The organism is Nocardioides palaemonis (assembly GCF_018275325.1).
In the GTDB taxonomy this organism is placed as follows: domain Bacteria; phylum Actinomycetota; class Actinomycetes; order Propionibacteriales; family Nocardioidaceae; genus Nocardioides; species Nocardioides palaemonis.
Map to the genome: position 1 here is coordinate 1 of NZ_JAGVQR010000001.1, position 57203 is coordinate 57203.

The window sequence follows — 57203 nt, forward strand, 5'->3', positions numbered from 1 at the left end:
TCTTCTCGAGCAGCTTGGCGCCGGTGACGTTGCGGATGAAGAACGTCATCGCCGCGGGCGCGAAGACCGTCGCGAGCCCGGGCACCCAGCCCAGCGACAGCGCGCCGGCGATCCAGAGACCCCACCAGACGCAGGCGTCGCCGAAGTAGTTGGGGTGGCGGGTCCAGCCCCACAGGCCGGTGTCGAGGATCTTCGGGCGCGACTCGCGCGGCTTGGCCTTGTAGGCCTCGAGCTGGGCGTCGCCGACGACCTCGAAGTAGAGCCCGACCGCCCACACGACCACACCGACCCAGACGACCGGCCACCAGCGCACGTCGTAGGCGGCGCCGACGACGAGCGGGAAGGAGATGATCCACGCGACGAGCGCCTGCGTGCCGAAGACGCGGAGCAGGACCTTCGCGGCGCCGGCGTGCCAGCCCGGCCCGCCGAGCATCGCCTCGTAGCGCGGGTCCTCGCCGTGGCCGCGGGAGCGGCGGGCGATGTGGATCGCGAGCCGACCGCCCCAGACGGTGACGAGGAGCGCGAGCAGCCAGGAGTGGGCGTCGGGCCACACCAGCGCGAGGGCGACGGCGATCGCGACGAAGGACAGCCCCCACGCCACGTCGACGTCGGCGACGCGGTCGCGCCGCTTGCTCACCGCCGCCGTCGACCCCATGACGACGGCGGCGGCGAGGATCGCGACGACCGCCTGGGTCAGCACCTCACCACTCCCGGACCGGCGGGAGGGTGTGCGGCGCGCCGGGGCGCACCGCGAGGATCTGGTCGACGCCCATCCGGCCGTCGCGGAAGGCCAGCGCGCCACCGACGAGGTAGAGGCGCCACACCCGGACGACCTCCTCGCCGACGAGCGCGCGGATCGCGTCGAGGTTGGCCTCGAACCGCTCGAGCCAGCCGTGGACGGTGAGGACGTAGTGCTCGCGCAGCGCGTGCACGTCGCGCACCTCGAGGCCGCCGGCCTCGATGAGGTCGACGGTCTCGCCCACCGGGCGCATCGTCATGTCGGGGGCGATGAACGACTCGATGAACGGGCCGCCGCCGGGGTGCTTGCCGCCGCCCGCGCCCTGGCGCGACATCTGCTGCACCAGCACCCGGCCGCCCGGCTTCACCGCGCGACGCAGCACCTCGACGTAGGTGTCGTAGTTGAGCGCGCCGACGTGCTCGCCCATCTCGAGGGAGCCGACGGCGTCGAAGTGGTCGCGCTCGGGCACCTCGCGGTAGTCCTGCAGCCGGATCTCCACCCGGTCGGCGAGGCCGCGCTCGGCGATCCGCGCGTCGATGAACTTCTTCTGCTCCGCCGAGATCGTCACGCCCGTGACCTGCGCGCCGAAGTGCTCGGCCGCGTGCAGCGACAGCGAGCCCCAGCCGCAGCCGACGTCGAGCATCCGCATGCCGGGCGTGAGCCCCAGCTTGGTGCAGACCAGGTCGAGCTTGGCGCGCTGCGCCTCCTCGAGCGGGACGTCGGGGGTGGCGTGGTAGCCGCAGGAGTAGGCCATCTGCGGCTCGAGGATCAACGAGTAGAACTCGTTGGAGAGGTCGTAGTGGTGGCTGATCGACGACCGGTCGCGCGCGAGGCTGTGCAGCTTGCCCTTGATCTGTGCCTGCGACGCGGGCGGGGCCGGCGGGCGACCGAGCGCGCCGAGGCCGGCGGCGGTGCGGATCGCGTCGACGAGGGCCCGCGGCGAGAGGCGTACGCCCGACAGGCCGCGCTCCTGCCCGACCGCGAACGCGTGGGTCAGCGCGGAGCCGAGGTCCCAGCCGTCCTGCTCGGGCACGTCGAGCTCGCCGGTGACGTAGGCCTGCGCGGCGCCGAGCTCGCCCGGGTGCCACAGCAGCCGGCGCAGCGCGTCGGGGGAGCGCAGCACCACGAGCGGGCCCTCGACCGGGCCGGCCTCGGAGCCGTCCCACGCGCGCAGGCGCACCGGCAGGTCGCCGCCGATGAAGGGACGCACCGCCTCGGCGAGGCGGTCCGCGACACCACCGCTCGTCGTGCCGGCGGTCGTGGGTCGGGGGTCGGTCTGGGTCACGGGGCCCGTCACCGGTCCTCTCGGGTGAAGGTCAGCTGGGAGACGTTGATGTAGCAGGCGGCGAACCCAGCCTGGGAGTAGGCGAGGTAGAAGTGCCACACCCGCATGAACATGTCGTCGAAGCCCAGCGCCAGCACCGCCTCGCGCTGGCCCAGGAACCGGCGGTCCCAGCGGCGCAGCGTCTCGGCGTAGTGGCTGCCCATCTCGAGCTGGTCGACCAGGCGCAGGGTGGTGTCGCGACGGGTGATCTCGTCGATCACCTCGACGCTGGGCAGGAAGCCGCCGGGGAAGATGTACTTGTTGATCCACGTGTGGCTGTCGCGGGTGGCGAGCATCCGGTCGTGCGGCATCGTGATCGCCTGGATCGAGACCCGGCCGCCCGGGGCGAGCACCTCGTCGATGGTCTCGAAGTAGGTGCCCCAGAACTCGTGGCCCACGGCCTCGATCATCTCGACCGACAGCACGGCGTCGTAGCGGCGACCGGACCCGGCGAGCGCGCGGTAGTCCATCAGCTCGACCTCGACGCGGTCGGAGAAGCCGGCCGCGGCGATCCGCTCCTCGGCGAGCTCGAGCTGCTCGACCGACAGGGTGATGGTGTGGACGCTCGCGCCGCGGCGAGCGGCACGGATCGCCAGCTCGCCCCAGCCCGTGCCGATCTCGAGCACGCGGGTGCCCTCGGTGACGCCGGCCTCGTCGAGCATGCGCTCGATCTTGCGGCCCTGCGCCTCGGCGAGGTCGGGTCCGTGGCGGCGCGGGTCGTCGTGGTCGACCGGCTCGGGCGGGGTGGCGACGAGGTGCTCGGCCACGGACCCGGCGGCGGCGGGCGCCGTGCGGACCGAGGTGTCGAACAGGGCGGACGAATAGCTCAGCGTCTCGTCGAGGAACAGCCGGAACAGGTCGTTCGACAGGTCGTAGTGGTGCGAGATGTTGGCCTGGCTGTTCTCCTCGGTGCTGCGCTGGTGGCTCGGCAGCCGGGGCGTGACCAGCGCGCGGGCACGCTGCAGCGGCTTCGGGATGAGCGTGGCGATGCGCGCGGCCGGCACGGTGAGGAACCCGGCCAGGTCCTCGGCGTCCCACGCTCCGGTGAGGTAGGCCTCGCCGAAGCCGATCAGGCCGTCACGGCCGAGCCGGGCGTAGAACTCCTCGGGCCGGTGCAGGCGCATCTCGGGCCCGCCGCGGCCGTGGCGGCGGCCGGTCGGCTCCTCGACGACCGTCACCTGCAGCCGGGAGACCGCGGCGAGGAACAGCCGCTTGGCCACCGCAGCGGAGACCGCGGTGCGCGGTCCCGGGGTGATCTGCTCGAGTGCGGGCATGCCCTGGGTACGGGGCTCGGCGGGGCGATCCTTCTCGAGGGTCATCGCACACCTTCCTGACGGTGGGAGGGACGGGGGCGGACCGGCAGGCGGCGGGCCCACAGCCAGGTGCCGTGGGCGCGGATCAGCGCGCTGCCGCGCAGCGCCGCACCGAGGGTCCGGCGGAGGGGGACGTCGCTGCGGGTGCCGGTGAGGCTGGCGCTGAAGGGCGCCGAGTCGCCCGCGTGCCGGTGGGAGTGGCCGCGGAGGGTGACCGCGACGTGCAGCCGGTCGGTCGGGACCGGCACCGCGATCTCGTAGGTGCCGTCGACGCCGTGGAAGGGCGAGACGTACATCGCCTTGTCGGTCGTCGCGCGGCCCTGCTCGTCGGGGTGGACGAGGTAGGCGTGGCGGTCGCCGTAGGTGTTGTGCACCTCGATGACGACACCTGCCTGGGCGCCCTGGTCGTCGAAGCACCAGAACACGGTGATCGGGTTGAAGCAGTAGCCGAGCGAGCGCGGCTGCGCGGCCATGAGGATCGTGCCGGCCCGCTCGCCGGACCCGAGGGAGACGCCGTTGTCGGCGAGGAACGCCTCGACGTTGGCGCGCAGCGACCGCTCCGGCGACCCGAGGTGGTCGCGGGCCTCGAACCGCGCCAGGCGGCCGTGGTCGGGCAGGTCGTCGAGGTCGACGAGCCACGTCGTCGAGGTGTGCTCGAAGCTGCGTCGGAACGGTGAGCGACGGGTGTGCCGGATGGTCGTCTCGAAGCGTCCCGGCGCCGGGAGCACGTGGGTGGCGCGGGTCCACGGCAGGCCGAGTCGCGTCGCGGCGGCGAGACCCGAGCGGGCGCCGTCCTCGTGGAAGCCCCAGCCGTGGTAGGCCCCGGCGAACGCGATCCGGTCGGTGTCGATCTCCGGCAGCCGGCGCTGCGCCGCCACCGACTCGGGGGTGTAGAGCGGGTGCTCGTACTCCATGCGGTCGATCACGGTCGTCGGGTCGACGAGGTCCTCGCCGCCGAGCGTGACGAGGTAGTGGGTGTCGGTGGGGAGCCGCTGCAGGCGGGTGAGGTCGTAGGTGACCGTGACCGCACCGGTCTGCGAGCTCGCAAGCTCGCTCGCAGGGCGGTGGAAGTTCCACGACGCCCGGGCGCCGGTGGCGTCGGGCAGCAGCGAGGTGTCGGTGTGCAGCAGGGCGGGGTTCGAGCTGTAGGGCATCGCCGAGAGCAGCTCGCGCTGGAGGTCGGTCGGCTGCTCGAGCATCGCGAGCGCGTGCGAGGGGTGCGTGGCGATGACCACCGCGTCGAAGGGCGTGGTCGCACCGCTGCCGTCGGTGACCTCGACGCCGTCGGCGACCTCGCGCACGGACGTCACCTTGGTCTCCAGCCGGATCTCCTGCAGGCCGGCCGCGACCTTGGCGACGTAGGTGCCGGAGCCGCCGGTGACGGTGCGCCACTCGGGCGAGCCGAAGACGCTCAGCATCCCGTGGTGCTCGAGGAAGGCGAAGAGGTAGCGGGCGGGGTAGTCGAGCGACGTGGCGGGGTCGCACGACCAGACGGCGGCCACGACTGGCTCCATGAAGTGGCGCAGGAAGCCCTCGGAGAACCCGCCCTCGGCGAGGAAGTCGCGCAGCGTCTGGTCGTCGGGGCGGGAGTCGTCGGCGGCGGCCAGGACGGCGCGGGCGCGCCGGTGGAAGCGCGGGATCTCCAGCAGCATCCGCCAGTGGTCGCGCGAGACGAGCGACGACGGGCGGGCGAACAGCCCGCGCGGGCCGAGGGCGCCGGCCCACTGCACGCCGGTGCCGGCGTCGTCGACCGACAGCGACATCTCGGACGGTTGCGTCTCGACGCCGAGCTCGGCGAAGAGCCGCAGCAGGGTCGGGTACGTGCGTCGGTTGTGGACGATGAAGCCGGTGTCGATCGCCAGCTCGCCCTCGCGCGTCGGGACGCGGTGGGTGTCGGCGTGGCCGCCGAGCCGGTCGTCGGCCTCGAAGAGCGTGACGTGGGCGGTGCGCGACGCGATCCACGCCGCCGTCAGCCCGGCCACGCCGGAGCCGACGACGGCGATGCGTCGCGGAGCGGTGCCGCTCATGCGGCCTGCGTCAGGTCGAAGACGGCGATCGGGTCGGTGGTGGGCTGGACGGACCCGGTCTCGGGCTCGACGGTGATCCCGACCGCGGCGGCGCCGGCGGTCGTGCCGTCGAGCACGACGGTCTGGTCGGCGGCGTCCGGCATCAGGCCGGCGGAGGTGTAGCTGCCGTCCTTCCCGACGAACCACAGCTCGTAGGCCTTGCCGTCGGGGGCGGAGACCATGTCCTCGGTGGTGATGACCGCGCGGTCCTCACCCTTCGACCAGGTCACCGTCGCCCGGCCGGCGTCACCGAGGTCGTGCACGACCTTCCGGGCGTCGTCGGCCTGGAGCACCTGCTCGGCAGCGGTCAGGTTGCCGCCCTCGGGCCCGGCCCACGGCTGGGTCACCGCCGCGCCGATGCCGACGATGAGGGCGAGCGCCGCCGCGACCAGAAAGGGCGTCCACCGTCGCCGCCCACCGTGGGTCTCGTCGGCGGCGGGAGCGGCTGCGGGGACCTCGGGAGGGAGCGGACGGACCTGGGAGATGCCCGCCAGGACGGACTCGCGCAGCGACGCGGGCGGCGCGACGGCCGTCGTGTCGGCGAGGAGCGCCGCGGTCTCGCGCAGCTCGGCGACCTCGGCGCGGCAGTCCTCGCACGAGGAGAGGTGGTGCTCGAAGCGCGCCCGCTCGAGGTCGTCGAGGGCGTCGACGGCGTACGCGCCCGTGAGCTTGTGCAGGTCGCTGCTCATGAGGCCACTCCCATCAGGTCGCGTAGGCGGATCAGTCCGTCTCGGATACGTGTCTTGGCGGTGCCCAACGGGACGTCGAGCAGTGCGGCGACCTCCGTGTGGGTGTAGCCGCCGAAGTAGGTGAGCTCGACCGCGCGGCGCTGTACGTCGGTCAGCGTGGCGACGGCGTTGCGGACCCGGGCCGCGTCGAGGGACGCGTGGGCCGCCTCGGCGGTCTGGTCGTGGTCGGTCGGCGTCGTCTCGCGGTTCCACGTCTCGTCGCGCGCCGTGGCCGCCTCGACCGAGCGGACCCGGTCGACGGCCTTGCGGTGCACGATGGTCAGCAGCCAGCCGGCCGCGCTGCCCCGGGCGGGGTCGTAGCGGGTGCTGGAGCGCCAGGCGTCGAGGTAGGCCTCCTGGACGACCTCCTCGGCGTGGGCCGGGTTGCGCACGACGCGGAGCGCGAGGCCGTACGCCCGCGCGGAGGTCGCGTCGTAGAGCTCGGCGAAGGCCGTCTCGTCACCCAGGGCGGACCGCCGGAGCAGGTCGGCCAGCTGGGCTGGTTCGCCCCCGGACGGGGCGCCCTCGGGCGCCCCGTCCGGTACAGGCTTCACGTGGTTCACGTGGTCATCCTTGCGTAGTGCTCGTCGGGAGACGAGATCACATCTGCGGCATCAGGACCTGGTCGACGACGTAGACCGTGGCGTTGGCGGTCTGCACGTTGCCGCACACGACGCTGGCGTCACCGATGGTGAAGTCCTCGCCGGAGCCGTCGACGGTCAGCATGTCGCCCGCGAGGGTCTCGTGCTCGCCCGCGACGTCCTCGGGGCTGAGGCGCTCGCCGATGACGTGGTGGGTGAGGACCTTGGTCAGGGCCTCCTTGTCGGCGAGGAGCGCGTTGAGGTCCTTCTTCGGGATCGCGGCGAACGCGTCGTCGGTGGGCGCGAACACGGTCAGGTTGTCCGTCGAGTTGAGCGTGTCGACGAGGCCGGCCTCCTTGACCGCGGCGGTCAGCGTCTTGAGCAGCGGGTTGTTGGACGCGGCGGTGGCGACCGGGTCCTGGGCCATGCCCTCGACGGAGCCCGGGTCGCTCGGGTCGGTCGGCACGCCGGAGCAGCCGGGGCCGAACGGAGCGTCGGAGGCCGGCTCGGCGGACTCGGACTCCATCGGCGACTCGGACATCGACTCGCTGGGCGAGGCGCTCGAGGTGGTCTCGTCGGACGCGCTGGTGGTGTCGTCCTCGCTGCCGCAGGCGGCCAGGCCCATCGACGCGGTCAGGGCGAGGGCGGCGAGGCCCATCGAGCGGGTGCGGAGCTTGGTGTTCATGGGGAGTCCCTTTCGGTGGGTGGAACCGGGCGAGTGGGCCCTGGTGGGCCCGCTGTCGAAAGGTGTTCGGCGCCCCTCGGGAGGCGGATGGGTGATTCCGGAAAAAACTTTGGACAATCCTTGGACAGGTGCACGACAGCACGGCGGGCGGAGCGTGGCGCAGGTCCTGGAGGCTCAGGACCTGCGCCACGCACCGCCCGCCGGGGTAGGGGGTGCGCGAGCTGCTCAGGCGACGTTGACCGAGATCTCCTGGACGCCGCTGGAGCCCTCGGGGAAGGGCGTCATCCGGACGTCGGTCTGCACGTCCCCGTCCTTGTTGACCGCGCGGCAGGCCAGGAAGTGCTGGCCGGGTGTGGCGTCCCACTCGAAGTACCACTGGCGCCAGTAGTCGTCGGTGACCTGCGGGCCGAGGGTGGCCGGCTTCCAGGCCTCGCCGTCGACGCGGACCTCGACCCGCTCGATGCCGACGTGCTGGGCCCACGCGATCCCGCCGACCACGACCTTCCCGGCCTTGCTCTCGGACAGCGGCTTGGGGGTGTCGATGCGGCTGGACAGCTTGATCGGGGCGTCGATCGCCCAGTCGCGCTCGGTCCAGTAGGCCTGCTGCTCGTCGTAGGTGGTGAGCGTCATGCGGGTGATCCACTTGCAGGCGCTGACGAAGCCGTAGAGGCCGGGAACGACCATGCGGGCCGGGAAGCCGTGGGTGCGCGAGAGCGACGAGCCGTTCATCCCGATCGCGATCATCGCGTCGCGGCCGTCGAGGGCCACGTCGAGCGGGGTCGAGATGGTCATGCCGTCCACGTCGGTCGACAGGATCTGGTCGGCCTTCGTGGCATCGATGCCGGCGAGGTCGAGGACGTCCTTCAGGGGCACGCCGAGCCAGCGGGCGCTGCCGACGTAGGGGCCGCCCACCTCGTTGGAGACGCAGGTCAGGGTGATGTCGCGCTCGATGGTGCGCATCTTCGCCAGGTCGTCGAAGGTCAGCGTGACCTCCTTCTCGACGTCACCGTCGATGGTCAGCGTCCACGAGTCGACGTCCACCGTCGGCAGGGTGAGCCGGGTGTCGACCCGGTAGAAGTCGGCAGTGGGGGTCTGGAGCGGGCTGATCCCGGAGTAGGTGGCCTCGAGTCCCTTCGGGAGAGGCGGCGCGGGGTCGTTCGGCGTCGGCAGGGCGACGTCCGTCCCGCCGAGGCGGTAGGACGTGACCCAGCGACCGACACCCCCCATTGCGACGGCCGCGGCCGCGAGGCCGCCGGTCGCCAGCACGACCCCGCGCCGGGTCGGACCGCCGGGCCCAGGCGGCGATCCCTCGGAGCCCCGGTCGTCGACGCGGTGCAGCCACCACAGCGAGGCGGCGCCCACGATCGCGGCGACCAGGGCGGGCAGGAGGTCCAGCGGGCCGGCCTGGGGCCGGAGCACCGCCAGCACGCCGGCGACGCCGGCGAGGCCCACCACGACGAGCAGGCCGGCGGTCGGGCGGCGCGCGCTCAGCACGCCGGCCAGCGCGGCCAGGAGCAGCACGACCACGGTCACCGAGCCCACCAGGACCAGCTTGTCGGCGCTGCCGAACTGCCGGATCGCCCACTCCTTCAGCGGGGTGGGGGTGAGGTCGATGACCGTCGAGCCGACCGCCAGGACCGGCGACGCCGCCGGCACGGTGACGGCCGCCACGAGGTGCGCGGCCGCCAGTCCCACGAGGGTGGCCAGCACGCCGTACGCCGCGTGGCGGGTGCGCCGCCAGCCCGGCTCGGGCGCAGAGGTCGTCGTGGTGTGGTCCATGCCGGGTGTTCGGAGCGGGCACGGAGGCGGATGGGCGCTGCCTCGGGGTGCGGCAGGATGGCGCCATGACCGACGCCTCCACCGAGCTGGTCCACTACGCCGTCTCCGACGCCGTCGCGACCCTCACCCTCGACAGCCCGGCCAACCGCAACGCGCTCAGCAAGCAGCTGGTGACCGAGCTCCACGCCCACCTCGAGCGGGCCGGCAGCGACGACAGCGTCCGCGTCGTCCTCGTCGAGAGCTCGGGCAAGGTCTTCTGCTCCGGCGCCGACCTCTCCGAGGCGACCACCGAGGGGATGGAGGTGGGCGCGCGCCGCATCGTCGACCTGCAGCGCCTCATCGTGACGCTCGAGAAGCCGGTGGTCACCAAGAACCTCGGCGCGGTGCGCGCCGGGGGCATCGGGATCATCGCGGCCGCGGACGTCGCGGTCAGCGCCGACGACGCGACCTTCGCGCTCACCGAGGTCAAGCTCGGGCTGGCCGCCGCGATCATCAGCCTGACCGTCCACCACCGGATGAACCCGCGGTCGGCGTCGCTGACCACCCTCGGCGGAGAGGTCTTCACCGGCGCCGAGGCGGCGGCGTACGGCCTGGTGACGAAGGCGGTGCCCGCCGACCGGCTCGACGACGAGGTCGCCGCGATCTGCGCGAGCCTGGCCACCGGCGCCCCCCAGGGCCTGCGGGAGTCCAAGCGGATCCTCAACGGCGACCTGGTCGCGCGCATCGACGTGCTCGGCGACGAGATGGCCACGACCAGTGCGCGGCTCTTCGCCAGCGACGAGGCCCGCGAGGCGATGACGGCCTTCCTGGCGCGGAAGAAGTAGCCGCCGGACGCATCCGATCACCCGTCCCGGACGGAGAAGGTCACAGGACCCCTCGAGAGGAGACGGTGATGGCGATCGGCAGGCAGGGCGCGGCGGAGCGTGACCTCGACGGAGCGCGGGTCGCTGTCGTCGGGGCGACCGGTGCCCTGGGGTCGCTCGTGGCGGCGGAGCTCGAGCGCCGCGGTGCCCGCCTGCTCGTGGTGGGGCGGCACGCGGACCGCCTCGCCGCCCTCGGCGCCGGGATCCCCGTCGTGGCCGACCTCGGCGACGCCACCGCCGGCGACGCCGTGGTCGCAGCCGCCCGCGAGCACCTCGGCGGCCTCGACGGGCTGGTCAACGCGGCGGGGGTCGTCGCGTTCGGGCCGCTGGTCGAGACCCCCGACGAGGTGGTCGAGGAGCTCTTCCTCACCAACGTCGTCGGGCCGCTGTTCCTGCTGCGGCGGGTGCTCCCGCTGCTGGAGCAGTCGCAGGGCTTCGTCGCCCAGCTGTCCGCGGTCGTCGCGGAGCGGCCGATGGCCGGGATGGCCGCCTACTCCGCGAGCAAGGCCGCGCTGAGCGCCGTCGACGCGGCGCTGCGCACCGAGCTGCGGCGCTCGCGGGTCACCGTCGTCGACGTCCGGCCGCCGCACACCGAGACCGGCCTGGCCGGACGTCCGCTCGCCGGCACCGCCCCGCGCCTGCCGCAGGGCCTCGCCCCCGAAGACGTCGCCCGTCGGATCGTCGACGGGCTCGCCGCCGGTGAGGTCGAGCTGCCCGCGGAGGCCTTCGGGTGAGCCTCGCCGAACCGCTGCCCTGGCTGCTCGTCGTGGCCGCGCTCCACCTCGGGTTCCAGCTGACCGTCGACCTCGTGGTCTACCCCGCGCTGGGCGACGTCCCTGACGAGCGCTGGGCCACGGCGCACCAGAAGCACTCCAGCCGGATCACGCCCGTCGTCGCCGTGGCCTACCTTCCGCTGGTGGGGGTGCTGGCGTGGTCGGTGGCGACCCGGCCGGAGGACGCCGGGGTGTGGCTCGCCGTCGCCGGAGCCGCGCTGTCGGTGGGCACGACCGCGGTGGTCGCGGCGCCCACCCACGGCCGCCTGTCCTCCGAGCCGGCGGCCGGGCGGCCCGCGCTGCTGGGCCGGCTCGACCGCGCCGACCGGGTGCGGACGCTCGGGGCCGCGGTCTGCCTGGTCGGCGCGCTGCTGGCCGGGTGAGACCGCACCGGCAGCGGTGCCCGGTCGCGGCGGCCGGTCGCCCCGTACCACCGATCGCCGGCAAGTCGGTGGTCGTCGGTCCGCACCGGTACGCTTTCCGGTCTGCCCGAGGGTGCGGGCAGTGGTCTCGGGGGATGAGGAGCAGAGGGTGAGCGAGGAGCTCGAGGCGCGCGAGATCGCGCTGGAGCAGGCGTACGTCGACGAGGTCTACGTGCAGCTGGAGGCGTCGATGGTCAACGCCCGGGCGCTGGCGACCGAGGGGCGCAACCGCGGCAAGCTGGAGCACGAGGGCGGGCTCGTCGAGCGCGACGCGATGGTCTTCCAGGCCGCCAAGCGGATCGCCCAGCTCGACGCCGCCCACGAGGGCCTGGTCTTCGGCCGGCTCGACCTCGACCCGGAGATCGACGCGGAGCCGCGCTACATCGGGCGCATCGGCGTCCGCAACGCCGACCGCGACGTGCTGCTGATCGACTGGCGCGCGCCCGCCGCCGGCGTCTTCTACCAGGCCACCGCGGCCACCCCGCAGGGCGTCGTGCGCCGCCGGGTGCTGCGCTCGCAGCACCGCACGGTGGTCGGCGTCGAGGACGAGCTGCTCGACCAGGAGGCCGAGACCCAGCTGCCGATCGTCGGCGAGGGTGCGCTGATGGCGCAGCTCTCCCGGGCGCGCGACCGCTCGATGCACTCGATCGTCGCGACCATCCAGGCCGAGCAGGACCAGGCGATCCGCGCGCCCGGCAAGGGCGTCGTGTCGATCTCCGGCGGCCCGGGCACCGGCAAGACCGTCGTCGCGCTCCACCGCGCGGCGTTCCTGCTCTACTCCGACCGCCGCCGTTACGAGGGCGGCGGCGTCCTGGTCGTCGGCCCGAGCGGCGTCTTCATGCGCTACATCGAGCGGGTCCTGCCCAGCCTCGGCGAGACCGCGGTCGCGCTGCGCTCGCTCGGCGAGGTCGTCGGCGGCGTCCGCGCGACCCGCCACGACGAGCCGGCGGTCGCCGACGTCAAGGGCGCCACCCGGATGGCCGAGCTGATGCGCCGCACCGCCCGCCAGCACGCCCCGGGCGCGCCCACCAGCTTCCGCATCTACTGGCGCGACGAGACGATCGTGCTCGACCCCGGCCTCCTGGGCCGGCTGCGCCGCCAGCTGATGTCGCAGGGACGCCGCAACCGCCAGCTCCCGCGGGTCGCCAAGACGCTGCTCGACGCGATGTGGCGCCAGGTGACCGGCGAGCGCGGCAAGGAGCGCGGGCGCGAGTCGTTCGAGGACGACATGCTCGGCCACGCCGGGTTCGTCGAGTTCGCCTCCGCGTGGTGGCCGCCGCTCGACGCCCAGACGGTCTTCTCCTGGCTGCGCGAGCCGGAGTTCCTCGCCCGCGTCGGCGAGGGCGTCGTGAGCCGCGAGGAGCAGCTGCTGCTCACCAAGTCGTGGTCGTCCGGCGACCTGTCCATCGAGGACGTCCCGCTCCTCGACGAGCTGCGCTACGCGATCGGCGACGTGCCGCAGCGCAGCGACGACGAGCGCGACCTCGACGAAACCGGCCTGCTCGAGGGCGGCGTCGACCTGCAGGAGCTCACCACGATCTCCGAGCGGGAGTACGCACCGGGCGGGCGGCAGTGGGCGCCGCCGACCCACCGCATCGAGGACGACGGCTACGCCCACGTCCTGATCGACGAGGCGCAGGACCTCACGCCGATGCAGTGGCGGATGGTCGGTCGTCGCGGGCGCACGGCCAGCTGGACCATCGTCGGCGACCCCGCCCAGTCGTCGTGGCCCGACGCCCCCGAGGCCGCCGCCGCGCGCGCCGAGGCGCTGGAGGGCAAGGAGCTCCACGAGTTCCACCTGTCCACCAACTACCGCAACTCGGCCGAGATCTACGCCTTCGCCGCCGACTACGCCCGCCGCGTGGGCCTCGACGCCGACCTCCCCGACGCGGTGCGCCGCACCGGCGAGGAGCCGCGCGTCGTGTCGCTGGCCGGCGACTCGCTGGTCGAGGAGGGCGCGCAGCGCCCGTCACGAGACCTCGAGGCCGCCGTGCGCGAGGCCGTGACGACGATCGCCGACCGCGTCCAGGGCACCGTCGGCATCGTCGTGCCGGTCGCCCGCCGCTCGGAGGTCAACGCCTGGCTGGCGTCGTGGCCCGAGCACGCGGACGACGCGGCCGGAGCCCGCGCGGCCGTCGACTCGACCGTCACCCCCAGCGGTGACGACCGGATCGTGGTGCTCACCGGCCTCGACACCAAGGGCCTGGAGTTCGACGGCATCGTGGTGGTCACCCCGCAGGAGATCGAGGACGAGTCCGCCACCGGCCGGGCGACGCTCTACGTCGTGCTCACCCGCGCGACGCAGCTGCTCACCACGGTCGGCTGACCGGCCGGCGCCCGTCCCCGGACGTGAGCCCGTCATCGTCTCCCCGTAGTCTTCTCCGCTCAGTCTCTCGGGTCCTCGTCCGTCCGCACCACGTCCAGAAGGGTCGCTCCTTGCCCGTCCGCGCGCTGCTGCTCGCCGTCTCGGTGCTGCTGTCCCTGCTCGTGGGTGCGCCCGCCCAGGCGGGTCTCGCCCCGGGCGACACCGTCGACTCCGACCCGGCCCCGACGTGGGGCTGGGAGACGGTCTTCCGTGACGACTTCGACGGACCGGCGGGCGCGTGGCCCGAGCAGTGGCACGTCATCCCGGGCTGGAGCACCGGGGTCCAGAACGGTGCCGGCCAGCTCGACGTCGCGCGGCTCTCGCAGATCCGCACCAACCCCGGGTGGACCCTGCCGACCGGCACCCAGGTCCGGGTGTCGTCGAGCATCTGGATGCCCGACACCGGCGCCAACTACTCCGCCCTCTGGATCCAGCACCCCAGCCCGACCGACCCGCGCGAGATCGACGTCATCGAGAGCTACGGGCCGATGAAGACGACGGGCGCCCAGCTCGGCTCGCACATCTGCTACGACCAGGTCGGCGACAGCGTCGACGGCGGCGCCTGCGCGGCCGCCGGGATGCCCGCCGACCTCGCGCCCGTCGGGCACCTGTTCGCCGCCGGCCTCAAGCCCTGGGAGGCCTACTGGGTCTACGGCGCGGAGTTCACCGTCGGCGGCGACACCGTCCGCTACTTCGCCCAGGACGCCTACGGCAACGAGGTCTACTCGATCACCTCGACCCCCGACCTGCGCCGCGTCCCGGGCAACCTGGCGCCGATCCACCTGCGGCTGTCCAACAAGGACGTGCTCCCGCAGTACGTCCGCGAGGGCGGCACCCGCGCCAGCATGCTGGTCGACTGGGTCAACGTCGACGTCAAGGTCCCCTAGGGCGTGTCTCTTAAGTCGCGAGCCAGATGGTGATGGCTCGTAGGACGACCGCTCCTCGGTAGACGGTTGCGAGCTTGTCGTAGCGGGTGGCGATCCCGCGCCATTGCTTGTGGTCGTTGAAGGACCGTTCGATGACGTTGCGTCCCTTGTAGGTCTTGGCGTCGAAGCCTGGAGGCCTGCCGCCCGCGGATCCGCGGTTCTTGCGGTGCCGGATCTGATCGGAGGGCTGCGGGATCACGGCTTTGATCCCGCGGGTGCGGAGCTCGGTCCGGATCGCGCGGGAGGAGTACGCCTTGTCGCCCAGCAGTGCATCGGGGCGGGTCCGGGGACGGCCTGGTCCGAGGCGCTTGATCGCGAGCTGTGCCAGCATCGGTTTCAGCATTGGCGAGTCGCCGGCTTGGCCGGGCGTCAGGTTGACCACGAGTGGTCGTCCGCGGCCGTCGACGAGTTGATGGATCTTCGTCGACAAGCCTCCGCGAGAACGGCCCAGGGCGTGATCGGGTGGTTCTTCCCGCGGATTCTTGTAGTTCGAATCAGCCCCCTGTGTCGTGCTTGGCGCGGCGGCCGGCGGGCTCCTCGACGCGGCGCAGGGTGGTGGCGTGCTGGTGGGCGCGGTTGATGGTGGAGTCCACGCTGACCATCCAGTCGATGTCGCCTGCGGCGTCTGCCTCGGCGAGGAGGCGGGCGTGGATCTTGTCCCATGTGCCGTCGGTGGAGAAGCGGTGGTGGCGCTTCCACACCGTTTGCCATGGCCCGAAGGATGACGGGAGATCGCGCCATGCGATGCCGGTGCGGAAGCGGTAGATCACGCCCTCGACGACCTGGCGGTGGTCGCGGAAGGGCCGGGACTTCACGCCGTCCGTCGACGGCATGAACGGCGCGATCCGCTCCCACTGAGCGTCGGTCAGGACCCGTTCGCGAGACATGACCGCATCAAAACAGCCCTACCAGCCCGGACTTGGGAGACACGCCCTAGCCGCGCCCTGCTCGGCACCGGGCAGCAGGGGCCCGGCGGCCGCGGCGGGCCGCCCGAGGCCGGCCACCGCGGCGAGCACCAGCACGATCCCGACGACCGCCGTGGGCCCGAGCGGCTCCGCGAGCACGACCGCCGCGACGACCGCGGCCGTCACGGGCTCGACCAGGCTGGCCGTGACGGCCGTGCTGGGTGAGACGACCCGGAGGCCGGAGTAGAGCAGGACGTAGGCGAGGGCCATCGTCAGCAGCCCAAGGTAGGCCAGCCACAGCAGCGCCTGCGGGTCGGTCGTCGTGCGCGGCCCGTCGACCAGGGCGAGGGAGGGCAGCAGCACGACCGCGCCGACGAGCGTCATCGCGCTGGTCAGCACCACGGGGTCGGCCTCGCGCGAGACCGACCCGCCCGCGACCGTCGTGAGGGCGTACGTCGTCCCGCTCGCGACGGCGAGCAGCACGCCCGCCACCGGGTCCGGGCCGGTCGCGGCGTCGGTGCCGGCGAGGCTGACCAGCACCAGTCCGACCAGCGCCGCGCCGAGCACGGCCAGCCGTGACGGTGCCGGCGCCCGCCGCGCGCGCACCGCCTCCGCGACGGTGAGCAGCACGGGTGCCAGGCCCAGGCTCACGACGGTCGACACCGCGACGCCGACCTGCGTGACCGACACGAAGTAGAAAGCCTGGTAGGCCGCGGTGCCGACCCCGACCGTGAGCACCTGGCGCGGTCGGGACCGGGCGAGGGCGAGCAGCAGCGGGCCGCGCCGGGTGAGCAGCGTGGCCAGCAGGAGGACGGCCGCGGCGAGGGTCATCCGCCACGCGCTGACGGCGATCGGGGACAGCGGCTCGTGCTCGCGGACCAGCTGGACGGCGAGCCCGCCGGTGCCCCACAGGACGCTCGCGGCGCCGACCTCGACGAGGCCGCGCAGGTGCGACGGCGCGGGACGACGCAGGCCGGTCTGCGTCGTCATGCGGGCGAGTGTGCCAGCGGCCACGCGGCCGGGCACCTGCGTTTCCGGCTGTCGGTCGCCCGGGGACATCTAGGGTGAGGCCGTGGCTTCCTCGCAGACCGTCGGACGCATCCTCGTCACCGGGGGCGCCGGGTTCATCGGCACGACGCTGGCGCGTGCGCTCGCCGACAGCGCCGAGCGCTGGGTCGTGCTCGACAACCTGCACCCGCAGGTCCACCCCGGCTCCGTCCCGCCCGCCGACCTCCCCGCCTCGGTCGACCTGCGCGTCGGTGACGTCACCAGCGCGGCGGACCTCGACGCCGTCGTCGCGGACCTGCGCCCCGACACGGTGGTGCACCTCGCCGCGGAGACCGGCACCGCGCAGTCGCTCTCGGAGAGCACCCGCCACGGCCTGGTCAACGTCGTCGGCACCACCCAGCTCGTCGACGCGTTCACCCGCGCCGGGCACGTGCCCGCCCACGTCGTGCTGACCAGCTCGCGCGCGGTCTACGGCGAGGGCGTGTGGCGCAACCCCGACGGGTCCACCTTCCAGCCGGGTCTGCGCACCCACGCCCAGCTCGAGGCCGGCCGCTGGGACCACGGCGACGGCGCGACCCACGTGCCGAACTCGGTCGCCGGCACCCACCCCAGCCCGATCAACGTCTACGGCGCCACCAAGCTCGCCCAGGAGCAGATCCTCTCCGCGTGGACCGGCTCCCACGACACCCGGCTGTCGGTGCTGCGGCTGCAGAACGTCTACGGCCCGCGGCAGTCGCTGTCGAACCCCTACACCGGCATCGTCTCCCTCTTCTCGCGGCTGGCCCGCGAGGGAGGCTCGATCCCGCTCTACGAGGACGGCGACATCACCCGCGACTTCGTCCACATCGACGACGTGGTCAGCGCGCTCGTCGCGGCGATCGCGGCCCCGCCGGCCGGCCACCTGCGCACCCTCGACGTCGGCAGCGGCGTCCGCACCACCATCGGCGACCTCGCCCGCGAGATCGCGGCCTACCACTCCGCTCCCGAGCCGCACGTCACCGGCCAGTACCGCGACGGCGACGTCCGGCACGCGTCCTGCACCGTCGACGACACCCTCCGCGCGCTCGACTGGTCGCCGCGCGTCGGTCTGCGCGAGGGCGTCGCCGGGCTGCAGGAATGGATCGCCACTCAGTTGGACTGAGACACCCCGGCCGACCGCCGAAGCCCCGCCGTAGGGTTTCCGCCATGACCGAGAAGCCCGCCGTCACCGACCTCCTGGAGCAGATCCAGGGGTACGGCGCGTGGGCGGTCATCCGGCGCAAGGCCGCCCCGACCGCGGGCCTCGTGGGTGGCACGCCGCACGAGGTCGCCTCGCTGCTCGACATCCCGCTCGAGACCGGCGCGCCCGAGCCGGGCCGCAGCGCCGACCGGCTCGTCGCGGTGCCGTTCCGGCAGGTCGCCGAGCGCGGGTTCGCCGCGATCGACGACGGCGCGCCGCTGACCGTGGTCGACATCGAGGCTGAGCACGAGGTGTCGGTCGACGACCTGCTGGCCGCGCTCCCGGACGTACCGGTCGAGCTCGCGGACCGGGGCGGGTTCGCCACCAGCGACGAGGACTACGGCCGCGTCGTCGAGGCGATCATCCGCGACGAGATCGGCCAGGGCGAGGGCGCCAACCTCGTCATCGGACGGCACTACCGCGCCGTGCTCGCCGACTGGGACGCCACGAAGGCCCTGACGGTGCTGCGCCGGCTGCTCGAGCGCGAGCGCGGGGCGTACTGGACGTTCTGCTTCTGGACCGGCGAGCGGTTCCTCATCGGCGCCTCCCCGGAGCGACACGTGTCGGTGCGCTCCGGCGACGTCCGGATGAACCCGATCTCCGGCACCTTCCGCGTCGGCGGGCTGTCCGGGGACGAGCTCAAGGCCGGCCTGCTGGAGTTCCTCGCCGACGAGAAGGAGGTCTTCGAGCTCTTCATGGTCGTCGACGAGGAGCTCAAGATGATGTGCGAGGTCTGCCACGAGGGCGGGCAGGTCCTCGGGCCGTTCCTCAAGCCGATGACGCACCTGATCCACACCGAGTACCTCCTGGCCGGGCGCTCGCACCGCGACCACCGCGAGATCCTGCGCGACACGATGTTCGCCGCCACCGTCACCGGCGCGCCCGTCGAGAACGCGTGCCGGCTGATCGCCGACTACGAGCCGGAGGGGCGCGGCTACTACGGCGCCGCGCTGGCGCTCTTCGGTCGCTCGCCCGACGGCACGCCGACGATGGACAGCCCGATCCTGATCCGCACCGCCGACGTCTCGCCGTCCGGCGAGCTCAAGGTCACTGCGGGCGCGACCCTGGTCCGCGACTCCGACGCGGCCTACGAGGTGGCCGAGACGCGCGCCAAGGCCGGCGGCATCCTCAGCGCGTTCGGGCTCGCGCCGGCCGCGACCACCGACGGCGCCGACATCGCCGAGCTGGCCCGCGACGAGGACGTCGTGCTCGCGCTCGGCTCCCGCAACCAGCGACTCTCCCGCTTCTGGCTGACCGACCAGGCGGGCGAGCCGGCCGACCCGTCCCTCGCGGGCCGTACCGCCGTGGTCCTCCACGGCGAGGACGACTTCGTCAACATGCTCGTCCACGTGCTCGGGACGTTCGGGATGACCTCGACCGTCGTGCGGCACGAGGACTACGCGACCGGTGCCTTCGACGGCGCCGATCTCGTCGTCGTCGGTCCCGGCCCGGGCGATCCCCGGGAGGGCGAGCACCCCAAGATCGCCGCCTTCCGCCGCGCGGTCGACGACCTGCTCGCCGCCGGCCAGCCGTTCCTGGCCGTCTGCCTCGGCCACCAGACGCTGTGCCAGCGCCTCGGCCTCGACCTGGCCTACAAGGACGTCGTGTTCCAGGGCACGCAGTCGCCGGTGCGGCTCGGCGGGCGCACCGAGCGGGTCGGGTTCTACAACACGTTCGTCGGCCGGGTGCCGGCCGCGGGCCTGCCGGCCGGCACAGTGTCGGTCGGACTGCGGGTCGAGGCCGACGAGGCCACCGGCGACGTCCACGCGATCGCCGGTCCGCACTTCCGCGGCATCCAGTTCCACGCCGAGTCGATCCTCACCGAGAACGGCCGCGACCTGATCCACAGTGCGGTCCGCGAGCTGCTGGCCTGAGGTCCCTGTCTCGCGTCCCGCCCCGCGGCCCCCTCAACCACGGAGTGACGGAGTGCGACCTCCGCCCCTCCCCTGACGTCTGAGGACGGGGTGCAGGTCGAACCGCCCGGCCCGGCTGCAGGACGTCCTCAGATGCCGGTCCGGGTGAGCTATTGTCGAGTCATCGACTAGACATTCATTCGGCGTGTGAGGCAACCCAATCGCGTCGGTGGGCGTCACTCTGGGTAGCCGAACGGGAACGACGGGGGACAGGTGCACCACTTCAGGAGGGTCTGGGCAGGCGTGTGCCTGCTCGCGCTGGTGGCGTGCGGCGCGCCCGGGACGACGACCACGACCGACGAGCGGCCGCCGCCGCGCCCCAGCAGCACGCCGCGGCCGGTGGGTGAGCTGGCGCCGGCCGCCCGGGCGGGCCAGCCCAACATCGTCGTGGTGATGCTCGACGACTTCTCGGCCGACCTGGTCCAGACGATGCGCTCGGCCCAGCAGATGCGCCGCACCGGCGCGAGCTACCCGTACACCTTCGTCACCGACTCGCTGTGCTGCGTGTCGCGCTCGAGCTTCTTCACCGGGCAGTACCCCCACCAGACCGGCGTACGCACCAACACCTCCCACGACGGCACCTCGATGCTGGGCGGCTGGCCGGCCTACGACACCCACGGCAACCCCGAGCGCGCGTTCAACCTGCGCCTGCAGGAGGCCGGCTACACGACGTCGTTCGTCGGCAAGTTCCTCAACGAGTACGAGTGGGTGCCCGGCCGGGCGCTGCCGCCGGTGGTGCCGGGCTGGTCGACCTTCAACGCCGTCTTCGGCTCCGCCTACGACGGGTGGGACTTCGCCAGCACGTCGGTCGTCGACCAGCGCATGCGCGTCACGCAGCACCCCGCCCCGCCGACGTCCGCGTCCGACGCGGCCAAGGACCGGGCCTACGCCGGCACCGTCATCGGCGACCTGGCGATGGACGCCGTGCGTCGCGGCGAGCGGGGCGACGCGCCGTACTTCCTCGAGGTCGCGGTCTACGCCCCGCACAACCGCACCCAGCCGCAGGGCTACTACCCCGGCGACCCGCTCTTCCCGCCGATGTTCCGCGACCGCACCGGCGAGCGGTCGTGCGGACGGGTCGCCTGCAGCAAGCTGACCGTCGAGGACCTGCCCGGCTTCGGCGACCCGGCGCGCGACAACCGGCCGCGCGCCGCCGACGGCTCGAAGGCGCGTGCGTGGAACACGGTCCCGACGCTGTCCCGGGCCGTGGCCGAGCGCGACCTGCGCGACCGCGCGCGGATGGCGCAGTCGGCCGACCGGCTGGTGCGCCGCATCCTGCGCACGGTCGGCCCCGACACCTACGTCGTGCTGACCTCCGACAACGGCTTCCACCTCGGCCAGCTCGGGCTCGGCCGCGGCAAGGGCACGCCCTACGACACCGACGTACGCGTCCCGCTGCTGGTCACGGGGCCGGGCGTGGTGCCCGGCAAGCGGCGCGAGGTCACCAGCAACATCGACCTCGCCCCGACCTTCGAGGAGCTCGCCGGGCTGACGCCTCCGGCCTACCGCAGCGGCCTCTCGCTCGTGCCGACGCTCACCCAGCCCCGGCTGGTGCGCCAGTCCTACGCCTTCCTCGAGCACACCCAGCAGACCCTCGGCGGGCACGACCCCGACGCCGCGTTCACCGGCGCCGAGCTCGACCGGATCCCGTCCTTCACGGCCGTCCGCAGCCGCACCGCGCTGCTGGCGCGCTTCGACCTCGACCCGCGACGTACCCGCACGGAGTGGGGCTACGAGTTCTACGACTACCGCCGTGACCCCTTCGAGCGGCGCAACACCTTCACGGCGCGGCGCAGCCAGGCGCAGGTGGCGACGCTGATGGCCAAGCTCGCCGCGTTCGACAGCTGCACCGAGCGCGGCGACCAGCCGCTCACCGACGGGTGCCGGGTGGTGCGCCAGTAGCACTAACCTCGCAGCGTGCAGCCGGACGTGATCGTGGTCGACCACCACGACTCCTACACGTGGAACCTGGTGCACCTCGTGGCGGGCGTGACCGGCCGGCTGCCCCGGGTCGTGCAGCACGACGAGGTCACCGCCGACGAGGTGCTGGCCCACTCCCACGTCGTCCTCTCGCCCGGCCCCGGCCACCCTGCGTCGGTCGCCGACTTCGCGGTCGGGCGCGACGTCCTCCTTGCGGGGACCCGCCCCGTGCTGGGCGTGTGCCTGGGGATGCAGGGCCTGGTGACGGCCTACGGCGGCACGGTCGCGCGGGTGCGACCCGCCCACGGCGAGGTCGCGGCGATCACCCACGACGGCGCCGGCGTGCTGGCAGGGCTGCCCCAGGGCTTCGCCGCGGTCCGCTACCACTCGCTGGCGGCGGTCGAGCTGCCCGACTGCCTGGTCGCCACCGCCTGGAGCGAGGACGGCGTCGTGATGGGCGTACGCCACCGCGAGCTGGCGCTGGAGGGCGTGCAGTTCCATCCCGAGTCGGTGCTGTCGGCGCACGGGGACGCGATGGTGCGGAGGTTCCTCGCCGATGCCTGACCCGGTCTCCTTCTTCGCCGACGTCGCCGCCGCGCACCGGCGCTGCTTCTGGCTCGACGGCGGCGGGGCCCGCGAGTGGTCGGGCCGCCGCTCGATCATCGGGTGGCTCGACGACGACGACGTCTCGCTCTCCTTCTCCGCGGCCCGACGCGAGGTGCGCCGCCACGTCGGCGGCGACTCCGAGGTCGTCGGCGACGACGTCTTCGCCGTGCTCGAGGCGGAGGTGGCGGCGGGGGAGCAGTGGTTCGGCTACCTCGGCCACGCCGCGCGCACCGACCTCCCCGCCACGCCCGACCCCCGCCTCCCCGACGCCGTCTGGATGCGCCCGCGGGGGGTGCGGGTCTTCGAGCACGACCCCACCTCGGTGGTCGAGGTGCGAGCGGAGCGAGCCTCGAGGCCACTGGAGTCGGAGGTTTCGAGGCTCGTCGCTGGCGCTCCTCGCGCCTCAACCACCGGGGCGGGTGTGACCGACTCGTACGCCGCGGCGTTCGCGCGCGTCCAGGAGCACCTGCACGCCGGCAACTCCTACGAGGTCAACCTGACCCACCGGGTCAGCATCGACGAGGACCTCGACCCGGTGTCGGCCTACCTCCGGCTCCGCGCGCTCAACCCCGCGCCGTACGCCGGCTTCCTCCAGCACGACGTCGACGGGGCACGGGCCTGGCTGCTGTCGAGCTCGCCGGAGCGCTACGCCCTGGTCACCCCCGGCCGGCACCTCGAGACCAAGCCGATCAAGGGCACGACCCCGCGCGGGACGACGCCCGAGGACGACGAGGCGCAGCGCCAGCGGCTCGCGACCGACCCCAAGACGCGCGCCGAGAACCTGATGATCGTCGACCTGCTGCGCAACGACCTGTCGCTCGTCTGCGAGGTCGGCTCGGTCGAGGTGCCGGCGCTGATGGAGGTCGAGTCCTACGAGTCGGTGCACCAGCTCGTCTCGACCGTGCGGGGGCGCCTGCGCGACGACGTCTCGACCGTCGCGGCGCTGCGTGCGCTCTTCCCGGCGGGCTCGATGACCGGGGCGCCCAAACGGCGCACGATGGAGGTCATCGAGGAGGTCGAGTCGACGCCGCGCGGGGTCTACGCCGGCGCCTTCGGGTGGATCAGCGGCGACGGTCCCGCCGACCTCGGCGTGGTGATCCGCTCCCTGGTGACCGACGGGAGCGGGACCTGGACGCTCGGCACCGGCGGCGGGATCACGGTGCGCTCCGACGTCGCGGAGGAGTGGGCCGAGGCGGGGTGGAAGGCCGAGCGGCTGCTGCGCGTCTTCGGCTAGACCGGCGTGGTGGCGGCGGCGTCGACGCCCGGCAGCCAGAGCGCGAAGCGCGCACCGCCACCCGGCGCCCCGGTGACGTCGACCCGGCCGCCGTGCCGGTCGACGACCTGGCGCACGATCGCGAGCCCGAGCCCCGACCCGGGCATGGCGCGCGACTCCTCCGCCCGGTAGAAGCGCTCGAAGACGTGCGGGCGGTCGGCCTCGGCGACGCCCTGGCCCTGGTCGTCGACGGTCAGCACGCCGTCGCCGAGCCGGACCGTCACGGTGCCCTCGGTCGGGCTCCACTTCGCGGCGTTGTCGAGCAGGTTGGTCACCGCACGCTCGAGGCTGCTGGCGTCGCCGACCACGCGCCACGGTGCGAGCTCGACGTCGAAGGCGATGCCCTGGGCGCGACGGCGTACGCGGGTCACCGCGCGCTCGACGACCGCGGCGAGGTCGACCTCCGCGACGGTGCGCGTCATCGGCTCGTCGCGGGCCAGCTCGACGAGGTCGCCGACCAGCGCGCTCAGCTCCTCGATCTGGCCGCGGACGTCGTCGAGCAGCTCCAGGCGTGCCTGGGCCGGCAGAGCCGTGTTGCCCTCGGCCTGCCGCAGCAGGTCGAGGTTGGTCCGCAGCGAGGTGAGCGGCGTGCGCAGCTCGTGGCTGGCGTCCGCGACGAGGCGGCGCTGGCGGTCGCGGGACGCGGCGAGCGCCAGCAGCATCTGGTTGAACGCGGTCGCGAGCCGCGCGACCTCGTCGTCGCCCTCGACCCGCAGCGGCCGGAGGTCCTCGGTGACCGCGATCCGCTCGACGACCGACGTCAGCCGCCGCACGGGTCGGAGGCCGTTGCGGGCCACGAGCCAGCCCGCCAGCAGCGCGGCGAGCACGCCGAGCGCACCGAAGACGAAGAGCACCCCGCTGAGCTTCTCCAGCGTGCGGTCGTTGGCGGCGAGCGGCTGGGCGAGGATCAGCGCCTCGCCGCGACCCGCCTGCACGGTCGCCACGCGGTAGCGCTCGCCCTCCTCGGTCACCAGCGTGCGCACCGCCGAGGAACGCTGCCCGGTCATCACGTCGTACTCGGGCTGGCCGAGCGTGAAGTGCGGGATGTCCGCCCCGGCGACACCGTCGGCGGTGATGAAGATGACCCGGACGTCGGCGGCGCCGAGCATCCAGGGCGGGAAGCCCTTCACGGTGAGCAGGGACAGCGTCGTGTTGGCGGTCGCCTTGTGCGCGCGGTCGAGCAGCGACTGGTCCAGCGAGCTCATCAGCTGCTGGCGCATCACCATGAACGCCGTGAGCGCCATGGCCGCGATCGAGACACCGAGGACCATCGTGGTCAGCACCGCGACGCGGGAGGCCAGCGAGCGCCGGTAGTGCCAACGCCCGTCGGGCCAGGCCGTGCCGGACCTCACGACGCCGGCCTCATGCTTCCTTCAGGACGTAGCCCACGCCGCGCACGGTCTGGATCAGCCGCGGCTCGCCCTCGGCCTCGGTCTTGCGGCGGAGGTAGCCGACGTAGACCTCGAGGGAGTTGGCCGAGGTCGGGAAGTCGTAGCCCCAGACCTCCTCGAGGATGAACGAGCGGTCCAGCACCCGGCGGGGCCGGCGCAGGAACATCTCCAGCAGGGTGAACTCGGTGCGGGTCAGCTCGATCGGCCGGCCGCCGCGGGTGACGTCGCGGCTCGCGACGTCCATGGTGAGGTCGGCGAAGGCCAGCACCTCGCCCTCCCCGCCGTCGTCGGGGACGACGCGGCGCAGCAGCGCGCGGATCCGGGCGAGCAGCTCCTCGAGCGCGAACGGCTTGGTGAGGTAGTCGTCGGCGCCGGCGTCGAGGCCCTCGACCCGGTCGCCGACCGCGTCGCGGGCGGTGAGCACGAGCACCGGCACGTCGTTGCCCGCCGCGCGCAGGGCGCGGGTCGTCTCGATGCCGTCGAGGCGCGGCATCATCACGTCGATCACCACGACGTCGGGGTGCTGGGCCCCGACCGCGACCAGCCCTTCGGCGCCGTCGGCCGCGAGCACCACCTCGTAGCCGTTGAACTCCAGGGAGCGCCGCAGCGAGTCACGCACGGCGCGGTCGTCGTCGACGACCAGCACGCGGGGCTTGGAGTCGGTCACGCGCCAAGGATGCCACCGGGGCCTGAGCGGAGGCTGAACGCTTCGTTGGTCGAGGAAGGACGACGTCCTGTCACGAGACCTCCTCGACCAGCGACCGCCTAGGCGTAGCGGGCGGCGATCGTGCCGGCGCGGGCGCCGTAGCCGCCGCCGAACATGCAGGCGTGGACCAGCAGCGGGAAGAGCTGGTGCACCCCGAGCCGGTCCTCCCAGCCGTCGGCCAGCGGGCTCGCCTCGTCGTAGGCCGCCATCACCCGCTGCAGGTGGGTGAGCCCGAAGAGGTGCAGCATCGCGAGGTCGACCTCGCGGTGGCCGCCGTAGGCGGCCGGGTCGATGACGTGGATCGCGAGGTCCTGGCCCCAGAGGCAGTTGCCGTTCCAGAGGTCGCCGTGCAGCCGGGCGGGCTGCTCCTCGGGGAGCAGGTCGGTGAGCCGGCCGACGACGGCCTCGACGGAGGCGGCGTCGGTCTCGGAGATCGCGCCGCGGTCGCGGGCGAGCTTGAGGTAGGGCAGGAGCCGGCGGACGGCGTAGAACTCCGGCCACGAGCTCGTCGTGCGGTTGGGCAGCGGCAGCCGGCCGATGTAGCCGTCGTGGTCCAGGCCCCACCCGTCGGCGCCGGCGGCGTGGGTGGCGGCGAGCTGCTGGCCGAAGGTGGCGGCCGCCTCGACCGGGGTCTTCGGGCTCTGCTCGACCCACGCCAGGATCACGCAGTCGTCCGCCGCGGCGAGCACCTCCGGCAGCGGCACCCCGCCGTCGACCTCGGAGAGCCAGCGCAGCCCGGCGGCCTCGGCCTCGAAGAAGCCGTCGGGGGCGTGCGGCAGCGTCTTCATCAGCGCGGTCTGGCCGCTGGAGAGCCGGAGCCGGGTCGCGGTCGCGACGTCGCCGCCGGCGACCGGGGCGGTCGCGACGACGGACGCGCCGAGGAGCTCCTCGGCGCGGCGGGCCACCAGCGGCTGGCGTGGCATCAGGCAGGGTCCTCGAGCGCGGCGGCCAGCTCGGCCGTCACCGCGTCGCTCGTGCGCTCGACCATCGCCAGCACCTCCTCGAACCCGTCGTCACCACCGTAGTACGGGTCCGGTACCTCGCTCCCGGGATCGACCGGATCGAGGTCGCGGAACAGCCCGACCCGCTCGGTGCGGCCGCCGACGTCGTCGAGGTTGGTGGCGTCCATCACCAGCACCACGTCGTACGCCTCGGGCCAGGTGCGGTCGTACTGCCGGGCGCGGTGGCGGCTGGGGTCGTAGCCGGCTGCGGACAGGGTCGCGGCGGCGCGCCGGTCCATCGGGTCGCCGACGTGCCAGCCGCCGGTGCCGGCGGAGACGACCTCGACGCGGTCGTCGAGCCCGGCGTCGGCCAGCCGGCTCTCCAGGACCACGTGGGCCATCGGGGAGCGGCAGATGTTGCCGAGGCAGACGAGGGCGACCCGGTAGTGGCCGGGCGTGCGGGGAGCGGGCAGGCGGGAGGTCGCCACGGGGTCAGTCCCCGGCGGGCAGCGCCGTCCGGACGCCCCAGCCGACGACGGTGATGACCAGCGAGCCGGCCAGCGCGTTCCAGAAGCCGTCGACGGTGAAGCCGACCCCGAAGGCGTCGGCCAGCCGCGCGGTGAGCAGCAGCATCAGCGCGTTGATGACGAGCAGCAGGAAGCCGAGCGTGAGGATGATGAACGGCAGCGAGAGCACCTTGACCACCGGCTCGATGAAGGTCGACACCAGCCCGAGGATCAGCGCGACCACGAGCACCGGCACGATCTTGTCCTGCAGCTCGGCCTGCCCGTTCCTCGCCCCCTCGAACGAGATCCCGTCGAGCAGCCAGGCGGCCACGGCCAGCCCGGCGGCGTAGGTCAGCAACCAGGTCACGAAGCGCATGGCTCGACCCTAGCGGCCGCTACCCTCGCGGGCGTGGTGACGATCGGCGGGACGGGCGTGATGGTGCTGGGCGGGCTGGTCGCCGCCGTGGTCGCCGGCCTGGTCGCCCTCGCGCTGCGTCGCTTCGTCGGCACGCCGACGGCGGTGGCGACCGGCGGGCTGCTGTGGTCGCTGGTCGCGATCGCGCTGGTCACGCTCGTGCCGACGCGCCCCGACACCGGCTTCGTGCCCGCCGAGACCCGCAGCGACACCTGCTCGTGGGACTACGGCGGGCCCTCCGGCACCACCTTCGAGGTGCTCGGACTCGACCAGCGCACCCTCAACGTCCTGCTCTTCGTCCCTGCCGGGCTGTTCCTGGTGCTCACGGTCGGTCGCTGGTGGGCCGGGGTGGTGCTCGCGCCGCTCGGTCTCGCGCTCCTCGCGGCCTACAGCCTCGGCATCGAGTTCGTGCAGCTCCAGCTCGCCCGCCTCGACCGGGCCTGCGACGTCACCGACATGGTCGACAACGTGCTCGGTGCGGGGATCGGCTTCCTCCTCGGCCTGCTCCTGCTGCCCCTCGTGCGGCCGTGGCGGGGCCGCGGCTCGGCGCGGGAGCCGGTCGCTCACTAGGGTGCGAGGCATGTCCTCGTCGTCGCCCACCACGCCCCAGCCCCGGCCCAACGTGCTCGCCATCCCTGCGTACGTCGCCGGCAAGCCGCCCGTCGCCCAGCCCGGGCTGACGTCCTACAAGCTGTCGTCGAACGAGAACCCGTACCCGCCGCTGCCCGGCGTGCTCGAGGCGGCGACCGAGGCGGCGGCGCAGATGAACCGCTACCCCGACATGGGCAGCACCGCGCTCTACGCCGCGCTCGCCGAGGCGATGGGCGTGCCGGCCGAGGACCTCGCCGCGGCCACCGGCTCGGTCGGGCTGATCTACCAGCTGGTCAACGCCTTCTGCGAGCCCGGCGACGAGGTCGTCTACGCGTGGCGGTCCTTCGAGGCGTACCCGATCGCGGTCACCGCCGGCGGCGCCACCAGCGTGCAGGTGCCGGTGACCGCGGACGGGCGCCACGACCTCGACGCGATGGCGGCCGCTGTCACCGACCGCACCAAGGTCGTCATCGTCTGCACGCCCAACAACCCGACCGGTCCGGCGGTGACGCAGGCCGAGCTCGACGCGTTCATCGCGAAGGTCCCGACCCACGTGGTGGTCGTGGTCGACGAGGCCTACCTCGAGTTCGTCCGGATGGACGACGCGATCGACGGCGTCGCCACCTACCGGCGCCACGACAACGTCGTGCTGACCCGCACCTTCTCCAAGGCGTACGGCCTGGCCGGCTTCCGGGTCGGCTATGCCGTCGCCCCGGCCCCGCTGGCCGCCGCCCTGCGCGCCGTGTCGCTGCCCTTCGGCGTCAGCCACGTCGCGCAGGCCGCCGCGATCGCCTCGCTCGCCGCGTCCGACGAGCTGATGGCGCGCGTCGACGACCTCGTCGCGCGCCGCGCCGACCTGCTTGCGCGGCTGCACGAGGTGGGCTGGGACCTGCCGGACGCGCAGGGCAACTTCGTGTGGTTCCCGCTCGGCGACCGCGCCCTCGACTTCGCCGCCGCCTGCGGCGAGGTCGGCATCTCGGTGCGGCCCTTCGCCGGCGACGGCGTCCGGGTCAGCATCGGCGAGTCCGAGGCGTTCGACCGCGTGGTCGAGGTGGCCGCCCGCTTCGCGCCTCGCTGAGCCGGGGGCGGGGGGCTGCCTCTTCAGCGATCCCCGGTCAGCCGGGGATCGCTGAACATGTCAGGCCGTGCACGCCCTGACATGTTCAGCGAGAGCCTGACAAGTCCGGGGCGGACGCCGCCTCCGGCACTGCCGGCGGCCGGTCCATCGCCCGGAAGCTCGGCACCCGCGCCGGCGCCATCGTGGTGACGAGGTAGACCGCGCCGGCGACCAGCAGCGCCGGCGAGAGCCCGAGACCGGCGACGGCGAGGCCGCCGAGGATCCCGCCGAGGGGCATCAGCGACCAGCAGATCGCGGTGTTGAGCGAGGACACCCGGCCCATCAACGGAGCCGGGATCCGCTCGAGGATGACCGCCCCGAGGATCGGGTTGAGGAAGCCGGAGGCGACACCCGCGACGGCGATCACCACGAACACCGCCCACACCGGCGAGTCCAGGGCCATCACCACGAAGCGCGGGGCCCCGGCGACGAGGAAGGCGAGGACGTACGTCCGGAAGCGCGGGAGGGTCTCGCCCCACCGGGCCGCGACCAGCGCGCCGAGGACCGACGCCCCGCTCATCACGGCGAAGAGCGTGCCGAGCACCGCGACCCCCGCGCCCGAGTCCTTCGCCCACACGGGCGCGAGCACCGCGCTCCACGCCTGGTCGACGAGGTTGGTCACCGCCACCATCACGCACACCGCGACCAGCACCGGCTCGGTGCGCAGGAAGTCCCAGCCCTGCCGCAGCTCGGTGGCGTACGACGTGGCGTCGGTGCCCTCCTCCGGCGGCACCGGCCGGCCCAGGCCCGTGGTGGCGACGGCGAAGACCACGAACGAGACGAGGAACGTCGCGGCGTCGACGTAGAGCGCGTTGGCGGCCCCGATCGAGGCGACCAGCAGTCCGGCCAGTGCGGCCCCGGCCATCGACGACGTCCGCTCGACGGCCGAGGCGAGGCCGGTCACCCGCTCCAGCGACCAGCCGCCGACGCGGGCGATCTCCGGGCTCATCGCGGACTTGCCGGCGTCGCCCGGACCGCGGAGCGCGCCCGCGAGCGCGACCAGGACGAGCAGGACGGGGAAGGACAGCAGGCCGAGGTGGTGAAGCAGCGGGATCGCGGCCACCACGATGCTCGAGAGCAGGTCGCACGTGAGCGTCACCCGGCGCGGGCCCACCCGGTCGAGCAGCGGCCCGCCGAGCGCCTTCAGCACGACCAGCGGCGCGATCTCGGCCGCCGCGACGAGGCCGGTCTGGGCCGCCGACCCCGTCGTCGACAGCACGAACCACGGGATCGCGATCATCGAGACCCGCGTCCCGACGAACGACATGCCCTCCGCCACCAGCGCGCCGACGAGCGGCGCGCGGCGGGTGGCCACGCCCTCCATCACGCGTCCCGCTGCTGGCCGGGGCGCAGGAACGCGTTGATGTTGACCGAGAACGGGGCGGCGTCCTCGTCGTCGGACGACGGGGTCTGCTCCACGATCCTCGCGAGCTCCTGCACCAGGGCGTGGGCCTGCGACGGCGTCAGGCGCAGCTCCCAGTCGCTCAGGGTCCCGGCGGAGCGCCACTCCGTGGGCAGGAACGGCAGCTCGGCCACCGCGGCGCGCAGCCGGTCGGCGTAGAGCTGCGCCACGGTCGCGAGGTAGGCCTCGACGTCCTCGCCCCCGACGTCGTCGCCGCGCAGGTCGGTGCGGGTCGACTCGTGCGCCGCGCGCCACCAGCGGTCGCGCGCGTTGCCACGCTCGGTGTCCTCCTCGATGAAGCCGTGCTGGGCGAGCTGGCGCAGGTGGTACGACGTCGCGCCGGTGTTGAGGTCGAGCCGCTGCGCGAGCGTGGTGGCGGTCGCCGGCCCCTCGGTGCGCAGGATGCCGAGCATCCGCAGCCGGACCGGGTGGCTCAGCGCGCGGAGCCCCGCGACGTCGGGGGTGATGGAGGAGGCCATGACGGCAGCGTAGGACTGCAAAGAATCATTTGCAAACACTTCTTTGCGGATTGTGCGGTAGTCCAGTGGCCAGATGTCGCGAAGTCGGCCCGCGGGCAGCACCTCGCCACTGGACTACCCCCGGGCGGGGGTGGTGCCCGCGGCTATCGTTGAAGCGTGAACGACACCGCGACCTACACGAAGAAGGGCGAGCCCTTCGAGCGCGACATGTCCTACCTCCCGGACCGGATCCTGGCCGGCGAGCGCTCGGCCGACCCGCTGGACGAGCAGTTCCCCAGCGGCTCCAAGGACAGCCCGCGCGACGTGCCGGTGTGGGCCGCCGAGCCGGGCCGCTACCGCCTCGTGGCCGCCCGCGCCTGCCCGTGGGCGCACCGCTCGATCATCGTGCGCACCCTCCTCGGCCTCGAGGACGTGATCTCGTGGGGCGCGCCCGGACCGACCCACGACGCCCGCAGCTGGACCTTCGACCTCGACCCGGACGGCAAGGACCCCGTCCTGGGCATCGAGCGGCTCCAGGAGGCGTACTTCGCCCGCCAGCCCGACTACCCGCGCGGCATCACGGTCCCGGCGATCGTCGAGGTGGAGTCGGGCAAGGTCGTCACCAACGACTTCCCGCAGATCACCCACGACCTGTCCTTCGAGTGGCGCGAGCACCAGCGGCCCGACGCGCCCGACCTGTGGCCCGCCGACCTCCGCGAGGAGATGGAGGAGGTCATGAAGCGGATCTTCACCGAGATCAACAACGGCGTCTACCGCTGCGGCTTCGCCGGCTCGCAGGAGGCCTACGAGGACGCGTACGCCCGGCTGTGGACCGCGATGGACTGGGTCGAGGAGCGCCTCGCCGACCGCCGCTACCTGATGGGCGACGCGATCACCGAGGCCGACGTCCGCCTGTTCACGACGCTGGTCCGCTTCGACGCGGTCTACCACGGTCACTTCAAGTGCAACCGCAACAAGCTGACCGAGATGCCGAACCTCTGGGGCTACGCGCGCGACCTCTTCCAGACCCCCGGCTTCGCCGACGAGGTCGACTTCGACCAGATCAAGCGGCACTACTACGTCGTGCACACCGACATCAACCCGACGCAGGTCGTCCCTGTCGGCCCGGATCCGGCGGTCTGGCTGACGCCGCACGGGCGGGGTTGAGCGGAGACGTCTCCGCTCAACCACCGTCGTTGACGCTGGACGCACGTTATTGCGTGCGTCGAGCGTAGGTAGCTGCGCTCGAGTCAGCCCGGCGGCGGCGTCCAGGCCGGCCCCTGGGTGAACCGGGCGACCACCGGTCCGTCGCGGGTCCAGCGCAGCCGGGCGAGGTAGAGGACCCGGCGCCCGCGCAGCAGCGGGTCGTCGTGGGAGGAGTACGTCGTCTCGCACGGGCCGTTGACGTCGTCGCAGACCCACCCGTGGACGAACAGCCGCCCCGCCGCGTCGTCGGAGCTGTCGGCGCCGCCCGGTCCGCAGATCCCGGAGCCCTCGTGGTCGAGCAGCACGTGCTCGGCCGCGCGCTCCCAGCCCTTGCGGACCGACGCCGAGGCGCGCCACACCGTGCGGTAGCCGCAGCGGCCGAAGTCGCCGCGGCTCATCAGCAGGTGGTGGGTGCCGCGGGCGTCGACCATCTCCGGGTTCTCCAGGACCCCCGGGTCGCGCAGGATCTCGCGGCTCGGCCCGGCGGCGCGCAGCCCGCTGCGGGTCAGCCGCACCATGCGGATCGACGACGGCGTTCCCTGCGTCCGGTAGAGCAGGAACCGGCGCCCGTCCGGCGCGACGTACGACGAGGGGTCGATGACGCCGCGCCGGGGCAGTCCGCCGGCCCGCTCGAGGTCGTCGCTCGCCGGGACCGGCGCCGCGCCGGAGGGACAGGCGAGCGGCTGGGAGTGCAGCGGCGTGAACGCGGTCGCGAGGTCGGGCGACGTGGCCACGCCGATGCAGCGGTCGTCGGTGCGCGGCAGGCCGCTCACCGGGACCGAGTAGTAGGCCAGCCACGAGCCGTCGTCGGCGCGGACCAGCTCGGGCGCCCAGACGTCGCCGTTGCGCGCCCACGCCGGTCGCGCGTCGAGCAGCGGGGCGCCGGGGACCCACCCGGCCGACGCCCGCACGCTGCTGCTGGTCGCGCCGCGCCACCCGGTGCCGGCGGCGAACCAGCGGGTCCCGTCGTGGACGACCGACGGGTCGGCCAGCGGCTGCTCCCAGAACAGCGGGCGCGGCGGGAGGGTGTCCGGCGCAGCGGCCGCGAGGCCGGCGAGCGGCGCGAGGCCTGCGGCGAGCAGGACGCCGGCGAGGCGGCGTACGCTCCGACGCACCGTCGTGGATCGCACGTCTCGCACCCCCTTCCGTCCCCGGCCCCCGCGCGGACGACGGCAAGGCTACGGCGCCCGACCGACGGGGGACCGGATTGGTGCTGGCAGGCGGCGCCGGATACGTTGTGCCCACCATGTGGTCGGGGTCACACACGCCGATGACCACGCTGTAGAGCCGTCGGCGTCCGGCGATCCCGCGACTGCCGCTAGCTGTAGAAGGAGAGTGCGTTGTCCGACCCTGCCTCCCCCGGAGTGACACCTTCGGCCCCGACCTCGCGGAGGTCTTCGGACCCTCGCAGTCCGACGGCGGCCCCGACCTCGTCCAGCTGCTGACGCCCGAGGGTGAGCGCGTCCACCACCCCGAGTTCGACCACGACTTCTCCGCCGAGGAGCTGCGCGGCCTCTACCGCGACATGGTGCTGACCCGGCGCATCGACGTCGAGGCCACCGCGCTCCAGCGCCACGGCGAGCTCGGCATCTGGGCCCAGCTGCTCGGCCAGGAGGCCGCCCAGATCGGCGCCGGCCGCGCGCTGCGCCCGCAGGACTACGTCTTCCCGACCTACCGCGAGCACGGCGTGGCCTACTGCAAGGGCGTCGACCCGCTGCGGCTGCTCGGCCTGTTCCGCGGCGTCGACCAGGGCGGCTGGGACCCCAACGAGAACAACTTCGGGCTCTACACGATCGTCATCGGCGCGCAGACCCTCCACGCCACCGGCTACGCGATGGGCATGCAGCGCGACGGCGTCGTCGGCACCGGCGACCCCGAGCGCGACGCGGCCGTGATCGCCCACTTCGGCGACGGCGCGTCCTCGCAGGGCGACGTCAACGAGGCCTTCATCTTCGCCGCCTCCTACAACGCCCCGGTCGTGTTCTTCTGCCAGAACAACCAGTGGGCCATCTCCGAGCCGATCGAGCGCCAGACCCGCATCCCGCTCTACCAGCGCGCGCTCGGCTTCGGCTTCCCGGGCATCCGCGTCGACGGCAACGACGTGCTCGCGACGTACGCCGTCACCAAGGCCGCGCTCCAGCGCGCCCGCGAGGGCAACGGACCGTCGTTCGTCGAGGCGTACACCTACCGCATGGGTGCGCACACCACGACCGACGACCCGACCCGCTACCGCCTCAACGACGAGCTCGAGCACTGGAAGCTCAAGGACCCGATCGAGCGGCTCAAGGTCTACCTGCGCCGCAACGGCCTGGTCGACCAGGAGTTCTTCGACGACCTCGACGCCGAGGCCAAGGAGATGGGCCACCACCTCCGCGAGGGCTGCAAGGCGCTGCCCGACCCGAAGCCGCTCGACCAGTTCGGCTACGTCTTCAGCGAGATGACCGACGAGATCGCCGCCCAGCGCGACGAGTTCGCGGCCTACCTCGCGTCCTTCGAGGGGAGCCACTGATCATGAGCAACCAGAAGATCACTCTCGCCAAGGGCCTCAACATGGGCCTGCGCAAGGCCATGGAGGCCGACGACAAGGTCCTGCTGATGGGCGAGGACGTCGGCAAGCTCGGCGGCGTCTTCCGCATCACCGACGGCCTGCAGAAGGACTTCGGCGAGGACCGCGTCATCGACTCGCCGCTCGCGGAGTCCGGCATCGTCGGCACCGCGGTCGGCATGGCGCTGCGCGGCTACCGTCCCGTCATCGAGATCCAGTTCGACGGCTTCGTCTACCCCGCCTACGACCAGATCGTGTGCCAGGTCGCGAAGTACACCTACCGCTCGCAGGGCAAGGTGAAGATGCCGATCGTCATCCGCATCCCCTTCGGCGGTGGCATCGGTGCGGTCGAGCACCACTCGGAGAGCCCCGAGGCGCAGTTCGCGCACACGCCCGGCCTTAAGGTCGTGGCCTGCTCCAACCCGGTCGACGGCTACTGGATGATCCAGCAGGCCATCGCCCACGACGACCCGGTCATCTTCCTCGAGCCCAAGCGGCAGTACCACGCCGACAAGGCCGAGCTCGACGAGTCGGCCACGCCCGAGCCGCTGTTCACCTCGCGTGTCGTGCGCGCCGGCACGGACGCCACCGTGCTGGCCTACGGCCCGACGGTGAAGACCGCGCTCAAGGCCGCCGAGGCCGCCGAGACCGAGGGCCGCAACCTCGAGGTCATCGACCTGCGGACGCTGTCCCCGCTCGACATGGCGCCGGTCCTGGAGTCCGTACGCCGCACCGGCCGCTGCGTGGTCACCCACGAGGCGCACGTCAACCTCGGCATGGGTGCCGAGCTGGCCGCGCGCGTCACCGAGGAGTGCTTCTACTCCCTCGAGGCCCCGGTCCTGCGCGTCGGCGCGTTCGACATGCCCTACCCGCCGTCGCGGATCGAGGAGGAGTACCTCCCCGACCTCGACCGGGTGCTGGACGCCGTCGACCGCACCTTCGCCTACTGACCACCCGCCGCTCGGTGGTTGAGGTGCGAGCGCAGCGAGCCTCGAAACCACTGGCTCCGAAAGGATCCTGATGTCTGAATTCCTCCTCCCCGACGTCGGGGAAGGCCTGACCGAGGCCGAGATCGTGGCCTGGAAGGTCAAGGTCGGCGACACCGTCGAGATCAACGACGTGATCGTCGAGATCGAGACCGCCAAGTCGCTCGTCGAGCTGCCCTCGCCGTTCGAGGGCACCGTCCTCGCGCTGCTGGTGCCCGAGGGCGAGACCGTCCCGGTCGGTACGCCGATCATCGCGATCGGCGCGCCCGGCGAGGAGCCCGCCCCCGCGGCGGCAGCCCCGGCCGCGGAGCAGACCGAGTCCGACCCCTACCTCGGCATGGCCCAGAAGGCCGGCGCCGCCGAGGCGGCCGCCGCCCAGGTCGACCCGGCCGACATCGACCTGTCCAACCCGGCCGCGTCCGGCTCGATGGAGGGCGCGTCCCTCGTCGGACGGATCAAGGCCGAGCGCGGCCCGATGCGCCGGGCCCGTCGCGGCTCCGCGTCGCCGAGCACCGACGCCGGTGCGCAGACCCAGATGCAGGTCCAGGGCGCGTTCGCCCCGGGTGGTGCGCAGTCGGACGAGGTCATGCCCGCCGACGAGTCGCCCGTGCCCGCGACCGACCAGCGCGCGGGCCACGCCGCCCCGGCCGAGGCGCTCGTGCCGCCGGCCGCGCAGGAGCCCGGCGCCGTGCGCGCCCTGGCCAAGCCGCCGGTGCGCAAGCTCGCCAAGGACCTCGGGGTCGACCTCACCACGCTGACCGGCTCGGGTCCGTCGGGCTCGATCACCCGCGACGACGTGCACGGCGCCGCCAACGGCTCGGCGGCGCGTACGCCGGCGCCCTCGGCGGCCCCGGCCGCCGTGGCCCCGATCCCGGGCGAGCGGGAGACCCGCGAGCCGATCAAGGGCGTGCGCAAGATGATGGCGACGGCGATGAGCCAGTCGGCCTTCACCAGCCCGCACGTCACCGAGTGGATCACCGTCGACGTCACCGCCACCATGCAGCTCGTCGAGCGGCTCAAGGCGCGCCGCGACCTCAAGGACGTGCGGATCAGCCCGCTCCTCGTGCTGTCGCGCGCGGTGCTGATGGCGATGAAGCGCACGCCGGAGATCAACTCGTTCTGGGACGAGGCCGCGCAGGAGGTCGTCTACAAGCACTACGTCAACCTCGGCATCGCGGCCGCCACGCCGCGCGGCCTGGTGGTGCCCAACGTCAAGGACGCCGACGCGATGTCGATGGTCGAGCTGGCCGGTGCGCTCGGCGAGCTCACCGCCACCGCCCGCGACGGGAAGACGCAGCCGGCCGAGATGGCCGGCGGCACCTTCACGATCACCAACGTCGGCGTCTTCGGCGTCGACGCCGGCACGCCGATCATCAACCCGGGCGAGTCCGCGATCCTGTGCTTCGGCGCGATCAACAAGCGGCCCTGGGTCGACGAGGCCACCGGCGAGATCGTGGTCCGCGACGTCACGACGCTGGCGCTGTCGTTCGACCACCGCCACATCGACGGCGAGAAGGGCTCGCGCTTCCTCGCCGACGTCGCCGGGATCCTCCAGGACCCCGGCACCGCGCTGCTGTTCTGACCGACCTCCCCCGTTCCTCGCGCCAGATCACGTCGACCTCCCCCGTTCCTCGCACACACCGCGTGGAACGGGGGAGGTCAGTCGTTTCCAGCGCGAGGAAGGGGGGAGGTCAGCGCGCGTGCCAGGCGGCGAGCAGCTCCGCCTCGCGCTCGGGCAGGAGCGCGGTGACGGGATCGTCCAGGCAGTGCGCGGCGGTGTCCGCGACCGGTCGCAGGACCAGCCCCGCCGCCTCGGCCGGACCGGGGTCGTGGCGGAGCATGCCGTCGTACGCCGGTCGCGGCAGCCACAGCGGGAGCGACCCCGGGCCCATCCAGGGCGCGACGTCGTGCTCCTCCAGGAACTCCGCGTCGACCCAGGTGAGTCGCGGGTCGGCCGCGCCGACACCGGTGGCGACGCCCGCGAGCAGGTCGCCGAACGGCGTCGGACGCCCCACGGCGTCGAGGACCCCGGTCGTGCGCTGCTCGGCCAGGACCAGCAGCCAGTCCGCGAGGTCGCGCACGTCGATCACCTGCACGACGTCCTCCGGGCGCCCCGGCGCGAGCACCTCGCCGCCGCGGGCGAGCCGCTGCGGCCAGTACGCGAACCGGCCGGTCGGGTCGCCGGGGCCGACGATGAGCCCCGGGCGGGCCACGACCGACGACGCGGCCGTCGCGGTGACGACCTGCTCGCACGCCACCTTCATCCCGCCGTAGGCCTCGGGGTCGGTCGCGAGGTCGACGTCGTCGGTGATCGGCTCGAGGAGCGGCTCCATGGCGGCAGAGGAGTTGTCGGCGTAGACGCTGACGGTGGAGACGAACACCCAGTGCGCGTCGGCGGTGGCCGCGACCGCAGCCGCCACCTGCGACGGGAGGCGACCGACGTCGACCACGGCGTCCCAGGCGCCGTCGGCGACCTGCGGGGGCGGCGGCTCGGCACGGTCCCAGGGGAGGTGGTGCGCACCCTCGGGGACGGGTCCGGACGCACCGCGGCAGGCGCACGTGACGTCCCACCCCCGGGCGACCGCGCGGGCCGCGACCTCGCGGGACAGGAAACGGGTGCCGCCCAGGACCAGCAGTCTCATGGGCCCACTCCAGCGGGGCCGGGCGCCGGGGGCAAGGGCCGTTCGCTGTCGGCGCACGCCGCGGAGCGGACGGCCTCTTTGTCACCCCGCGGGGTGGGCTGAGAGGATGGGCCGGTCGGACCTCGGGAGCGAGAGGAGTGGGGCGGATGGCCCTCGACGCCACCACGGCCTCGTCCAGCGAGTCGACGACCGCCTCCGTGCTCGCCCGCGCCCAGCAGGTCGCCGACCAGCTGCAGAGCGAGGCGCGCGCCGAGGCCGAACGACTCACCGCCGACCTCGCGCGGCTGCGCGAGGAGGCCCGCAGCCTGATGGCCGAGGCCGAGCGCGACCGCGCCGAGGCCGCCCGCGCGCGCCGGCAGGCCGAGCAGGTGCTGGCCGGCGCCTCGGAGGAGGCGGCGACCATCGTCGTCGACGCCAACGAGCAGGCCGCGCTGCTGATGGGTGCCGCCGAGTCCGCCCGCGACGAGCAGGTCGCTCGGGCCCGTTCGGAGGCCGACGACCTGCGCGCGCGGGCCGAGGCCGACGCCGCGGCGCTGCGCTCGACCGCGCAGGAGCTCCACGACACGGCCGCCACCGCCCGCGGCGAGCTGCTCGACGCCGCTCGCACCGAGGCCGACGCCACGCTGACCGGTGCGCGCGAGACCGCGACCCGGCTCGTCGAGGAGGCCCGCGCCAGCAGCCAGCACCACCTCGACGCCGCCACCGCCGAGACGGAGTCGCTGCGGGCGAGCGCGTCGACCGAGTCGGCCCGGATGCGCGAGGAGGCCTCCCGGCACGCCGAGGACGTACGCCGCAGCGCGGGCGCCGAGGCCGACCGGCTCCGCGCCGAGGCCGAGGAGACGCTGTCGGCCGCGCGCGCCGAGAGCGAGGACCAGCTGCGCCGCGCGGCCGAGCAGACCGAGTGGGCGACCCGCACGGTCGAGTCGGTGCTCGCGGGAGCCGCGTCGGAGGCCGACGCCATCCACGCGGCCGCGCACCGGCAGGCGGCGGAGCACGTGCGCGACGTGCGCCGTCGGCTCGAGGACGTCATCGCCCGGCTCTCGGAGCGGATGGCCGCCGAGGTCGCCGCGTCCCGCGAGCGGGCCAGCGACATCACCCAGGTCGCCGCGCTCGCCGCCGGGGAGATGGAGAGCGAGGCGCGCGCCGTGCGCGAGCGGGCCGACGCCGAGGCCGCGCGCGTCGTCGCCGACGCCACCGACGAGGCCGAGCGGGCCGTCGAGCGCCTCGAGCGCCGCCGGGCCGAGGCCGAGTCGGGCGCCGCCAGCCTGCGGGCACTCGTGGCCGAGGAGGTCACCCGCACGCGGGCCGAGGCCGCCGAGGACCGGCGCCGGGCCCGCGAGGAGGCGCTCGCCGCCGTCGCCGAGGGCCGGGCGGAGTCCGACCGGCTGCGCGAGAGCGCGCGCCAGGCGCTCGAGCGGGCGCGCGCCGAGGTGGCGCAGCTGCAGCAGCGTCGCGACACCATCGCCGCCGAGCTCGGCCAGTGGTCGGGCGTGATCGAGGCCCTGTCCGTGCCCGAGACCGAGCCCGACCTCGAGCCCGGCGCCGCGCGCCCGCCGCTGCCGACCCGCGACCCCCAGTCCGCCACCCCCGACCCCCACCCCCCGCAGGAGACCCCCGATGCCTGACGAGATGTTCACGACCGTGCGGCGCGGCTACGACCCGGCCGAGGTCGAGCGCGCCGTCGAGGGCGCCCGCACCGAGGTCGCCGCGCTGCGCAGCCGCCTGGCCGAGGCCGAGGGCGCCGCCGAGCAGGCGCGTGCCGAGGCCACGGAGGCCCGCACCGGGCTCGACGAGGCCCGCTCCGAGGCGTCCGCCGCCCGCGAGGCGCTCGTGGCGCGCGAGGCGCAGCAGCCCGAGCAGCCGACCTACGCCCACCTCGGCGAGCGCGTCGGCCAGATCCTGTCCCTCGCCGAGGCCGAGGCCGCCGAGGTCCGCGACCGGGTCGTCGGCGAGGTCGAGGCGCTGCGCAAGGACGCCGAGGCCGAGGTGGCGGCGCTGCGCGCGGAGGCCGACAAGTACGCCGAGGAGACCCGCCGCGACGCCGACGCGGAGGCCGCCCGGCTGGTCGCCGACGCCCGGACCGCCGCCGAGTCCGAGCGCGACGCCGCGGAGCGTGACGCGTCCGCCCGTCGGGCCGAGGCGGAGGCGCTGCACGAGGACCAGCGGGCGAAGGCCGCGCAGGCCGCCGCCGACTTCGAGACCACCCTGGCCGAGCGTCGGCAGAAGGCGACCTCGGAGTTCCAGGCCCAGCAGGCCGCCACCCAGGCCGAGCTCGACGCGATGACCGCCCGCAACCGCGACGCCGAGGCCGCGATGGAGCGCAGCCGCGCCGAGGCGGAGGCCCGGATCGCCCGGATGCTGGCCGACGCCGAGGAGCGCTCGACCACCATGGTCGCCGAGGCCCGCGCCACCGCCGACCGGGTCCGCGCCGAGTCCGACCGGGAGCTCGCGGCCGCCGCCCAGCGCCGCGACAGCATCAACGCCCAGCTCTCCAACGTGCGCCAGATGCTCGCCACCCTCACCGGCACCGTCCCGGGAGTGGCGTTCTCCGATCCTGCTCCCGCGGTGGCCCCTGCGGCCGCGCCCGCCGGGGAGCCGGCGGCCGACGAGGCCGCGCCGGCCGAGGACGTACCGACCGAGTCGGCGGACGAGGCCGTCACCGAGGCCGAGGTCGTCGAGGCGCAGGAGGAGGCGGCCGCAGAGGCAGCCGAGCACGCGGGCGAGGAGATCCCCCAGGAGCGGTGAGCCACCCACATTCCGGCGCTACAGGATGTGGCTCACGCACCGCTCACGAGGACGACACGCGGACGCCACCAGGGAGCGGTGAGCCACCCACGCTCCGAAGCTCCGGAACGTGGCTCACGCACCGCCCCCGGGCCAGGGCGGCTCAGGCGTAGCGACGCGCCCGGCGCTCCGCAGTGCCCGGACCAGCGGCGAGCAGCGCGCTGAGCTCGTGCTCGAGGACGGCGGCGACCCGGCGGCAGAACTCCTCGGGCTCGTCGGCGGCGTCGGGCTTCTCGGCCACGATGCGGTCGACGACGCCGCGGCGGTAGAGGTCGAGGGCGCGGACCTGCTGGGCGCGGGCCATCTCGGCGGCGTGGTCGAGGTCGCGGTGCACGATCGCCGACGCCCCCTCGGGCGGCAGCGGGGACAGCCACGCGTGCTGGGCGGCGACCACCCGGTCGGCCGGGAGCAGGGCGAGGGCACCGCCCCCGTTGCCCTCGCCGAGCATCAGGCACAGCGTCGGGGCGTCGAGGGTGACCAGGTCGGCCAGCGACCGGGCGATCTCGCCGGCGAGCCCGCCGTTCTCCGCGTCGGCCGACAGCGCGGCGCCCTGGGTGTCGATCACCGTGACCAGCGGCAGCCCGAGCTCGGAGGCCAGGCGCATGCCGCGCCGGGCCTCGCGCAGCGCCTCCGGCCCCATCGGGTGGTCCGTGGTCTGGCCGCGGCGGTCCTGGCCGAGGAAGACGCACGGCGCCTCGCCGAAGCGGGCGAGCGCGATCAGCAGGCCGGGGTCCGACTCGCCCTGCCCGGTGCCGTTGAGCGGGACGACGTCGCGCGCGCCGTAGCGCAGCAGCCGCCGCACGCCCGGACGGTCGGGGCGCCGGGAGCGGGTCACGCAGTCCCAGGTGTCGACGTCCGGCACCGGCTCCTGCCCGGGGTCGGCGACCGGCGCGACGCCCTCGCGGGCGGCCATCAGGATGCTCAGGGCCCGGTCGAGGATCTCCGCGATCTCCTCGGGCGGCAGGACCGCGTCGATGATGCCGTGCGCGTAGAGGTTCTCCGAGGTCTGCACGCCCTCGGGGAACGCCTTGCCGTAGAGCGCCTCGTAGACCCGCGGACCGAGGAACCCGACCAGCGCCCCGGGCTCCGCGACGGTGACGTGTCCCAGGGAGCCCCAGGAGGCCATCACGCCGCCGGTCGTCGGGTGGCGCAGGTAGACGAGGTAGGGCAGCCCGGCGCTGCGGTGCGCCGCGACCGCCGCGGAGATCCGGACCATCTGGACGAACGCGGGCGTGCCCTCCTGCATCCGGGTGCCGCCACTGACCGGGGCCGCGACGAGCGGCAGCCCTTCGCGGGTGGCGCGCTCGATGCCCGCGACGATCCGGTCCGCCGCGGCCCGACCGATGGAGCCGGCGAGGAAGCCGAACTCGCCCACCAGCACGCCGATCCGCCGCCCGTGGAGCCGGCCCTCGCCGGTCAGCACCGACTCGTCGACGCCCGACCGCTCGGCCGCGGCCGCCAGCTCGGCGGCGTACGCCTCGTCGACGCCGTCGCGCGAGGGTGGCACGTCCCAGGAGGCCCAGGAGCCGGGGTCGAGCACCAGGTCGATGAGGTCGTGCGCGCTGAGGCGGGTCACCACGCGAAGGCTAGCCAAGGGCCGCGGACGACGCAGCCGATCGATCTCAGGCGTCGGGCACACCGCGCGCCGGTGTCGTGGTCCCGGTGATCCAGGCGTCGAAGAAGTCGGTCAGCTCGAGGCCGGTCTCGGACTCCCAGTGCTCGAAGACCTGCTCCCGGCCGACCGAGGTGCCGTCGTGGTCGGCCAGCCAGGACCGGGCGATCCGGAAGAACTCCTCGTCGCCGAGCGCGACCCGCAGCTCGTTCCACATGAGCGCGGGCGAGTAGTAGATGTTGGACCCGCCGAACTGCTCCGGGTCGTAGTCGCCGGGCGGCCCGTAGGTGTCGCGCAGCCCCTGGTCGGCGTTGCGCGCGGCGCCGAGCGTGTTGCGCAGCGGTGCGATGTCGTGGTCGTCCTCGTAGAGCCACTGCATCAGCATCGTCATGCCCTCGTTGAGCCAGACGTCGCGCCAGTCGTCGGGCGACACCTGGTCGCCGTACCACTGGTGGACCAGCTCGTGGGCGACCACCTGCGGCGACAGGACGTAGTCGTTGCTGCCGAGGGTCAGCATGGTCTGGGTCTCCATCGCGCTCTGCGAGTCGGTCACGACCATGCCGAGCGTGTCGAAGGGGTAGGGCCCCAGCCGCGCCTCGATCCAGTCGACGGTCGCGGCCGCGGTCCGGAGCTCGTCGAGGTGCTGCACCATCCCCCGCGGCGTCCAGTAGTCGACGCGCAGGCCGTCCTCGGTGGTGTTGCTGCGGTGGGCGTAGTCGCCGATGGCGAGGGTGACGAGGTACGACGACGCCGGCTCGGTGAGCTGCCACGACGTGGTGGTGGTGCCGTCCTCGGTGCCGAGTGCGGTGAGCCGGCCGTTGGAGATCCCGATCCACGGCGCCGGGACGTGGACGGTCACGTCGTAGAGCGCCTTGTCGGACGGCTGGTCGTTGACCGGGTACCAGGTGAACGCGCCGTAGGGCTCCTGCATCGTCCAGACCGCGCCGGAGTCGGTGACGGTGAACCCGGTGGTCGAGAAGTCGCCGCGCGTCGTCGGCGCCGGGGTCGGGCGAGGCGTGCCGACGTAGTCGAGGGAGAGCTCGTAGCGCCGGTCCGCACGCACCGCCGCCCGGACGACGAGGTCCTTGCCGCGACGGGCGAATCGCACCGGCTCGCCGTCGAGGCGGACGTCGCCGACGGTGAGCCCCTGGCCCAGGTCGAGCTGGAAGGCGCGGGCGCGGCGGGTGGCGCGGAAGGTGACGACGGCGTGGGCGTCGAGGCGGCGGTCGTCGGGGGACCAGGTGAGGTCGAGGTCGTAGAGCAGCGCGTCGACGCGCGGGTCGCCGACGTCGGGGTAGACGCTGTCCTCGCGCGGCGTGGACAGGGCCAGGTCGAGGTCCTGCTCGACCGGGTCGGAGACCGGCGCGGGCGAGGAGCCGAGGGAGCCCTCGTCGTCGGGCCGGGCGGTGCCGCCCGGGCGGAGGTCACCGGGGTCCGGCGCGGTCCCCGAGCAGCCGGACAGCAGCCCCGCGACCACCAGGCCGACCGCCGCTGCGGCCCGCCGGTGGTGGCGGGGCGGTCTCACCGCTCGCCCCGCAGCAGCGGCCGCGCGAGCTTGCGGCCGTGGTGGATCTGCGCCTTCACCGTGCCGAGCGGGGCGTCGACCAGCGCGGCGATCTCGTCGTAGGGCAGGCCGTAGACGTCGCGCAGCAGGAGCGGCTCGACGTACTGCGGGTGGTCGCGCTCGATGCTGTCCATCGCCTCGAGCAGGTCGAGGCGGGTGCCGGCGATCACCGACGTGGTGCGCGGGTCGGGGCGGTCGTGCGCGCCGTCCTCGAAGTCGGTCGGGGTGGCGAGGTTCTTCAGCCGGCGGTAGGTCGTGCGGGCGCTGTTGACCGCGACCACGTGCAGCCACGTCGTGAAGCGTCCGCGACCGCCCCAGCCGCCGATCCGGGTGGCGATGTTGAGCATGGCCTCCTGGCACGCGTCCTCGGCGTCGGAGGAGTACGGCAGCACGCCGCGGCAGATGTTCAGCACCCGCGGACGCACCTCCCCGAGCAGCGTCTCGAGCGCGTCGCGGTCACCCTCCTGGGCGCGCCGCGCCAGGTCGTCGATGTCGTCGGGCGCCAACGCGGCCCCGCGGTCCCCAGGATTGCTCACGTCTGCACGATAATGCCCGGGTGTCCGCTCCCACTCGTCTCGGTCGGTACCCGGTGCGCCGTCGCATCGGGTCGGGAGCCTTCGCGACCGTCTGGCTGGCCCACGACGAGCACCTCGACTCGCCGGTGGCGATCAAGGTGCTGGCCGACAACTGGACCGGCGACCTGCACACCCGCCAGCGCTTCCTCGAGGAGGGGCGCTTCCTGCGCAAGGTCGAGTCGCCCCACGTCGTGACCGTCTACGACGCCGGCGAGCTCGACGACGAGCGCCCCTACCTGGTGATGGCCTACGCCGACCAGGGCACGCTGGCCGACCGGCTCGAGGCCGGGCCGCTGTCGACCGGCCAGGCGCTGTCGGTGCTCAGCCAGGTGGCCGAGGGCCTCGTGGCGCTCCACGACCGCGGCGTGCTGCACCGTGACGTCAAGCCCGCCAACGTGCTGTTCCGCACCGTCGAGACAGCCCGCGGCGCCCGGGTCCTCGCGATGCTCGGCGACCTCGGGCTCGGCAAGGCGATGGACATGTCGTCGCGCCTGACCATGGTCGGCGGCACCCCGACCTACGTCGCCCCCGAGCAGGCGCTCGGCGAGGCGCTCGACCCGCGCGCCGACCAGTTCTCGCTCGCCGCCCTCGCGTACCTGCTGCTCGCCGGTCGCCAGCCCTTCCAGCACACCACGCTGGCCGCCGCCGAGGACCCGGCCCCGCCCCCGCCGATGGAGGTCGACAGCCCCGAGGCCGAGGCCGTGGTGCTGCGCGGGCTGGCCAAGGACCGCGAGGACCGCTTCCCCGACGTCGCCGCCTTCATCGACGCGCTGGTGGCGGCCCACGACGGCCGCGTCGACGACGCGCCGGTCGCCTGGACGCCCGTCGACGCCGAGCTCACCCAGGCCACGCGTCGCCCCGGCTCGACCGCGGGGACCGGCGAGCTGGTGCCGTCGGAGCCCGATCGCCCGCGCCGGGCGGTGCCGTGGCTGGTGGCCGCGGTGCTGGCGCTGGCCGTCGGCGCGACGTCCGGGTGGGCCGTGGAGCGCGCCTCCACCTCCGAGCGGACCCTGGAGGACAGCACCGGCAGCATCGAGGTGACCGTGCCGGAGGCCTGGACCGCGCAGGTCGACCCGGAGCAGTGGGCACCCCTCGACGACGACGTCCAGCAGCCGGCGATCGGTGCGGGCTCGCGCAGCGGCTGGAACACCTCCGCCGAGGCCGCGCCCGGGGTCTTCGTCGGGATCCTCCCGGGCGACAAGCTCCCGACGCGGGTCCCGCAGCACCCCGACTGCGACAACGTGGGCGGCGACATCCTCGACCAGATCGACGGGGACGACTCGGTGACGGTCTTCTTCACCGGCTGCGACGGCACCGACGTCATCGCCGAGCGGGTGGTGCGCGCGACGTCCAACCGGCTGCTGTGGGTGCAGGTGCGCAGCAACGACCGTCCCGAGGCCAACCAGGTCCTCGACTCGGTCAGCACCATCGGCTACTGACGCCCGCTCACCGACGTCCGGCTCAGCCCAGACGGGTCCCAGCGGCGATCCGCCCGATGAGCTCGGCCATCCCGTCCTGGTCGCGCGCGCGGCCGCTGACCGCGATCTCGACCTGGGCGTTGTCGGATCCGGTCAGGTCGAGCCAGGTGAGGTAGCCGTGGCGCAGGTGGTTGCTGGCGACGTAGCTGTAGTGGAGGGTGGCGTCGGTCCGGCCGAGCACGCGGACGGCCTGCTCGTCCTCCTCGAGCTCGTCGATGCGCCGGTCGAGCGTCCAGGCGATGGACCGGCGGTTGCTCAGGACCTGCTCGACGCGCACCAGGTAGCCGAAGGACGGCTGGTCCGGCGGTCGCCACTGCCACTCGTTGAGCGAGTTCTCCGAGAACCGCCAGCCGCGCGGGGTCGGGAGCGACATCCGGAAGTCGCCGGCGCCGACGACCTGTCGTACGAGGGGCAGCGAACCGTCCAGCGGCGCGAAGTCGGGGTCCGGGAGGAGGTCCGGGACGGGGTCCACCGGCAGGCTCGGCGACTGCGCCGCGACGGGTGCGGCCGTACCTCCGTCGGTGGGGTGCTCGGCCAGGGCGAGCGAGACGGCGAAGCCGCCCACGATCCCGGCGGCGACCAGCACCGCCAGCACGACCGGCCCCCGCCACCTCACGGGGCCGACTCTAGGGCACGACGGAGCCGGTGGCGCCGCGCATGCCGCCGGCCACGCGGGCGATCAGGTCCGCCGCGCCCTCCTTGTCCTCCTCGCGCCCGTGCACCACGATCTCGACGTCGGCCTGGCCGCTGGCGTCGAGGTCGAGCCAGCGCATGAAGCTGTGGCGGAACGTGTCCTCGTTGCTGCGGTAGGTGTACTCCAGCGACGAGCTCTGGCGGTCGAGGATCTGGACGTCGTCCTGCTCGTCGAGCAGCCGCTCGACGCGGATGTCGATCGCGTCCTCGATGGTGATGTCCTGGCTGTCGATCTGCTCGATGCGCATGACGTACGTGTTGTTCGACGTGCCGGGCTGCTTCCACTTCCACTCGTTGGTGGCGTTGGCGTTGGTGCTCCAGCCCTTCGGTGCGGGGAAGGTGATCTCGAACTTCCCCGTCCCGACCGTGGCGGGCACCATGGGGATGCCGGGCTCGAGGGGCGGGTCGTCGGGGTCGGGACGATAGGGGCGCTCGGCCTCGACCGGCATCTCGGGCCCGTCGGCCGCGACCGGGGACGCCGCGCCGCGGCCGATCGTGGCGTCGCGGGTCTGTGCGGACGCGGCCCAGCCGCCCCCGGCCCCGATCGCCAGGAGCGCCACCAGCACTGCGGGCCCCCGCCACTCCACGAGGACAACCTACCGGTGGGTGGCGCGCGGGCCGTCGTCCCGCACCTCCTACGGTGACCCCATGCTGCTGCGCGACGCCCGCCTCGTGGCCCTCACCGGCCCCGCCCCCGGCCGCACCGACGTACGCGTGGGCGACGGCCGCGTCGTGGAGGTCGGCCCGGGGCTGTCCCCGCGACCGGGCGAGCCGGCCTACGACCTCGACGGCGGCTGGCTGATGCCCGGGCTCTGGGACCAGCACGTCCACCTCGGGCAGTGGACGCTCGCGTCGGCGCGGCTCGACCTCGGGCCCGCGCGCTCGTCGGCCGAGGCGGTCGCGATGGTGCGCGAGCGCCTCGAGCAGTGGCCCGACGTCCCGGTCATCGGCTGGGGGCACCGCCCGACCGCGTGGCCGGAGGTCCCGGTCGTCTCCGACCTCGACGCGATCGGGACCGACCAGCCGATCGTGCTGATCGCCGGCGACGGGCACCACGGCTGGCTCAACACCGTCGCGCTCCACGTGCTGGCGCTGCCGACCCGCGAGGACGTGGTCAGCGAGGCCGAGTGGTTCATGGCCTACGGCCGGCTCGCGACCGTCCTCGGCACCGACGGCACCGGCCCCGACGCCTACCGCCGCTCGATGGAGGCCGCGGTCGCCCAGGGCGTCGTCGGGCTGGTCGACCTCGAGTTCAGCGGCGGCGTCGCCGACTGGGTGGAGCGCTGGTCCGAGGGCGCCGACCTGCTGCGGATCCGGCACGCCTGCTACGCCGACGGGCTCGACGACGTGCTCGCCCGCGGCCTGCGCTCGGGCGACCCGCTCGCCGACGACCCGAGGCTGACCATGGGCCCGCTCAAGATCATCAGCGACGGCTCGCTCAACACCCGCACCGCGTGGTGCTGCGAGCCCTACGCCGAGAAGGCGGTCGCCGGGTTCGAGGAGGGCCAGCCCAACCAGACCCCCGAGGAGCTGCGCGCCCTGCTCGCCCGGGCGACGGCCGGCGGCCTGGACGTCGCGGTCCACGCGATCGGCGACCGCGCCGTCACCGAGGCGCTCGCCGCCTTCGGCGACACGGGTGCCCACGGCGGCATCGAGCACGTGCAGCTCACGACCCGCGACGACGTACGCCGGATGGCCGCGCTCGGCGTCCGCGCGAGCGTCCAGCCCGCCCACCTGCTCGACGACCGCGACGTCACCGAGCGCCTCTGGCCCGGCCGCGCCGAGCGCTGCTTCCCGCTGCGCTGGATGCTCGACGACGGGGTCGAGGTGGTGCTCGGCTCCGACGCGCCGGTGTCGCCGCTGGACCCGTGGCTGGCGATCGCCGTCGCGGTGCACCGCTCGGGTGACGACCGCGAGCCGTGGCACCCCGAGCAGTCGCTCACCGCCCGCGAGGCGCTCGCCGCCTCCACCGACGGTTGGGGCACCGTCGCCGTCGGTCACCCCGCCGACCTGGTCTGGCTCGACGCCGACCCGCTCGCCGGCGCCTCCGACCGCGACCACGCCGCCGTCCTCCGCGGCTTCGCCGACCACGTCCGCGCCGTCTGGGTGGCGGGGAAGCGGGTCCACGTCGCTGGTTGAGCGGACACACGTCCGCTCGGGTGGGTCCGTGGTCGCTGGTCGCCCGGTATGGGGGAGGTTGAGCGTCCACAGGTCCGCTCGAGCACGTTCGTCGACGCTGGGCGACCTTCGTCGACGCTAGGCGACCTTCGTTGACGCTAGGCGCACGCTATGACGTGCGTCGAGCGCCCACAGGTCCGCTCGAGCAGCTTCGACGACGGCCGGACTACGCCAGCGCCAGCGTCGCGTCGAGGACGAAGGCCGGGTCCTCGAGCCGGTCGCCGTAGACCTCGCGCAGCTGCTGGACGCGGTAGCGGACGGTCTGCGCGTGCACGAACAGCTCCTCGGCGACGGCGTCGCGGCGCCCGTGGTGCAGCAGCCAGCTGCGCAGGGTGTCGGTGAGCTTCTCGGCCGTGGAGGGCCGCAGGTCGGCCAGCGGCGCGAGCACCCGCGCGCGCAGGTCGGCGCGCGCGTCGGGGTCGGCCGCGAGCAGCAGCGCGGCGAGGTGCTCCTCGGAGTCGACCAGGCCGGTCACGTCGAGGGCCGCGCAGCGCACCGCGCGCCGGTGGGAGGCGGCCACCTCGAGCCACGGGGCCGCCGGCCCGACGACGGCGTCGGTGCCGCGCAGGGCGCGCAGGAGCGTACGCCGTGCGGTGGCCGACCCGGTGCCGGGGACGAGCAGCGACGCGTGCCCCTCGGGCAGGCCGGGCACCTCGTCGGTGGGGTGCAGCGTGGCGGGGTCGAGCGCGGTGAGGGCGTGCGAGACCTGCGACTCGGGGAGCACCACGGCGGTCAGCGCCCCCGGTGGCTCCCAGTCGGCCCGCTCCGCGGCCGCCGTCACGGCGTCGACGGGCGCACCGGTCAGCAGCGCGCGGGCCAGGCGCTCGAGGTTGCGCTGGCGCACGCGCCCGCTGCTCTCGAGCTCGTCGGTGTGGCCGGCGACCGAGGACGCCGACAGCTCGTCGATGTAGGCGAAGACCAGCTCGGCGAAGCGGGCGAGCTCGTCGACCTCGATGCCCGCGGCGACCGCGGCGTCGGCCATGTCGCGCCACGAGGTGCGCGCGCCGACGCGGTAGGCGGCGAGCAGCGCCTCGACGGTCCGGCCGCTGCGCGCCTCGCCACGCCCGAGCTGGTAGGCGCCCTCGATCGCCGGCGCCTTGGGCGGCGCCTGGCCGTCGGAGCGGGTGGCGAGGGTGAGGAAGCCGCCGAGCGCGAGCTGCACCGCGTTGCGGATCACCTCGCCCATCCGACCGCTGAACGCGCCGGCATAGCTCGGCACCTCCTCGATGATGGTCTCCACGACCCGGTCGGCGACCTCGGGCAGCCGCGCGCGCAGCGCCGCCACCACCTCGGGCGCGAGGGCGACCACGGTCGTCACTTGTGTGGCCGGACGCACACTGCGCGATGTCATGACGCTCCTGACGTCGAACTTTGTTCGCAGGGAACAAGAGTCTAGTCCCGATTCACGTGCGACGGGCAGGAAGACGCGTCCCGGAACAGGGACAGTGGTGTCATGACGACCTTCCTCGATCCGGGTGCGGGCTCGACGTCCCGTGGCTCCCGGCTCCGCGACCGCGCGATGCGCGTCGCCGAGGCCGCCACCACCCCCTACCTCCCGTCCGACTTCATGGACCTCTTCGCGCCGCTGCGCTCGGGTGCCGACCTGCGCGGTCGCATCGAGTCGGTCCATCCCGAGACGGCCGACGCCGCGACCATCGTGATCCGGCCCGGCGCCGACTGGGCCGGCCACGTGCCCGGCCAGTACCTCCGCATCGGCATCGACGTCGACGGCGTACGCCAGTGGCGCGCGTACTCGCTCACCCACGGCCCGCGCCGCGACGGCCGGATCTCGATCACCGTCAAGGCCGTGCCGGACGGCCTCGTCAGCAACCACCTCGTCCACGAGGCGCGCCCCGGCACCCTGGTCCACCTCGAGCAGGCGGCCGGCGAGTTCGTCCTGCCGCCCGAGGGCGGCCGGTTCCTCATGGTCACCGCCGGCTCGGGCATCACGCCGGTCATCGGCATGCTGCGCAACCTCTTCCCCAGCACCGACGAGGGCGTGCTCCGACCGGCCCGCAGCGCGGTCCACGACATCGTCGTGGTCCACGTCGCCCCGAGCCGTCCCGACTCGATCTTCATCCGCGACCTCGAGGCGCTCGACGCCGCCGGCGCGATCCGGCTCGTCGCGCGCTACGACGACCAGCACGGCGTGCTGTCGGTCGACGACCTCGCCGACCTGGTGCCCGACCTGGCCGGGCGCCAGACGCTCGCCTGCGGCCCCGCCGGGCTGCTCGACGCGCTGGCCGACCACCACGACGCCGCGGGCATCACCCTCACCACCGAGCAGTTCCGCACCGCTCGCGTCGAGCCGGGCGAGGGCGGGACCGTGAGCTTCTCCTCCGGCACCACCCTCGACCTCGACGGCGCCACGCCCATCCTCGATGCGGCCGAGGATGCCGGGATGCTCATGCCGAGCGGCTGCCGGATGGGCATCTGCATGGGCTGCGTGATCCCGCTGCGCGAGGGCAGCGTCCGCGACCTGCGCAACGGCGCCATCACCACCGCGGTCCCCGGCGAGACGGGCGACATCAAGGTGCAGACCTGCATCAACGCCGCCGCCGGCCCGTGCCACATCGACCACTGACCCGCACCCCGACCCCCAGGAGCGCGACATGACCACCGTCCAGAAGAAGGCCGTCCTCGGCCAGACCAACCCGATCGCCCACCTCACCGAGGCCGACATCGAGCAGATCGGCATCGAGCTCGACGCGATCCGCCAGGAGGTCCTCGACACGCGCGGCGCGAAGGACGCGGCCTACATCCGCCGCGTCATCGACACCCAGCGCAAGCTCGAGCTCGGCTCGCGCGCGGTGCTGCTCTTCAGCGCGTTCCCGCCGGCGTGGGTGCTCGGCACCCTTGGCCTGAGCGTCTCGAAGATCCTCGACAACATGGAGATCGGCCACAACGTCCTGCACGGGCAGTGGGACTGGATGCGCGACCCCAAGATCCACTCCAGCACGTGGGAGTGGGACATGGCCTCGCCGGCCGAGCAGTGGAAGCACAGCCACAACGAGCTGCACCACACCTACACCAACGTGATCGGCAAGGACAACGACCTCGGCTACGGCATCATGCGCGTCGACGAGGACCAGCCCTGGACCCCCGCGTCGCTCGCCCAGCCGCTGTTCTGCTTCATCAACGCGGTCTTCTTCGAGTACGGCATCGCCGCCTACGACCTCGAGCTCGGCTCGGTCATCAAGAAGAAGCAGACCAAGGACCCGGAGTTCCGCCGCCGCGCCAAGCAGGTCCTCGGCAAGATCCGCAAGCAGGCCACCAAGGACTACGTCGTCCACCCGGCGCTGTCGATCCCGACCGGCTCGTTCCTGCCGACCCTGGCCGCCAACTTCACCGCCAACGTGGTGCGCAACCTCTGGTCCAACTCGGTCATCCTCTGCGGCCACTTCCCCGAGGGCGTCGAGACCTTCGAGAAGCGCTCGATCGAGGGCGAGACCAAGGGCGAGTGGTACGTCCGCCAGATGCTCGGCAGCGCCAACATCTCCGGCTCGAAGGCGCTCCACCTGATGACCGGCAACCTGTCGCACCAGGTCGAGCACCACCTCTTCCCCGACCTGCCGTCCAACCGCTACGGCGAGATCGCGCCGAAGGTCAAGGCGCTGTTCGACAAGTACGACCTCACCTACTGCACGCGGCCGATGCCCCAGCAGGTCTACTCCGCGTGGCACAAGGTGATCCGCCTGTCGCTGCCCAACGGCTGGCTGGCCACCACCAACGCGAAGAACGCGCCGCAGCAGCTCGCCGTGCTCTACAAGATGGCCACCGGCGACCGCCGCACCCGCCGCCTGCTCGGCCGCAAGCTCGAGAGCGAGGCCCGGGCGATGGCGAAGGCCGCCTGAGCCGTCAAGTGATCCTTGTCGGAATCGCGCGATTCCGGCACCGAACGGGGACCCGGGCGTCTACGCTCCGGGTTCCCGTTCCTGCGTCGGCAGGACCGAGCCGAAAGGTCGTCATGCCACGCACGTCCCGCCCTGCCCTCCTGCTCACGGGCCTCGCGGTCGCCCTCACGGGCACGCTCGCCCCGGCACCCGCCTCGGCGGTCGCCGGCGGCTCCATCAGCGGCCAGATGCTCGTCTCCGGCGGCGGTGCCGTCGCCGGGGCGGAGGTGACGCTCTACGCCGGTGACTGGGGGGACTGGTACGCCGACCAGGTCGTCGAGACCGGCGCCGACGGTTCCTACCAGCTCACCGGCATCGCGCCCGGCACCTACCGCCTCGGCTTCCGCGACCCGACCGGCGACCACGCGACCGAGTACTGGTCGAACTGGGCGACCCTCGAGGACGCCGACGACCTCTACGTCGCAGCGGGCGCCGCCCTCACCGGGAAGACCGTCGTCGTCACCCCGGCGGGCCACGTCACGGGCAGCGTCAGCGGCGACGGCGGTGCGCCGCTCGCCGACGTCGCGGTCACGGCGTACCGCCACACCTACCCGTGGACCGCCACCAGCTGGGAGGCCCTGGGCGAGACGGTGACCGCGGCCGACGGCACCTACGACCTCGGTGGCCTGTCCGGCGGTACGTACCGGATCGGCTTCGACGACACCACGCAGACCTACCTCCCGGAGTTCTGGGACGACGCCGCGACGGTCGCCGCCGGAACGGACGTCGTGGTGCGGGAGGACCAGGACACCGCGATCGGGGACGCCCGCCTCGCCCGCGGCGCGTCCATCGCCGGCACGGTGACCGGCTCGGGCGGCGTGCTCGCCGACGCGCGGGTCACCGCCTACGCCTACGACGAGGCGGGCGGGTGGTGGGAGCCGGTCTCGAGCACCTGGACCGACGAGTCCGGCGACTACCGCCTCGGCGGACTCGTCGCCGACACCTACCGGGTGGGCTTCCGCAGCCGCGACACCGGTCACCTCGAGGAGTTCTGGGACGACGCCGCCACCGTCGAGGACGCCACCTCGATCCCGGTCGCGGCGGGTGCCGACGTGCCGGACACCGACGCCGACCTCGCGCTGGGCGGGCGGATCACCGGGCAGGTCACCGCTCCCGGTGGCGCGCCGATCGCGGACGCGTGGGTCGCCGTCTTCCAGGACCGGGGCGACTGGGGCTGGGAGCCGGTGTCCGACGCCTACACCGACGAGACCGGCGCCTTCGACGCGTCGGGACTGCCCACCGGCGAGTACGTCGTGTGGTTCGAGAGCTGGACCGGCGACTACCTCGACGAGTACTGGGACGACGCACACTCCTTCGAGACCGCGACCCGCATCAGCGTCACCGCCGGCGCGACGGTCGCCGACACCGACGCCGAGCTCGCCCCCAGCGCCTCGATCAGCGGGACGGTGACCGCGCCGCTGCCGCTCTGGGACGTCCAGGTCAGCGCCTACGAGCAGGTCGACGGCGAGTGGCAGCGGGTGAGCTCGACCTGGGTCCAGGAGGACGGCCGCTACGACCTGCGCGGCATCGACGGCGGCACCTACCGCCTCCGGTTCCGCGACTGGTCCGACCAGCTGCGCACGGAGTTCTGGGACGACCAGCCGAGCGTCGAGCTCGCGCACGACATCACCGTCGCCGCCGCGGGCTCGGTCACGGGCCGCGACGCTGCGCTCGCACCGGTCGCCACGCCGTCACCCACGCCGACTCCGACCACCGTGCCCACCCCGACCACCGCGCCGACGCCCACGCCGACGCCGGGGCCGTCGGTCGCGGCACAGCTCTCGAGCATCGCCTCGGACCTCGCGGTCAAGGGCAGGCCCGTGGTCGGCCGCACGGTGCGGGTGAAGAACCTCGTCGCCCAGCTGCGGACGAAGGTGAGCTACCGGTTCCGGTGGTACGCCGGGAAGGCGAAGGTCCGCAAGGCGACGAAGGCCAGCCTCAAGGTCACCCCCGCGATGCGCGGCAAGGCGCTGAAGGTCAAGGTCACCCTCCGCGCCGACGGCGCATCGAAGGTGGTGACGCTCAAGCTCGGCACGGTGCGCTGACACCGGGTCGTTGCAGATTCACCCGTCTTGGGGTGTATCAGGACCGGCCCTCGCTCCTCTTGGATGGGTGAGGGACGGGGGAGAGCCCCCGGGGGGACCAGCACCACACGAGCACGACGAAGCACACGGGGGGAACCATGATCCGCATCGGGGCGGTCGAGATCGGGACGACGTCGCAGGAGAAGGACGTCGCCGAGACGCGGGTACCGCGTCCGCGGGGGTCGGTGGGGGCCGGCCCGTCCGCGCGATCGGGCGCCTGAGCGCTCCGGTCACACCGCGTGCCCCGCCCGACTCCGGGCGGGGCACGTCGGCGTTCCGGGGGTGCTCCCGGCGCTGCGATCCGTCAAGGTCGGGTCAACGCCGCGCCGACTCGGTGCCGGGGTGGTCCAGTCGCGTCTCAAGACTCCCCGGAGGCTCCCTCTACGCCGTTCCGCGGCCCGTGCGCCGCTCCTAGCCTTCTGGCAAGCGGTCCGTGGGGGACCGCACCGGGGGAGGAGGGAGTCGTGTCATGACCGACCGCACCATGGAGCACCAGGACCTGACCGGGCGGCTGAAGGAGCTCGAGCAGCTCGACGGGACGCTCGTCCGCCGCGTGCCGGAGGTCGTCGACGACCTCCTCGCCCCGGCGCCGCGTGGGCTCGTGCCGGTGCCCCGGCGATCGCGCATCTTCCTGCGTCACGGCGATGGCCACGGCAGCTTCGCCGAGGTCACCATCACTGCGCCGCCGCTGCGGCACACCACCGACTGAGGGTGGGGATCGCCCGTCGGTGGGAGTGTGACGCACTCCCACCGACCGGCTCGTGGCGCCTGCGCCGCCGGGCGGTGATGCTCACCTAGAGTCGCCCGGTGGTCTGGCTGGCGGGGGCGATCGTGCTGCTGTGGCTGGCCCGGGGGCCGGTCGTGCTGCTCGTGGCCGCCCTGGCCCTGTGCGTGCCGCGGGTCCGCTGGTGGGTCCAGGACCGGCTCCACGTCAGCCGGCGTGCCACCGCGTGGGCCGCGGGCGTGGCCGTCGCCGCCTGCGGGATCGTGCTCGTCGTCCCCGACGGCTGGCTGCCGGTGCCCCCGGCGCCGGGCGCCCTGGCCGGACCCGCGTACGTCGGGCGGCCCGCATCGCCGCACCCCGTCGCGACCGAGGCTCCGCAGAACCCGCACCGGGTGGGCGGCACCGCCGCCGCCCGGCCGGGTCCGCTGGGGCTGCAGCCCGAGGTCGAGACCGCGTGGTTCGGCCTCCAGCGGTGCGGCCGGCTCGAGGTGGCGTCGTCCGGCATGGTGGTCGCGACGTGCACCGGGCGCGGCGGTCCCGAGCTGCGCCTGGTCGACCCGACCGACCTCGTGCCGGTGGCCACCCGCGAGCTCCCGGACGACCCGACCTGTGCGGGCGACGCGTTCTACGTCGACGACCAGGACCGCGCCGTCGTCGCCACCGGCGACCGCGAGGTCGTCGCCGTGCGCACCTCGACCGGGGACGACGAGGCCGACCTCCCGACCGACGCGACGTGGGACCTCAAGCCCTACGTCCCGTTCGGGGACTGCCTCGTCGACCTCGGGCCGGACTGGTCGGGCCGGATCTGGTGGGTCTCGGAGCAGGGACTCGTCGGCACGATCGACCCGTCCTCCGGCGCGGTGGGGGTCCACGACCTCGGTGAGCCCGTCCGGCACGGGCTGGTCGTCGATCCCGACGGTGGGGTCTACGTCGCCACGGACGACGCCGTCCACCGGCTCGGCGCCGGTCCGGACGGGGTGCCGGTCGTCGGCTGGACCGCACCCGCGGAGCACGCCAGCGGCTCGGCGCCCGTCCTGCTCGACGGCGGCACCCTCGCCGTCACCGACGAGGCCGACGGCCGGCTGCAGGTCGTCGTGCTGAGCCGGGGCACCGGCGAGCAGGTGTGCCGCCAGGCGGTCTTCGGCGAGGACGACGGCGCGACCTCCAGCCGCCTCGCGGCGCTCGGCGGCTCGGTCGTCGTGACCAACAACCACGGCTACTCCTCGCCGCGCAGCGCCCTCCTGGGGTTTACCACCAGCCCGGGCATCGCGCGCGTCGACGTGGTCGACGGCGTCTGCTCGGAG

Annotated in this window: 50 protein-coding genes and 1 pseudogene (1 of these 51 running past the window's edge); 26 read left to right on the plus strand and 25 right to left on the minus strand. The window is 73.8% G+C overall.

Features of this window, described 5'->3' with window-relative positions; translation table 11 throughout:
• From KDN32_RS00005 to KDN32_RS00040, 8 genes are all read right to left on the minus strand, one after another.
• Nucleotides 1-700: DUF1295 domain-containing protein (locus KDN32_RS00005; protein WP_211730090.1), on the minus strand; the 700-nt coding region annotated here is incomplete at its 3' end.
• Between the two features lies 1 nt (nucleotide 701).
• Nucleotides 702-2024: an SAM-dependent methyltransferase gene (locus KDN32_RS00010; RefSeq protein ID WP_211730091.1), complete on the minus strand. Its 1323-nt coding sequence runs from the start codon at nucleotides 2022-2024 to the stop codon at nucleotides 702-704.
• Nucleotides 2025-2032: 8 nt separating this feature from the next.
• Nucleotides 2033-3382, minus strand: coding sequence for an SAM-dependent methyltransferase (locus tag KDN32_RS00015; RefSeq protein WP_249216318.1), 1350 nt, complete (start codon nucleotides 3380-3382; stop codon nucleotides 2033-2035).
• The gene (locus KDN32_RS00020; protein ID WP_211730092.1) at nucleotides 3379-5403 is read right to left on the minus strand and encodes an FAD-dependent oxidoreductase; all 2025 of its coding nucleotides are present in this window, start codon (nucleotides 5401-5403) and stop codon (nucleotides 3379-3381) included. Before KDN32_RS00020 ends, KDN32_RS00015 begins: the two co-directional genes overlap by 4 nt.
• Entirely contained in the window at nucleotides 5400-6131 is a 732-nt protein-coding gene (locus KDN32_RS00025; protein ID WP_211730093.1) for an anti-sigma factor, read from the minus strand. The genes KDN32_RS00020 and KDN32_RS00025 overlap by 4 nt, the downstream gene beginning before the upstream one ends.
• Entirely contained in the window at nucleotides 6128-6733 is a 606-nt protein-coding gene (sigK, locus tag KDN32_RS00030; protein WP_211730094.1) for an ECF RNA polymerase sigma factor SigK, read from the minus strand. The genes KDN32_RS00025 and sigK overlap by 4 nt, the downstream gene beginning before the upstream one ends.
• A 37-nt stretch (nucleotides 6734-6770) precedes the next feature.
• A complete protein-coding gene (locus KDN32_RS00035) occupies nucleotides 6771-7436 on the minus strand; it encodes a fasciclin domain-containing protein (protein ID WP_211730095.1) in 666 nt (221 codons plus the stop codon).
• Between the two features lie 225 nt (nucleotides 7437-7661).
• Complete coding sequence (locus tag KDN32_RS00040; protein WP_211730096.1) at nucleotides 7662-9215, minus strand: molybdopterin-dependent oxidoreductase; 1554 nt, start codon at nucleotides 9213-9215, stop codon at nucleotides 7662-7664.
• A 65-nt stretch (nucleotides 9216-9280) separates the two neighbouring features.
• On the opposite strand from KDN32_RS00040, the gene KDN32_RS00045 reads away from it, so the two are divergent.
• The 5 genes from KDN32_RS00045 to KDN32_RS00065 all read left to right on the plus strand — a co-directional run bounded on the left by KDN32_RS00045 (nucleotide 9281) and on the right by KDN32_RS00065 (nucleotide 14525).
• On the plus strand, nucleotides 9281-10039 hold the full coding sequence (locus KDN32_RS00045; protein WP_211730097.1) for an enoyl-CoA hydratase-related protein: 759 nt from the start codon (nucleotides 9281-9283) through the stop codon (nucleotides 10037-10039).
• Nucleotides 10040-10107: 68 nt separating this feature from the next.
• The gene (locus KDN32_RS00050) at nucleotides 10108-10812 is read left to right on the plus strand and encodes an SDR family NAD(P)-dependent oxidoreductase (protein WP_211730098.1); all 705 of its coding nucleotides are present in this window, start codon (nucleotides 10108-10110) and stop codon (nucleotides 10810-10812) included.
• On the plus strand, nucleotides 10809-11234 hold the full coding sequence (locus tag KDN32_RS00055; protein ID WP_307853580.1) for an anthrone oxygenase family protein: 426 nt from the start codon (nucleotides 10809-10811) through the stop codon (nucleotides 11232-11234). The genes KDN32_RS00050 and KDN32_RS00055 overlap by 4 nt, the downstream gene beginning before the upstream one ends.
• A gap of 148 nt (nucleotides 11235-11382) precedes the next feature.
• Complete coding sequence (locus KDN32_RS00060; protein WP_211730099.1) at nucleotides 11383-13599, plus strand: HelD family protein; 2217 nt, start codon at nucleotides 11383-11385, stop codon at nucleotides 13597-13599.
• A gap of 110 nt (nucleotides 13600-13709) precedes the next feature.
• Nucleotides 13710-14525 (plus strand): LamG domain-containing protein, encoded by an 816-nt coding sequence (locus tag KDN32_RS00065; RefSeq protein ID WP_211730100.1) that lies wholly within the window; start codon nucleotides 13710-13712, stop codon nucleotides 14523-14525.
• A 10-nt stretch (nucleotides 14526-14535) separates the two neighbouring features.
• Here KDN32_RS00065 and KDN32_RS00070 read toward each other — a convergent pair.
• A pseudogene (locus KDN32_RS00070) lies at nucleotides 14536-15451 on the minus strand (IS5 family transposase).
• 18 nt (nucleotides 15452-15469) lie between these two features.
• Nucleotides 15470-16459: a DMT family transporter gene (locus KDN32_RS00075; protein WP_211730101.1), complete on the minus strand. Its 990-nt coding sequence runs from the start codon at nucleotides 16457-16459 to the stop codon at nucleotides 15470-15472.
• 82 nt (nucleotides 16460-16541) lie between these two features.
• Between KDN32_RS00075 and KDN32_RS00080 the strand changes: the two genes are divergently transcribed.
• The 5 genes from KDN32_RS00080 to KDN32_RS00100 all read left to right on the plus strand — a co-directional run bounded on the left by KDN32_RS00080 (nucleotide 16542) and on the right by KDN32_RS00100 (nucleotide 23369).
• On the plus strand, nucleotides 16542-17618 hold the full coding sequence (locus KDN32_RS00080) for an NAD-dependent epimerase/dehydratase family protein (RefSeq protein ID WP_211730102.1): 1077 nt from the start codon (nucleotides 16542-16544) through the stop codon (nucleotides 17616-17618).
• A 44-nt stretch (nucleotides 17619-17662) separates the two neighbouring features.
• Nucleotides 17663-19570, plus strand: a complete 1908-nt coding sequence (locus KDN32_RS00085; RefSeq protein ID WP_211730103.1) for an anthranilate synthase family protein — start codon at nucleotides 17663-17665, stop codon at nucleotides 19568-19570.
• Between the two features lie 252 nt (nucleotides 19571-19822).
• The gene (locus KDN32_RS00090; RefSeq protein WP_211730104.1) at nucleotides 19823-21511 is read left to right on the plus strand and encodes a sulfatase-like hydrolase/transferase; all 1689 of its coding nucleotides are present in this window, start codon (nucleotides 19823-19825) and stop codon (nucleotides 21509-21511) included.
• A gap of 15 nt (nucleotides 21512-21526) precedes the next feature.
• On the plus strand, nucleotides 21527-22093 hold the full coding sequence (locus KDN32_RS00095) for an anthranilate synthase component II (protein ID WP_211730105.1): 567 nt from the start codon (nucleotides 21527-21529) through the stop codon (nucleotides 22091-22093).
• Nucleotides 22086-23369 carry an anthranilate synthase component I family protein gene (locus tag KDN32_RS00100; protein WP_211730106.1) on the plus strand — a complete coding sequence of 428 codons (1284 nt, stop codon included), beginning with the start codon at nucleotides 22086-22088 and terminating at the stop codon, nucleotides 23367-23369. The genes KDN32_RS00095 and KDN32_RS00100 overlap by 8 nt, the downstream gene beginning before the upstream one ends.
• Here KDN32_RS00100 and KDN32_RS00105 read toward each other — a convergent pair.
• The 5 genes from KDN32_RS00105 to KDN32_RS00125 all read right to left on the minus strand — a co-directional run bounded on the left by KDN32_RS00105 (nucleotide 23366) and on the right by KDN32_RS00125 (nucleotide 27328).
• Nucleotides 23366-24760: a sensor histidine kinase gene (locus tag KDN32_RS00105; RefSeq protein ID WP_307853581.1), complete on the minus strand. Its 1395-nt coding sequence runs from the start codon at nucleotides 24758-24760 to the stop codon at nucleotides 23366-23368. The genes KDN32_RS00100 and KDN32_RS00105 overlap by 4 nt on opposite strands.
• 10 nt (nucleotides 24761-24770) lie before the next feature.
• Nucleotides 24771-25466, minus strand: coding sequence for a response regulator transcription factor (locus tag KDN32_RS00110; protein WP_211730107.1), 696 nt, complete (start codon nucleotides 25464-25466; stop codon nucleotides 24771-24773).
• Nucleotides 25467-25564: 98 nt separating this feature from the next.
• The gene (locus tag KDN32_RS00115; RefSeq protein WP_211730108.1) at nucleotides 25565-26428 is read right to left on the minus strand and encodes a fructosamine kinase family protein; all 864 of its coding nucleotides are present in this window, start codon (nucleotides 26426-26428) and stop codon (nucleotides 25565-25567) included.
• Complete coding sequence (locus KDN32_RS00120) at nucleotides 26428-26934, minus strand: low molecular weight protein-tyrosine-phosphatase (protein ID WP_211730109.1); 507 nt, start codon at nucleotides 26932-26934, stop codon at nucleotides 26428-26430. The genes KDN32_RS00115 and KDN32_RS00120 overlap by 1 nt, the downstream gene beginning before the upstream one ends.
• A gap of 4 nt (nucleotides 26935-26938) precedes the next feature.
• Complete coding sequence (locus tag KDN32_RS00125; RefSeq protein ID WP_211730110.1) at nucleotides 26939-27328, minus strand: phage holin family protein; 390 nt, start codon at nucleotides 27326-27328, stop codon at nucleotides 26939-26941.
• A 33-nt stretch (nucleotides 27329-27361) separates the two neighbouring features.
• Here KDN32_RS00125 and KDN32_RS00130 point away from each other — a divergent pair, with 33 nt between their 5' ends.
• Nucleotides 27362-27937, plus strand: coding sequence for a VanZ family protein (locus tag KDN32_RS00130; RefSeq protein WP_211730111.1), 576 nt, complete (start codon nucleotides 27362-27364; stop codon nucleotides 27935-27937).
• A gap of 10 nt (nucleotides 27938-27947) precedes the next feature.
• Nucleotides 27948-29036 carry a histidinol-phosphate transaminase gene (gene hisC / locus KDN32_RS00135; protein WP_211730112.1) on the plus strand — a complete coding sequence of 363 codons (1089 nt, stop codon included), beginning with the start codon at nucleotides 27948-27950 and terminating at the stop codon, nucleotides 29034-29036.
• An 85-nt stretch (nucleotides 29037-29121) separates the two neighbouring features.
• Here hisC and KDN32_RS00140 read toward each other — a convergent pair whose 3' ends face one another.
• Both KDN32_RS00140 and KDN32_RS00145 read right to left on the minus strand, forming a co-directional pair.
• Nucleotides 29122-30390 (minus strand): MFS transporter, encoded by a 1269-nt coding sequence (locus KDN32_RS00140; RefSeq protein WP_211730113.1) that lies wholly within the window; start codon nucleotides 30388-30390, stop codon nucleotides 29122-29124.
• An 8-nt stretch (nucleotides 30391-30398) separates the two neighbouring features.
• Nucleotides 30399-30956 carry an ArsR/SmtB family transcription factor gene (locus tag KDN32_RS00145; RefSeq protein ID WP_211730114.1) on the minus strand — a complete coding sequence of 186 codons (558 nt, stop codon included), beginning with the start codon at nucleotides 30954-30956 and terminating at the stop codon, nucleotides 30399-30401.
• A gap of 156 nt (nucleotides 30957-31112) precedes the next feature.
• Here KDN32_RS00145 and KDN32_RS00150 point away from each other — a divergent pair, with 156 nt between their 5' ends.
• Entirely contained in the window at nucleotides 31113-32102 is a 990-nt protein-coding gene (locus tag KDN32_RS00150) for a glutathione S-transferase family protein (RefSeq protein ID WP_307853582.1), read from the plus strand.
• 83 nt (nucleotides 32103-32185) lie between these two features.
• Here KDN32_RS00150 and KDN32_RS00155 read toward each other — a convergent pair whose 3' ends face one another.
• Nucleotides 32186-33271 (minus strand): family 43 glycosylhydrolase, encoded by a 1086-nt coding sequence (locus KDN32_RS00155; RefSeq protein WP_211730115.1) that lies wholly within the window; start codon nucleotides 33269-33271, stop codon nucleotides 32186-32188.
• Nucleotides 33272-33579: 308 nt separating this feature from the next.
• Here KDN32_RS00155 and pdhA point away from each other — a divergent pair, with 308 nt between their 5' ends.
• From pdhA to KDN32_RS00170, 3 genes are all read left to right on the plus strand, one after another.
• Nucleotides 33580-34650, plus strand: coding sequence for a pyruvate dehydrogenase (acetyl-transferring) E1 component subunit alpha (gene pdhA, locus KDN32_RS00160; protein ID WP_249216432.1), 1071 nt, complete (start codon nucleotides 33580-33582; stop codon nucleotides 34648-34650).
• A 2-nt stretch (nucleotides 34651-34652) separates the two neighbouring features.
• A complete protein-coding gene (locus KDN32_RS00165) occupies nucleotides 34653-35636 on the plus strand; it encodes an alpha-ketoacid dehydrogenase subunit beta (RefSeq protein WP_211730116.1) in 984 nt (327 codons plus the stop codon).
• 70 nt (nucleotides 35637-35706) lie between these two features.
• On the plus strand, nucleotides 35707-37254 hold the full coding sequence (locus tag KDN32_RS00170; RefSeq protein ID WP_211730117.1) for a dihydrolipoamide acetyltransferase family protein: 1548 nt from the start codon (nucleotides 35707-35709) through the stop codon (nucleotides 37252-37254).
• Nucleotides 37255-37363: 109 nt separating this feature from the next.
• Here the strand turns inward: KDN32_RS00170 and KDN32_RS00175 are convergent, their stop codons facing one another.
• Nucleotides 37364-38314, minus strand: coding sequence for an NAD-dependent epimerase/dehydratase family protein (locus tag KDN32_RS00175; protein WP_211730118.1), 951 nt, complete (start codon nucleotides 38312-38314; stop codon nucleotides 37364-37366).
• Nucleotides 38315-38460: 146 nt separating this feature from the next.
• On the opposite strand from KDN32_RS00175, the gene KDN32_RS00180 reads away from it, so the two are divergent.
• Together KDN32_RS00180 and KDN32_RS00185 are read left to right on the plus strand one after the other, a co-directional pair.
• A complete protein-coding gene (locus tag KDN32_RS00180) occupies nucleotides 38461-39939 on the plus strand; it encodes a coiled-coil domain-containing protein (RefSeq protein ID WP_211730119.1) in 1479 nt (492 codons plus the stop codon).
• Nucleotides 39932-41059: a coiled-coil domain-containing protein gene (locus KDN32_RS00185; protein ID WP_211730120.1), complete on the plus strand. Its 1128-nt coding sequence runs from the start codon at nucleotides 39932-39934 to the stop codon at nucleotides 41057-41059. Before KDN32_RS00180 ends, KDN32_RS00185 begins: the two co-directional genes overlap by 8 nt.
• Before the next feature lie 142 nt (nucleotides 41060-41201).
• On the opposite strand, the gene KDN32_RS00190 is transcribed toward KDN32_RS00185, so the two are convergent.
• Genes KDN32_RS00190 through KDN32_RS00200 form a run of 3 tightly spaced genes read right to left on the minus strand, consistent with a single transcriptional unit; the run spans nucleotide 41202 to nucleotide 44810 of the window.
• Nucleotides 41202-42674: a carboxyl transferase domain-containing protein gene (locus KDN32_RS00190; RefSeq protein WP_307853583.1), complete on the minus strand. Its 1473-nt coding sequence runs from the start codon at nucleotides 42672-42674 to the stop codon at nucleotides 41202-41204.
• A gap of 46 nt (nucleotides 42675-42720) precedes the next feature.
• A complete protein-coding gene (locus KDN32_RS00195) occupies nucleotides 42721-44235 on the minus strand; it encodes a M1 family metallopeptidase (RefSeq protein ID WP_211730122.1) in 1515 nt (504 codons plus the stop codon).
• Nucleotides 44232-44810 carry an RNA polymerase sigma factor gene (locus KDN32_RS00200; protein ID WP_211730123.1) on the minus strand — a complete coding sequence of 193 codons (579 nt, stop codon included), beginning with the start codon at nucleotides 44808-44810 and terminating at the stop codon, nucleotides 44232-44234. The genes KDN32_RS00195 and KDN32_RS00200 overlap by 4 nt, the downstream gene beginning before the upstream one ends.
• 20 nt (nucleotides 44811-44830) lie before the next feature.
• Here KDN32_RS00200 and KDN32_RS00205 point away from each other — a divergent pair, with 20 nt between their 5' ends.
• Complete coding sequence (locus tag KDN32_RS00205) at nucleotides 44831-46288, plus strand: serine/threonine-protein kinase (RefSeq protein ID WP_211730124.1); 1458 nt, start codon at nucleotides 44831-44833, stop codon at nucleotides 46286-46288.
• 22 nt (nucleotides 46289-46310) lie between these two features.
• Here the strand turns inward: KDN32_RS00205 and KDN32_RS00210 are convergent, their stop codons facing one another.
• The gene (locus tag KDN32_RS00210) at nucleotides 46311-46943 is read right to left on the minus strand and encodes a hypothetical protein (RefSeq protein ID WP_211730125.1); all 633 of its coding nucleotides are present in this window, start codon (nucleotides 46941-46943) and stop codon (nucleotides 46311-46313) included.
• Nucleotides 46944-46953: 10 nt separating this feature from the next.
• Nucleotides 46954-47607 carry a hypothetical protein gene (locus tag KDN32_RS00215; protein ID WP_211730126.1) on the minus strand — a complete coding sequence of 218 codons (654 nt, stop codon included), beginning with the start codon at nucleotides 47605-47607 and terminating at the stop codon, nucleotides 46954-46956.
• A gap of 61 nt (nucleotides 47608-47668) precedes the next feature.
• Here KDN32_RS00215 and KDN32_RS00220 point away from each other — a divergent pair, with 61 nt between their 5' ends.
• Nucleotides 47669-49159: an amidohydrolase gene (locus KDN32_RS00220; RefSeq protein WP_211730127.1), complete on the plus strand. Its 1491-nt coding sequence runs from the start codon at nucleotides 47669-47671 to the stop codon at nucleotides 49157-49159.
• Between the two features lie 205 nt (nucleotides 49160-49364).
• Here the strand turns inward: KDN32_RS00220 and KDN32_RS00225 are convergent, their stop codons facing one another.
• The gene (locus tag KDN32_RS00225) at nucleotides 49365-50549 is read right to left on the minus strand and encodes a PucR family transcriptional regulator (RefSeq protein ID WP_211730128.1); all 1185 of its coding nucleotides are present in this window, start codon (nucleotides 50547-50549) and stop codon (nucleotides 49365-49367) included.
• 102 nt (nucleotides 50550-50651) lie between these two features.
• Here KDN32_RS00225 and KDN32_RS00230 point away from each other — a divergent pair, with 102 nt between their 5' ends.
• The 6 genes from KDN32_RS00230 to KDN32_RS00250 form a co-directional block, all read left to right on the plus strand.
• Entirely contained in the window at nucleotides 50652-51782 is a 1131-nt protein-coding gene (locus KDN32_RS00230) for a ferredoxin reductase (protein ID WP_211730129.1), read from the plus strand.
• A 28-nt stretch (nucleotides 51783-51810) separates the two neighbouring features.
• Nucleotides 51811-53052: a fatty acid desaturase family protein gene (locus tag KDN32_RS00235; protein WP_211730130.1), complete on the plus strand. Its 1242-nt coding sequence runs from the start codon at nucleotides 51811-51813 to the stop codon at nucleotides 53050-53052.
• Between the two features lie 113 nt (nucleotides 53053-53165).
• On the plus strand, nucleotides 53166-55136 hold the full coding sequence (locus tag KDN32_RS00240; protein ID WP_211730131.1) for an MSCRAMM family protein: 1971 nt from the start codon (nucleotides 53166-53168) through the stop codon (nucleotides 55134-55136).
• A gap of 137 nt (nucleotides 55137-55273) precedes the next feature.
• Complete coding sequence (locus KDN32_RS22755) at nucleotides 55274-55396, plus strand: hypothetical protein (RefSeq protein WP_283093348.1); 123 nt, start codon at nucleotides 55274-55276, stop codon at nucleotides 55394-55396.
• A gap of 248 nt (nucleotides 55397-55644) precedes the next feature.
• Complete coding sequence (locus KDN32_RS00245; protein ID WP_211730132.1) at nucleotides 55645-55884, plus strand: hypothetical protein; 240 nt, start codon at nucleotides 55645-55647, stop codon at nucleotides 55882-55884.
• Between the two features lie 98 nt (nucleotides 55885-55982).
• A protein-coding gene (locus KDN32_RS00250; RefSeq protein WP_211730133.1) for an NHL repeat-containing protein crosses the window boundary here: on the plus strand, nucleotides 55983-57203 show its 5' portion. The gene runs 276 nt beyond the window's last position; only the first 1221 of its 1497 coding nucleotides appear in the window; the start codon lies at nucleotides 55983-55985; the stop codon falls past the right edge of the window.

What these genes read in the sequence shown, in the direction of transcription:
- KDN32_RS00015 (WP_249216318.1), bottom strand. Translation starts at nt 3,382, where the DNA reads ATGACCCTCGAGAAGGATCGCCCCGCCGAGCCCCGTACCCAGGGCATG.
- KDN32_RS00020 (WP_211730092.1), bottom strand. Translation starts at nt 5,403, where the DNA reads ATGAGCGGCACCGCTCCGCGACGCATCGCCGTCGTCGGCTCCGGCGTG.
- KDN32_RS00025 (WP_211730093.1), bottom strand. Translation starts at nt 6,131, where the DNA reads ATGAGCAGCGACCTGCACAAGCTCACGGGCGCGTACGCCGTCGACGCC.
- KDN32_RS00035 (WP_211730095.1), bottom strand. Translation starts at nt 7,436, where the DNA reads ATGAACACCAAGCTCCGCACCCGCTCGATGGGCCTCGCCGCCCTCGCC.
- KDN32_RS00040 (WP_211730096.1), bottom strand. Translation starts at nt 9,215, where the DNA reads ATGGACCACACCACGACGACCTCTGCGCCCGAGCCGGGCTGGCGGCGC.
- KDN32_RS00045 (WP_211730097.1), top strand. Translation starts at nt 9,281, where the DNA reads ATGACCGACGCCTCCACCGAGCTGGTCCACTACGCCGTCTCCGACGCC.
- KDN32_RS00050 (WP_211730098.1), top strand. Translation starts at nt 10,108, where the DNA reads ATGGCGATCGGCAGGCAGGGCGCGGCGGAGCGTGACCTCGACGGAGCG.
- KDN32_RS00075 (WP_211730101.1), bottom strand. Translation starts at nt 16,459, where the DNA reads ATGACGACGCAGACCGGCCTGCGTCGTCCCGCGCCGTCGCACCTGCGC.
- KDN32_RS00085 (WP_211730103.1), top strand. Translation starts at nt 17,663, where the DNA reads ATGACCGAGAAGCCCGCCGTCACCGACCTCCTGGAGCAGATCCAGGGG.
- KDN32_RS00100 (WP_211730106.1), top strand. Translation starts at nt 22,086, where the DNA reads ATGCCTGACCCGGTCTCCTTCTTCGCCGACGTCGCCGCCGCGCACCGG.
- KDN32_RS00115 (WP_211730108.1), bottom strand. Translation starts at nt 26,428, where the DNA reads ATGCCACGCCAGCCGCTGGTGGCCCGCCGCGCCGAGGAGCTCCTCGGC.
- KDN32_RS00125 (WP_211730110.1), bottom strand. Translation starts at nt 27,328, where the DNA reads ATGCGCTTCGTGACCTGGTTGCTGACCTACGCCGCCGGGCTGGCCGTG.
- hisC (WP_211730112.1), top strand. Translation starts at nt 27,948, where the DNA reads ATGTCCTCGTCGTCGCCCACCACGCCCCAGCCCCGGCCCAACGTGCTC.
- KDN32_RS00145 (WP_211730114.1), bottom strand. Translation starts at nt 30,956, where the DNA reads ATGGCCTCCTCCATCACCCCCGACGTCGCGGGGCTCCGCGCGCTGAGC.
- KDN32_RS00165 (WP_211730116.1), top strand. Translation starts at nt 34,653, where the DNA reads ATGAGCAACCAGAAGATCACTCTCGCCAAGGGCCTCAACATGGGCCTG.
- KDN32_RS00170 (WP_211730117.1), top strand. Translation starts at nt 35,707, where the DNA reads ATGTCTGAATTCCTCCTCCCCGACGTCGGGGAAGGCCTGACCGAGGCC.
- KDN32_RS00175 (WP_211730118.1), bottom strand. Translation starts at nt 38,314, where the DNA reads ATGAGACTGCTGGTCCTGGGCGGCACCCGTTTCCTGTCCCGCGAGGTC.
- KDN32_RS00180 (WP_211730119.1), top strand. Translation starts at nt 38,461, where the DNA reads ATGGCCCTCGACGCCACCACGGCCTCGTCCAGCGAGTCGACGACCGCC.
- KDN32_RS00185 (WP_211730120.1), top strand. Translation starts at nt 39,932, where the DNA reads ATGCCTGACGAGATGTTCACGACCGTGCGGCGCGGCTACGACCCGGCC.
- KDN32_RS00220 (WP_211730127.1), top strand. Translation starts at nt 47,669, where the DNA reads ATGCTGCTGCGCGACGCCCGCCTCGTGGCCCTCACCGGCCCCGCCCCC.
- KDN32_RS00225 (WP_211730128.1), bottom strand. Translation starts at nt 50,549, where the DNA reads ATGACATCGCGCAGTGTGCGTCCGGCCACACAAGTGACGACCGTGGTC.
- KDN32_RS00230 (WP_211730129.1), top strand. Translation starts at nt 50,652, where the DNA reads ATGACGACCTTCCTCGATCCGGGTGCGGGCTCGACGTCCCGTGGCTCC.
- KDN32_RS00235 (WP_211730130.1), top strand. Translation starts at nt 51,811, where the DNA reads ATGACCACCGTCCAGAAGAAGGCCGTCCTCGGCCAGACCAACCCGATC.
- KDN32_RS00240 (WP_211730131.1), top strand. Translation starts at nt 53,166, where the DNA reads ATGCCACGCACGTCCCGCCCTGCCCTCCTGCTCACGGGCCTCGCGGTC.
- KDN32_RS22755 (WP_283093348.1), top strand. Translation starts at nt 55,274, where the DNA reads ATGATCCGCATCGGGGCGGTCGAGATCGGGACGACGTCGCAGGAGAAG.
- KDN32_RS00245 (WP_211730132.1), top strand. Translation starts at nt 55,645, where the DNA reads ATGACCGACCGCACCATGGAGCACCAGGACCTGACCGGGCGGCTGAAG.